The sequence below is a fragment of the Massilia phyllostachyos genome, assembly GCF_021044825.1.
Taxonomy (GTDB): domain Bacteria; phylum Pseudomonadota; class Gammaproteobacteria; order Burkholderiales; family Burkholderiaceae_D; genus Telluria; species Telluria phyllostachyos.
Window position 1 is genome coordinate 795,635 of the sequence record NZ_JAJNOC010000001.1, and the last position, 57,265, is coordinate 852,899.

Genomic DNA, 57,265 nt, shown 5'->3' on the forward strand with positions numbered 1-57,265 from the left:
CGACCAGCACGCCGATGACCAGCGCCAGCGACAGCAGGGTCACCATGTTCAGCGTGTAGCCGAACAGGTACTGGCCGAGGAAGGCCGGAATCGCCGACAGCGGCAGGGCGGCGGCCGCCACCAGGGTGGCGCGCCAGTCGCGCAGGAACCACCACACCACCAGCACGGCCAGCACCGCGCCTTCGTACAGCATCTCCATCGAGGCGTCGAAGTTTTCCTCGACCGGCGCCGAGTTGTCGATCACCTCGCGCAGCACCACGTTCGGGTTCTCTTTCTGCAGCTGGGCCACGGCCGCGCGCGCGCCTTCGGCGATGTCGACCTCGCCCGCGCCGCGGGTGCGGAACACCTCGAAGCCGACCACCTTGCGGCCGTCCTGCAGCGCGATCGCGCGCGGCTCGGCCACGGTGTCGCTGACCTTCGCCACCTGGTCGAGGCGCACGTGGCGTCCATCGTTGAGCGGGATGTCCATCTGCGCCAGTTCCTGGGCCGAGCCGACGGTGGCGATGGTGCGCACCGACTGCTCGGCGCCGCTGACGTCGCCGCGTCCGCCCGGCGCCTCACGCTGCACGTTGCGCAGCTGGCGCGAGACATCCAGCGCCGAGACCTGCAGCGCCGCCATGCGCGCGTCGTCGAGCTCCACCCGCACTTCGCGGGTGACGCCGCCGACGCGTTTCACCGAACCCAGGCCCGGCACGCTCAAGAGGCGCTTGGAGACGTCGTTGTCGACGAACCAGCTCAGTTCCTGGTCGTCCATGCGTGCGCCCTTGGCCGCTTCCGCGGTGAAGGTCGCGACCACCCGGCCGGCGGTCGCCGCCTTGGTCACGCTCGGCTCGCGCATCTCGGGCGGCAGGTCGGCGCGCACCCGCGCCACCGCGTCGCGCACGTCGTTGACGGCTTCGGCGAGGTCCTTCTCGAGGATGAACTCGATGGTGATGGTGGCCACGCCGTCGAGCACCTTGGTATAGATGTTCTTGACGCCCTGCAGGGTCGCGACCGAGTCCTCGATCTTGCGCGCGACCTCGGTTTCCAGCTGGGCCGGCGCCGCGCCTTCCAGCGTGGCGGCGACGGTGACGATCGGCAGCTCGATGTCCGGGAAGTCCTGGATCTTGTTGGCCTTGAAGGCCAGCAGCCCAGCGAGCGTCAGCAGGGCGAACAGCATGATCGCCGGGATCGGGTTGCGGATCGATAGTGCGGAGAAGTTCATGGACGGTCTCCGCTCAGCGCGCGGCCTGGCGCTGGGCCGGGGCTGCGGCAGGCGCCGTAGCAGGGCGGACCGGATTTGGCACCTGTCGTACCAAATCCCCGTCGTTCAGGAAGCCGGCGCCGCTGATCACGATCGGGGTGTCGGCCGCGAGGCCGCCGGTGATCTCGACGCGCTCGCCCAGGCGGCGGCCGGTGGTGACCTTCAGCTGGCTCACGCGGCTGTCGCGGTTCAGGCGGAACACGTAGCTGAAACCGTCGCGCACGGCCACGGCCTGCTGCGGCACGGTGAGCGCCGTGGTGGCGCCGAATTCGAAGCGGCCGCTGGCGAACATGCCGGCCTTGAGCGGCGCGTTGGCCGACATCGACGGCGGCAGGTCGACGTAGACCAGGGCCAGGCGGGTCTGCGGGTCCACGGTCGGCGCCACGGTGCGCACCTTGCCCGTGATCTCGCTGCCGCTGGCGGCGCGCACGGTGGCGCGCATGCCCGGCTTGATGCGTCCCAGGTCGTTCGAGGTGATTTCGGCGCGCCACTCGAGGCGGCCCTGGCGGATCATGCGGAACATCTCGGTGCCCGGGCCGGTCACGGCGCCGACGGTCGCGCTGCGGGCCGAGATGATGCCGCTGTCGGGCGCCACCACGGTGGCCTGGCGCAGCCGCAGCTGCTGCTGGGCCAGGGTGGCCTGGGCCGAGCTCACGCGCGCTCGGGCGGTAGCCTCGGTGGTGAGGTACTGGGTGATCTGCTGCTCGCTGAACGCGCCCGTGTTGCGCAGCTTGCGCGCGCGGTCTGCATCGGCCTTGGCTGCGGCGGCGTTGGCCTGCGCTTCCTGCAGCACGGCGCGCGCCTGCTCGACGTCGGCGCGCACGGTGTCGCTGGCGAATACCGCCAGGGTCTCGCCCTTTTTCACGACGTCGCCGACGTTGACGCGCACCTCGCTCAGGCGCAGCCCGTTCGACTCGCTGCCGATTACCGCTTCCTGCCAGGCGGCGACGCTGCCGTTGGCGGTCAGGCCGACCGGCAGCGAGGCGGTCGAGGGCAGGCCGGTGGTGACGGTCAGCGCCGGCGTCGGCGCGGCCGGTTTTTCATCTTTCGCGCTGGCGCGTTCGGGAATGGTCAGGGCAAGGGCGAAGCACAAGGTCGCGCCGGCGGCAGCGACCACGGGAACAGGAGGTAGACGGCGGAAAGTCGGCATAGTGGTGGGCAGGCTACAAATCAGCGGTGAAGTGTATCGAAACTGCAATACGATACGCGTGCTGGGCGATATTTACCAGCACAGTTCACGCGGATGGAGGGGGTGCTCTACTGAGTTTTATCCTGCACTGGCAGCGAGTAGCAGGAAGAGGGTGATGTTGCCAGGAAAAAATGCCGCAATGCAGCAAAAGCATTTGAGCAATATCAAATGGAAACGCTTCCGGCACGAAACAAGCTACGTAGTTCTACTGTATTGCGGTGCACAAAAAACTGGGTTATATTGAACCTGTCTCCTCCAGTTTCTCCGAAATTGGATTATCGCCCGCCAGCCGCAAGGTTCGCGGGCGCTTTTTTTTGTGTTTTTCAACGGCGATGAATCAGACGTCGGCGCCCTGGAAGGAGCCGGCGCGCCAGGTCAGCACGAGTGTGTCGCGATGCCCATGCTCCCCCACCGGCTGAATCGGCGTCGACTCGTGGATCACGGCCGCATCGTCCAGCAACAGCAAGGTCCACGGCTCCAGCATGGTGAACCGCTTGCCCGCCGGCCCGTCGGCCTCGAACACGCGCGTCTCGCCGCCCTTGATGTTCGACCGCCCGACCAGGATCACGGCCACGAAATCCACCCCATCGCGGTGCGCGCCTTCCGGCGTCGGCCGGCCGATGCCGTCGGCGGTGTCGATGCGGAACTGGTGCGCCTCGACGTACCAGGGCTGCTGGCCGCGCACCTGGGAACAGACGGCGCCGAGCGCGCGTACCAGGTGTTCCCAGGCCGGGTTGGCCACCGTGCCCGGTTCGACCGGTTCGAACAGGCGGTGCATGCCGCCGTGCAGGGCGTTGTACTCGACCGGCTGCCAGTGCGCGCGGTGCGGCGTCTGCAGCAGGGCCTGGCCGTCGTCGATGAAGCAGGAATGGCGGCGGCGCCGGTAGCGGCCGCCGTCCTTGAGGTAGTTGTCGAGCTCGAGGCGGTCCCAGCTCGGGGCTAGCGCCTGCAGCTCGTCGAGGGTGCAGCCCGCCAGTTGCGCCACGTCCTCGGGACGCAGCAGGGCATAGCCCTCGCCGCGCAGCAAGGCGGCGAGGTAGGCGGGGTCGGAATAGGGCAGTTGCGAAGTCATCATCCCGACAGCGTAGCACCTTTCGGCGCCCGCCGTCCGGCCCCTGCCCCCGCCCGCTTACCAGTTCTTCACGAAGGTCAGGCGGAAGGTACGCGGCTCGATCGGGTGGAAGTGGATGTCCTCCACCCCTTGCGCCTCGTTCGCCAGGCGCGACTCATAGTAGTAGTCGATCGCCGAGTCGCGGCGGTTGGTGAGGTTGAAGCCTTCCAGCTCCAGGCGCATGTCCTTGGCCAGGCGATACGCGATGCGGCCATTGAGCGTGGTGCTCGCATGCGAGCGCACGCTATCGTCCTCGATCAGCGGACGCGGGCCGAAGTAGCGCAGGCGCAGGGCGCCCGACCATGGGCCGAGATTGTCCACCGTCAGCCCGACCTGGGCCACGCCTTCGATCGCCCCTGGGATGCGGTCGCCATCCGGATTGCCGCCGCGCGAACGGGCGCGCGCATAGGCCGCGTCGAAGTTCACTGCCAGCCACTTGTTGGCGCGGTAGATGTTCGACAGTTCGACGCCATAGCGGCGGCTCGGGTCGCCGGCCTCGGTGTTGCCGGCGTCGCCGATATAGGTCAGCTCGGAAGCGAAGTCGAGGCGGTAGACCGAGACCGTGGTCTCCATCTTCGGAATCGCGATGGTGCGCAGGCCCAGCTCCATGCCGCGCGAACGCACCAGGCCCGGCGTCGCATCGACCGGGTTCAGCGACTTCGGATCGACCGTCGCCACGGTGCCGCGCGCGTCGTTGCTGTGGAAGCCGTGGCCGTAGTTCAGGTAGAGCTCCGTGTGCTTCCACGGCGCGTAGGCCAGGCTGAAGGTAGGCGTGACGAGCGTATCGTAGGCGCGGCCGGCGTTTTCAGGCCGGTCGCCGTCGACGTCGAATCGGTAGCGGTTGGCGCGCATGCCCACCACGGTGCGCAGCGAATCGCTCCACAGGGTCGCGTTTTCCAGGTAGAGCGCGCCGCTGGTCTCGACGATGTGGTCTTCGCGCGTGGTCGCGATGCGCCGGCGCGCGCGGGTGTCGTAAAGGCCGTTGAAGATGTTGTCGTTCTGGAGCTGGAAGCCGGCGGTGAAGTCCGACAGGACGGTGGCGCCGCGGTAGGCGTGCCAGGTGTGGCTGCCGTCCACGCCGGTCGTGACGCGGCGGTCGGGCTGGGCGAACTGGTCGCCATTGACCGGGTCGTTCAGGAAGTAGGTGAAGTTCGAGTACAGGTCGAGCTGGTTGCGGATCACATAGGCGTTCAGCGCCGTCGCCGCGTCGTCCGTGGTGCGGCGCCAGCTGCCCGACACGCTGCTGCGCTGCGCTTCGCCGCCATCGCTCAGGTCGAGGGCGTCGAAGCGCCCCAGCTGGCCGTTCTGCACGGCGCGCAGCGGGATCTGGTCGGTGCTGTTCCAGTGGCCGCGGTAGTGCATCCCGGTGACGGTCCAGCCATTGTTCGAATAGCCGCGGCTGTAGCGCAGCACGGCGTTGATCTTGCGGTAGCCATCCGGACGGGTCCAGGGACCGTCGTTCTTCAACAGCTCCAGCGCGTACAGCAGGTTGCCTCCCGCGACCTCCGGGGAGCCGGCCAGCACCGTGCGCACGTACTCGTCCTGGCCCAGGGTCACGCTGGCCACCGGCTCGACCAGCCGGTTGGCATAGGCCAGCGAGGCCTTGCCGGCCGAGGCGAAATCGCCATCCGTGGACGAATACGGGCCCTTGCGGTAGTCGAGGCGGGTGACCAGTTCCGGGATCAGGAAATTCAGGTCGGTCCAGCCCTGGCCATGGGCGTGGCTGCGCTGGTTGACCGGCATGCCGTCGACGAAGGTGGCCAGGTCGGTGCCGTGGTCCAGGTTGAAGCCGCGCAGGTAGAACTGGTTGGCCTTGCCTTCGCCGCTGTGCTGGCTCGCGATCAGGCCGGGCGTGGCCTCGAGCAGCTCGCCCGGTCGGTAGACGGTGCGGTTGGCCAGGTCCTTCGCATTCACGGTGCCGGAGCTTGCCGAATCGGTCTTGCCGATCTGGTTGATGCGCGAGCCTTCGACCAGCACCCGCTGCAGGACGAAATCGTCGGCGCGGGCGGCGCCGTTCAGGAAGAGAAGCGCCAGGGCGCCGGCCAGCGGCGTGATATGCAAAGTGTTCATTGGGCGTGTTGTTGTACGGCGCGTGCGGTTGGCTGTTCGGCAACGTTGCCGGTGAAGGTGAGCGAGCGGATCTTGCCCGCGTCGTTGAGGTTGACGGTATTGACCTGGTCCGGCAGGAAGTCGACCAGGATCGCATGGCGGATGCTGACGGTCTTGGCCAGCGGCGCGTTTTCCAGCTCCTGGTAGACGGTGACGCTTTGCGAATCGATGGTCATGCCGACCCAGCGCACCGGCAGGCGCTTGCCGTCCGCGCCCTTGAGGGCGAAGCGCTCCTCGAGGTACTTGCGGAACACCTGCTGGTCTTCGGGATCGGTGAGGTCGAACTGGCGCTGGTACATGTTCAGCATCAGGGCCTCGATGTCGTGCGCCATATAGGTGTGGACGATCTCGGTGCTCTTGGTGCGCGCGTTGTAGGCGACCTCGGTGATCCCCATGTGGAAGCGGTGCGCGCCGGCTGCCGCGCTGACGCACAGCAGCGCGGCGGCCAGCAGCGCTTTCAGGTTGAAGCGAAAGCGCTGCATGGTCATTCCCCGGCCTTTTTCTCGACAGGTTTCGCCTCAGCCGGTTTTTTCAGCGGCGTGGCGAAGTCGCGCATCAGATTCGATCCCGCATCGCGGTTGGTCTTGAATAGCTCCAGGCGCGATGGGGTCGGCTTGGCCGGCCAGGCGTTGTTCGACACGTCGATGTCGGCGGTCTCCCAGTACGGGTCCTGCACCACGCTGACGATCGGTTCGTCGCTGATGAACAGCTTGGTCACCTTCTTCGGCGAGTAGCGCCAGATCTCGGCCGGGATGCGTTCGATGGTCTTCTTGCCGCTCTGGGTCGTGATCTCGACGATCAGCGGCATCACCAGGCCGCCCTTGTTCGAGAAGTCGACCAGGTAGAAGCGCTTGCCTTCCTTGAGCAGCGCCTTTTCCCAGTCTTCCAGGCCGGCGTAGGTCTCGTTGTAGGCGTTGCGGTCCTTGTTGGTGACGGTGAAGTCGTCGTTCTCGTTGTAGAAGTCCTTCAGCTCCGGATTGGTGTCGACGCGGCGGGTCATGCCCTTGTTGCGCTGGTCGATCACCGGCGTTGGCTCGGCCTGGCGGCGCGCGCGCTGCCAGGCCTTCTCGATCTCCGGGTCCTTGGTGCTGATGGTGTATTCGCTGATGCCGTCGACGCTGATGTCCACCGCGTCGGTGGTGTAGAACCAGCCGCGCCAGAACCAGTCGAGGTCCGTGCCCGAGGCATCTTCCATGGTGCGGAAGAAGTCGGCCGGGGTCGGGCGCTTGAACTTCCAGCGCTCGGCGTATTCCTTGAAGGCGAAGTCGAACAGCTCGCGGCCGAGGATGGTCTCGCGCAGGATGTTCAGGGCGGTGGCCGGCTTGGCGTAGGCGTTGTTGCCGCGCTGGAGGGTCGACTCGGCGTTGGTCATGATCGGCACCTGGTTGGCGCTGCGCATGTAGTCGGCGATGTGGCGCGCCTCGCCGCGGCGCGCCGGGTAGTTGTCTTCCCAGGCTTCCTCGGCCAGGAACTGCAGGAAGCTGTTCAGGCCCTCGTCCATCCAGGTCCACTGGCGCTCGTCCGAGTTGACGATCATCGGGAAGTAGTTGTGGCCGACCTCGTGGATGATCACGCTGATCAGGCCATACTTGGTGCCCTTGCTGTAGGTGATCTCGCCGGTCTTCTTGTCCTTGACCGGGCGGCCGGCGTTGAACGAGATCATCGGGTATTCCATGCCGCCGATCGAGCCGTTCACCGAGATCGCTGTCGGATAGGGGTAGTCGAAGGAATACTTGTTGTACTGCTCGAGGGTGTGGATGACGGCGGCGGTCGAATACTTCTCCCACAGCGGGTTGCCCTCTTTCGGGTAGTAGGACATGGCCAGCACGTCCTTGTTGCCGCTCTTGACGCCCTGGGCGTCCCAGATGAACTTGCGGCTCGAGGCGAAGGCGAAGTCGCGCACGTCCTTGGCCTTGAAGTGCCAGGTCTTGGTGGCTTTCGAACGCGCCTTCTCGGCCGCTTCGGCTTCGGCCTGGGTGACGATGATGACCGGCTTCCTGGAAGTGCGCGCCTGGCGCAGGCGGTCGCGCTGGGCGGCGGTGAGCACGCTGGCGGCGTTCGTCAGTTCGCCGGTCGAGGCCACGATGTGGTCGGCCGGGACGGTCAGCTGCACGTCGTAGTCGCCGAACTCCAGCGTGAACTCGCCGTCGCCCATGTACTGCTTGTGCTGCCAGCCCTTGACGTCGTAGTAGGCCGCCATGCGCGGGAACCACTGGGCCGACAGGTAGATGTCGTTACCGTCGTCGAACTTCTCGAAACCCGTACGGCGGCCGACGACGTTCGCTTCGGGCATGTTGAAGGTCCATGCCAGGTTGAAGGAGACGCGTGCGCCCGGCTTGAGCGGCGTCGGCAGGTCGATGCGCATCATGGTCTTGTTGACCGTGTGGCGCAGCGGGCGGCCGCCGGCGTCCGTGACGCTGGTGACGTTGATGCCGCCGTCGAAGCGGTGCTGGTCCAGGACCGAGCGCAGGGTGTCGAACTTCACGCCATCGGCGCCGCGCGCCTGCCAGGCGTCGCGCGAGGGCAGGGAGGCGATGCGGCGGTTGTCCGAATCGTTGCGGAACATGTTCTGGTCCAGCTGCACCCACAGGTAGGAGAGGGTGTCCGGCGAATTGTTCGTGTAGGTGACGGTGCCGGAGCCGGTGATCGCGCGCTTCGCTTCGTCCAGGGTGGCGCGCAGGCGGTAGTCCGCGCGCTGCTGCCAGTAGCGGTGGCCCGGGGCGCCGGAAGCGGTGCGGGTGTCGGTGGCGGTCGGCAGCAGCTCGTCGAGCTGACGGAACTTGTCGTCGAAGGGCTGCGCAGCATGGGCAGCGCCGGCGAAGAGGGCAGCGCTCAGGGCCGCCTGCAGGTGTTTGGTCTTCATGCGAATTTGATATCGGGTCTTCATAAACAAACGGCAGGGCACTTCGGTGCCCTGCCGTTATCGCTACATATCGTTTAGACGATTACTCGGCCTTCGGTGCTTCAGCCGCTTCCTTCTGGCCAGCCGGTTTCAGCTTGGTGTTGAAGTCGCGCATCAGGTTGGTGCCCATGTCGCGGTTGGTCTTGAACAGCTCCAGGCGCGACGGGGTGGCTTTTGCCGGCCACGAGTTGTTCGACACGTCGATGTCGGCGGTCTCCCAGTACGGGTCCTGGGTCAGGGCCACGATCGGCTCGTCGGTGATGAACAGCTTAGTCACCTTCTTCGGCGAGTAGCGCCAGATCTCGGCCGGGATGCGCTCGATGTACTTCTTGCCGCTCTGGGTAGTCAGTTCGACGATCAGTGGCATCACCAGGCCGCCCTTGTTCGAGAAGTCGACCAGGTAGAAGTGCTTGCCTTCCTTGAGCAGGGCCTTCTCCCAGTCTTCCAGGGCCGCATAGCTTTCGTTGTACGCGTTGCGATCCTTGTTGGTGACGGTGAAGTCGTCGTTCTGGTTGTAGAAATCCTTCAGATCCGGCTGCTGGTCGACCTTGCGGACCATGCCCTTGTTGCGCTGGTCGGTGATCGAGATCGGCTCCGACTGCTTGCGGGCACGCGCCAGGGCCTTCTCGACTTCAGGATCCTTGCTGCTGATCGTGTACTCACTGATGCCGTCGATGCTGATGTCCACCGCGTCGGTGGTGTAGAACCAGCCGCGCCAGAACCAGTCGAGGTCCGTGCCCGACGCGTCTTCCATGGTGCGGAAGAAGTCGGCCGGGGTCGGGCGCTTGAACTTCCAGCGCTCGGCGTATTCCTTGAAGGCGAAGTCGAACAGTTCGCGACCCAGGATGGTCTCGCGCAGCACGTTCAGCGCGGCGGCCGGCTTGGCGTAGGCGTTGTTACCGAACTGCAGCAGCGACTCGGAGTTGGTCATGATCGGGACCTGGTTCTGGCTGCGCATGTAGCCGACGATGGTGCGCGGGTCGCCGCGCATCTCGTCCCAGCCTTCTTCCCAGGCTTCCTGGGCCAGCGACTGCACGAAGGAGTTGATGCCCTCGTCCATCCAGGTCCACTGGCGCTCGTCCGAGTTGACGATCATCGGGAAGTAGTTGTGGCCGACTTCGTGGATGATCACGCCGATCAGGCCATACTTGGTGCGCTTCGAATAGGTCAGTTCGCCGGTCTTCTTGTCCTTGACCGGACGCGGACCGTTGAAGGTGATCATCGGGTATTCCATGCCGCCGACCGGGCCGTTCACCGAGATCGAGGTCGGGTACGGATAGTCGAAGGAGTACTTGTTGTACTGCTCGATGGTGTGGATGATCGACGCGGTGGAGTATTTTTCCCACAGCGGGTTGCCCTCTTTCGGGTAGTAGGACATCGCCATCACGTCGGTATTGCCCGACTTGATGCCCTGCGCGTCCCAGATGAACTTGCGGCTGGAAGCGAAGGCGAAGTCGCGCACGTTCTTGGCCTTGAAGTGCCAGGTCTTGGTGCCGTTGGCACGGACCTTCTCGGCGGCTTCGGCTTCGGCCTGGGTCACGATGATGACCGGCTTCTTGGCGGTCTTGGCCTGGCGCAGGCGGTCGCGCTGGGCCGCGCTCAATACCTCGCCCGGGTTCTGCAGTTCGCCGGTGGAGGCGACGATGTGGTCGGACGGGACGGTGATCTGCACGTCGTAGTCGCCGAATTCCAGCGTGAATTCGCCGGCGCCCAGGAACTGCTTGTGCTGCCAGCCGTAGACGTCGTAGTAGGCCGCCATGCGCGGGAACCACTGGGCGATCTCGAACAGGTCGTTCTTGTCGTCGAACTTCTCGTAACCCGAGCGGCCGCCCAGGATCTTCTGTTCGTTGATGTTGTAGGACCAGTCGAGGCTGAACGACACGCGCCCACCCGGCTTCAGCGGGGTCGGCAGGTCGATGCGCATCATGGTGCCATTGATGGTGTGCTTCAGCTGGCGGCCGCCGTCGCGCACATTGCTGATCTTGAAGCCGCCGTCGAAGGCGTTCCCTTCCAGCAGGGTGCGGATGGCGTCGAACTTCACGCCCTGTTCCGGACCGCGGGCCTGGGCCCAGGCTTCGCGCGACGGCAGCGCCGCAGTGGTGCGGGCGCCCGAATCCTTCTTGTAGATGTTCTGGTCGAGCTGCAGCCAGAGGTATTTCAGGGTGTCAGGGGAATTGTTGTAGTACGTGATGGTGCCGGACCCGCTCAAGCTGCGGTTGGCTTCGTCCAGCTTGGCGCGGATCGAATAGTCCGCGCGCTGCTGCCAGTAGGCATGGCCGGGAGCGCCGGAAGCGGTACGGACCGTACCCGGGGTCGGCAGCAGCTCGTCGAGCTGGCGGAACTTGTCGTCGAAAGGCTGGGCGGCGAAAGCGGAGGCGGTGAGGCACAGCGCTGCCAGTCCAAAGGGCAGACGTATCATATTTCCCCTGAAATTTTAATTGGAATAAGAAAAAGTATTCTAGCTTTACCTTTAAAGCAATGCTCAGGGGAATTGTAAAAAAGCTGATACATCGTGCATATGCATGTGAGCGGCATGGTCCGGTGCTCATGCGAACAGCGTCGACCAAGCCGGCAAACGCAGGTCGAGGGCGCGCTCCGCCAGCCAGGCCGCGGCGACCAGGGCGATCGTCGCCGAGCCGCCCAGCATGATGAGGCGGCGGTAGAACAGCCCGTTGCGCAGCAGGTAGGCGAGCGGCAGGAACACGGCGACGATGGCCAGCTGGCCCAGTTCCACGCCCACGTTGAATCCGACCAGCGAGGTGAGTAAAGCGTCCTGCGGCAGGCCGAGGTCGGCCAGCACGCTGGCGAAGCCGAAGCCGTGCAGCAGGCCGAAGCCGAAGGCGAACAGCACCCGGGCGCGCTGGTAGAGCGGCCGGATATTGTTCAGGGCCGCCACGATGACCGAGGCCGCGATCAGCGATTCGACCAGGCGTGAAGGCAGCGCCAGCACGCCCAGCGCGGCCAGGGTGAGCGTGATCGAGTGGGCCACCGTGAAGGCGGTCACGATGCGGATCACGTCGAAGGCGGCGGGCTTGAGCCCGTCGCGGCCGACCCATGCGCGTTCGCGGTACAGCAGCACCGCCGGCAGCAGCAGCGACAGCAGGAACAGGATGTGGTCGAAGCCGATCCAGATATGCCAGACGCCTTGCCGGACGTATTCCGCGAACTGGCGCCAGCGGCCGGGTCCGGCCACCGCCAGGTCCTGGCGCGCGCGCCCGGGTTCCAGGATCGCGGTGCTGGTGGTGGCGCCGTTCTTCAGCGCCAGCAGGCCCTTGTGCTGCGGGTCGAACTCCGCCAGCAGGGTGTAGTCGACCGTCAGCGTGTCGACCGGCGCGGCGCAGGCGCCGCTCAGCATCAGCACCGTATAGGCGCCGTCGGTGTGGTGGTCGACCAGCTGGCGCGTCACCTGCAGCGGGCAATCCTGGCCGCCGGAGGCCAGCTTCAGATGCGCCAGCGCATAAGCGGCGATGGCGTCGTGGCGGGCCCGCACCTCGTCCCAGGTGAGGTTGCCGTCGCCGTCGCCGTCGACGCCGACCGCCATCTCGAGGTCGCGCAGGGCGATGTCCCAGCGGCCCTCGATGCGCTGCCCCTTCACTTCCAGGTTCAGGTAGCTGTCGCTGGGCTTGTGGGCCATGGCCGGTGCGGCGCACAGCAGCGCGGCGCAGGCCCCGAGCAGGGCAATCCAGCGCCGCATCATGCCGCGCGCGCGCCGGGAACGGCGTCGAGCAGGCGGTCTTCGATCCGGCTGCGGCGCAGCCAGTCGCGCACCAGGCGCGCGGCGTCGGCGTCGCCGCTGGCCGCAGCGGCTTTTGCCAGGATGCGCAGGTCGGCCGGCTCCTTCTGCACCGCCCAGTTCAATTTGGCCAGGCGCACCGCTTCGCGCGGATCGCCGGCCAGTTCCAGCGCGAAGCGTGCCTCCTCGCGGCGGTGCACGGTGTCGCCGCGGCGCCGCGCGGCCTCGAAACGGGCGCGCAGGACGGCGCGCTGCTGCGCCGCCTGCGGCGACCTGGTCGCCTGCAGCGCGAGCGCATGGCGCAGCAGCAGGGCGTCGTTGGCGGTGCGGGCGGCGAGCAGGCGCGCCACCTCCGGCGCGCGGCCGCGCTCGAGCAGGAAGTCGGCATACGCGGCCTGCAGGTAGCTGTCTTCCGGGTCGGCCTGCATGGCCGTGCGGAAGTGGGCCTCGGCGGCGCCGTGTTCGCCGAGGCGCTCGGCCATTTCCCCCAGCAGGGTGGCGGCCCAGGCGCGCAGGGGGACGGCGGCATCCGGCCGCGCCGCCAGGATGCGCTGCAGGTTCCGGTAGCTGGCGCGGGCCTGGCCGCTGACGCTGCCGACCGAGGCCAGGCAGGTTTGCAGCACCAGATCCGGAGCGCGTCCCAGCAGGCGCGCGCAACTGGCGCGCGCGGCGGGATAGTCGCCCGTCACCAGCAGGATGGTGGCGCGGGTCAGCCAGGCCTGGGCATTGGCGCCGTCGCGGCGCAGCACCTCGTCGAGGTCGGCCAGCGCCGCGCCGAAATCATGGGTGCTCTGCGCCAGCGTGGCGCGCAGCACCAGCACCTCGGCCGGGGCGGCCGTGCGCGGCTGGTTCCACCACGGCGCCAGGGCGGCCTGGGCGTAGCCGAGGTAGCGCGGATCGCCGTCGCGGCGGGCCTGCTCGATGTAGCGTTGGGCCAGTGCTGTGGCGCGTGCGAGGTCGGCGGGACTGGCGGCCAGGTCGGCGCGCAGCCGGGCCAGCTCGCGCTGGACCGGGTCGAGGCGAGCGGGCAGGCGCTCCAGCACCTGGGCGCCGCTGGCCGGCAGGTAGGGTTCGGCGCGTGCGCTGTGGCATACCGCCAGGGCGGCAAGCAGCAGGGGCGCGTAGCAACGTGCGCTCATCGGGTCTCCAGACAGGATAGGCGGGAGCCGGACTGCGCTCCCGCGGTGCGGCTCTTCAAGTTGCGGGCAGCGCCTGCGGCTCGGTGTCCTCGGGCGTGGTGACCGTCACCGCATCGATCGCGACGGGTTCGTCGTTATCCAGCAGCGAGGCCACGCGCGCGGCGACCAGCGAGAAGAAGGAGTCGCTCGCCACCGGCGGCGGCGTGGTGGCGCCGCCCCCGCCCGCGGGCGGCGGGTGCGGATGGTCGTGGTGGCCGCCGCAGGCGGCAAGCGCCGCGGCGCTTGCCAGCGCCACGGCGGCGGCGCGCAGGCGCCAGTTCGGATGCTTGGTCGTCATGGCGCGCTCCTTACTGGTTGCCCGGCAGCGGGGCGTTCAGATAGGGGAAGGCCGGCTTGAACGCGGCGGCGTTCTTGCGCACGCCGTCGGTCAGGGCCAGGCCGCCGGCCGGGGCGTCCGACGGCTTGCAGCCGACGCCGAGCGCATCGTTGGCGCCGGTCAGCGCGCACAGGGCGCCCATCGACACGCGCAGCGCGATGTCGACGATGTCGTCGCCGGGGCGGCGTCCGTTCGGGAAGCCCGCATTGTCGCCCGCCGCCACGCCCATCGGATTCTGCGCGGCCAGCGCGGTCGGCGCGATGGCGGTGTTCAGGCGCAGCATTTCGGAGGCCACCACGTTCTTCGGCTGGTTCACGCCCGGGATGCCCTTCAGGAAGGCGGTGACCAGGTCGTTGCGCGGGAAGTTGGTGGGCGCCTTGGCCGACGGGAACAGGGTTTCGATCAGGGCCGGCAGGGTCGGGTTGGTGACGTAGGTGAGGAACTGCGCATCATCCTTCGGCTTCGACGTATTGAAACGGTCCTTGTCGTCCATGCCGATGATGACTTCGTTCACCAGCGGCATGCCGAGGCGCGAGACCTGGGCCCAGGCGCCGCCTTCCTTCACCGCGTTGTTGATGCCGCTGGCCGGCGCCGGGTTGATCAGGCGGCCCTGGCGCATGCTGGCGGTGGCGTAGGCGCCGATCACCGGCTCGCCGGCCACGGTCAGGCAGGAGATCGGCACTTCGAGGGCGATCGCGCTGACATTCTTGTTTTCCAGGTCGTTCTTGTTGCCGTTGACTTCGGCGCCCAGCGGATTCAGGTTGACCAGGTCGAAGATCTTGCCGACGGCGATATAGAACGGTTCCTTGCGCTGACCGACGAAGACGCGCGCGGCGCCGCAGCCGGGAATGTTCACTTCATGGATGTGGGCGCTGGCATAGGTCTCGTAGGCGGCGCCGCTGCCGAAGGTCTTCTCGCCGATGTTGTCGACCGGCTTGTCGAATTCGGTGGCGCCGCCGGTGGCCGCGGCCAGGCGGGTGCGGGTGCCGCTGCGGCGGTCGCCCTTGACCATGTCGATGGTGTAGGTCTCGCGCACGTTCAGCGAGGCCGGGTTGACGCCGCTGACGGTGTTCGAATTGATCAGCGGGATCAGGACCTGCTTGCCGCCCACGTTCAGGGCGGTGCGCTTGGAGGTGTTCTTGAAGCGGAACTGGAAGGAGATGTCTTCCTTGGCGTCGCCGTTGTTGTCGACGTGGATCTCGTACAGCGCGTTCTGGTCGAACTGGTAGAAGTTCGGTCCGCCCTGGGGATCCTGGAAGGGAATGAAGTCGGCGATCATCGTCACGTAGCCTTCCCGTCCCGGCGCATAGCTGCGGAACAGGTAGAAGTCGGTGCCGTCGACCTTCGGCGCATTGGTCAGGAACGGCGCCTCGCGGTGGCTGGACGCCGCGGCGGGCATGGCCAGTGCGGCGAGGGCCGCGCCGGACAGGATGGCGGCGGCCCAGCGGGTGTGCTTGCTTACGGATTGCATGGTTTTTCTCCTCATGATGTTGTTATCTCCACTGATGGGCGAAGCGGCGGGATTGCGGCCGGCACGACGGGTGACGGCAGCCATGATGTATATACGCAGGCCCGATTGAATTGGATTCAATTTATTTTCTTACATGATTAAATGGTAAATATGTTAATTTCGCCACTGAGTATTGCCAAAACAAAAGTAAAGATGTCAAATATCGATTCCAGAGACAAGGCGGGCACGTGGTTCAATCATCAAATCTGCCAAATGCATTAGAACTGAATAGTTGGATTCGCGGCGCCGCACAGAAAGATGCGCCTGCCTTCCGCCAGCTCTACGACGCCTGTTCGCCGCGACTGTTCGGCCTGGCCCTGCGCATCGTGCGTCGCCCTGAACTGGCTGAGGAAGTGCTCCAGGAAAGTTTCATTGCGATTTGGAACCACTCCAACGAGTACCAGAACAGCATGTCGGCGCCCATGACCTGGATGACGACAATCGTGCGCAACAAGTCCTTCGACCTGCTGCGCCGCGCGGGCGAGGAGGTCGACCTCGATGCGGGCGACTTCGACCAGCGCGTGATGGCCGGCGCGCGCGATATGGGGGCGAATCCCGCCGATGCGTTCGAGCTCAGCAGCGAAGCCAGGGCGCTGGCAGCCTGCCTGGCGGTGCTCGAGGAAAAGCAGCGCGACGTCATCGGCCTTGCCTTCTTCCATGACCTGTCGCACGGCGACGTGGCGCGCCGGCTGGCGCTGCCGGTAGGGACCGTCAAGACCTGGATCCGCCGCGGCCTCGTGCGGCTGCATGCCTGCCTGACCGGCGGGAGGACCGCATGAACCTGCGCGGCAAGGAAGTGCTGCGTGAGCGGCTGGCGGCGGAATATGTGCTCGGCACCCTGCGCGGCCGGGCGCGGCGCCGTTTCGAAGGCCTGATGCATGGCGACGCCGCCCTGCGCCGCACGGTGGCCGAGTGGCGCGACCGCATCGGCGCGATGGCCGAGTTCGTGCCGCCGGTCGCGCCGCGCATGCAGGTCTGGCGCGCCATCGAGACCCGTCTCGGGCTGCGCGCGCCGGCGCCGGCCTGGCAGTTCTGGCGCGGCGGCGCGCTGGCCTGGTGGCGCAGCCTCGGCGTGGTCTCGAGCATGGTCGCTGCGCTGCTGCTCGTGACGGTGCTGCAGGAACCGCGCACGCCCGCGGTCGACGCCATCGCCACGCTGACCGACGCGCAGGCCCGCACCGCGCTGCTGGTGACGGCCGACCGCGAACGCAAGACCTTGACCGTGCGGCTGGTCGAGCCCCAGCCCCTTGCCGCGGACCGTGCGCTGCAACTGTGGGCGGTGCCGCAGCAGGGCAAGCCGCGATCGCTCGGCGTGCTGGGAGCGGGCCGGGAACTGACCCTGCCGCTGACGACGCAGGCGATCGGCGCCGACGTCGCGCTGCTGGCGGTCAGCCTCGAACCGCAAGGCGGCTCGCCCGATCCGAACGGACCGAGCGGACCGATCCTGTACAAGGGCGGCTGGGTGAGCGTGATGTAGGCGGGGGCTTCCCCGGACCGGGGGCAAGGCAATCGAACGCTGGCGTGGACACGCTTGTGCGAGGATGTGCTTCCTTCTTTTGCCATTGAGCTCGATATCGTGTTCCCGCCCATCGAAACCAGCAGCGAAAAGCCGGAAAAGACCGCGCCGCCGGGCGACCCGCGGGACCAGCGGGTCGGCATCGCCATCGTCGGCGTGGGCCGCATCTCGGTCAACGAAGTGCTGCCGGCTTTCGCCCACAGCAAACACTGCAAGCCGGTAGTCCTGGTCAGCGGCGACCGCGCCAAGGCCCTCAAGATTGCGAAGCAGTACGACATCCCCGAGAGCGCGGTGCTCGACTACCGCGACTACGACAAGCTGGCGCAGATGCCGGCGGTAGAGGGCGTCTACATCGCCCTGCCGAACAGCATGCACGCCGAGTACACGATCCGCGCCGCCCGCGCCGGCAAGCACGTGCTGTGCGAGAAGCCGATGGCCAACACGGTGGCCGAATGCGAACAGATGATCGACGCTTGCCGGCAGGCCGGCCGCAAGCTGATGATCGCCTATCGACGCCAGTATTCTCCGCTCGATCGCGCGCTGCTGAAGATGATCCGCGAAGGCAGGTTCGGACCGCTGCGCGAGTTCATCTCGGTGAATTCGCAGAACATGGGCGACCCGCAGCACTGGCGCCTGAAGCGTGCGCTCGCCGGCGGCGGCGCGCTGCCGGACGTGGGGCTGTACTGCATCAACGAGGCGCGTTTCCTGAGCGGGGAAGAGCCGGTCGACGTGATCGGCAACACCTGGTCGACGCCGGGCGATGCGCGCTTCGAGGAAGTCGAGGAGCACTGCCAGTTCATCCTGCGCTTCCCGAGCGGCTTCACGGCGTCGTGCTCGACCGGGTACAGCTCGCACAAGTCACAGATGTTCCGGCTCAATGCCGATACGGCGTGGGCGGAGATGAGCCCTGCTTATGCCTACGAAGGGAACAAGCTGCGGATCTCGCGCCAGGTGGAGGGCAAGGAGCACACGGCCGAACTGCAGATCGAGGAGGGCAACCAGTTCGCCAGGGAACTCGACCACTTCGCGCAGTGCGTGCGCAAGAACCAGGAGCCGCACACGCCGGGCGAAGAGGGCTTGCAGGACCAGCGCGTGATCGAGGCGATCTATGCGTCGGCGCGCAGCGGCAAATCCGTGAAGCTGTCGCCGCCGTCGGGCAAGACGCGCGGCCCGGAGCCGGAGAGTGAATCAACGGGAAACCTTGCCGGCCCTTAGGGCCGATGCGCCCTGGTCCGCCCTCCGGCAGGGGCCACGGCGGCACCGGCGCCTTGATCCGATGCTTCTTGCAGCATGCCCGAGGTGGACGGATCATGTCGATTGCTCCCCATGGTATTTCTTTCGGGCTAGAGAGGGTTGAAGCCGCGCACTGGCAGGCTCTCGTCGCGCTGGATCCAGTTACGCGACGAGTAGCGTGCGCCAGCGTCGGTCGCATGCAGCGTGAACGCATGCCGCGACACCGGCGAGCGGTTCGGCGCGCTGTAGTGGGGCAGCAGGCCGTGGAAGCAGACCAGGGTGCCGGCCTTGGCTTCCAGCGGCACCGCCGTGCTGTCGTCAGGCCACGGCGTGCTGTCCAGCTTTTCCATGGTGATGCTGTCGCCGTCGCGCAGGAAACGCTCTCGCAGCGGGCCGAGGTGCCCGCCCGGTTCCGCCCACAAGCAACCATTATCGACCGTCGCATCTTCCAGCGCGAACCAGAAGGTGGTGACCGTGATCGGGTCGCTGTCGAAGAAGGTCGCGTCCTGATGCCAGCGCACCTCGCCGCCGATGCCGGGCTGCTTGAAGATGTACATCGACTGCCAGACCTGCGGATTTTCCAGGCCGAGGTCACGCGCTACGGCCGCCAGTTTCGGGTCGTGCGTGAACGCTTCGAACACCGGGTCGAGATCATGCATCGCGTGCCCGATCTTGTTGATCGACAGCGCCTTGGGCTGGCGCAGCCGGCCGTCCGGGCCGAATGCTTCTTCCTCGAAGAAGCAGCGCACCGTGTTGTCCGAGCCGAGGAACCAGGCGTCGCTGGCGCGCTCCTGGTCCCTGGTCGTGAAGATGGCGCGCGATTCGTTCGGGTCGAAGGCGTCGACGATTTCCTCGGCGCGGCGGCGCAGTAGCGCGATCTCGTCGAGGCTCTTGAAGTCCGGGATGACGATGAAACCGTCGCGCTCGTACTCGGCGCGTTGCAGGGCAGTCAGCATGGCAGCAGGATCCGTGAGAAAAGGCTATTCTAGCGCCGTCGCCGCGCTACCAGTTCGCGCGCCGTTTGACAGACCATCGCCCGCTGTCCCACAATTGCCAATCATGCACATCCTCCGCACATCGCTCACGCTGACCCGCCTCGTACTGGCGTGGTTCATGCTGACCGTCGGTGTCGCGGTGGCGTCGCCGGTGATTTCGCCGCAGACGCTGGTGCTGCTGTGTTCACATGAGGGCAGGAAGGCTGTCGTTATCGATGCCGACGGCCAGGTCGTGACGGCCAGCCAGGCTTCGCTCGATTGTCCGCTCTGTCTTCCCGTCGTGGGCGCGCCGCCGGCCCCGTATATGTCCTTGCCGGCGCCGGTCTCCACGTTCGCCGCGCCGCTCCACTTTTCGCCGTCGCGCTATCACGCGCCAGCCGGCGCTCCACTTCCGGCCCGCGGTCCGCCTGCCCGCGCCTGAGTTTCGCGCACGCGAAACGGTCCGTCACCCATATCGCATGCAGCCGCGCCGGCCAGGCCGGTTGCCGCCCGTATCGCCGACCGTTCGCGCATCGAGTCGCCCTGAGCATGTGGACCGCCATTGAGCGAGGTCCGTTTGCGGGCGCCCGCATCTCAACCGGATAAACAATATGCAAAGTTTTACCCTGCGCCGCCAGCTGCTGCTGGCCGGCCTTCTCGGCTGCACGCTCCTGCTCGGCGCCTGCGACCGCAATACCCCTCCGTCTTTCCACGGCAACGACGTGACGGGTGCATCTATCGGCAAGGATTTCCGCCTGACCGACCCCGACGGCAAGGAGCGCACCTTGGCCGATTTCCGCGGCAAGGTGGTGGCCGTCTTCTTCGGCTATACGCAATGCCCGGACGTCTGCCCGACCGCGCTCTCGCGCGCCGTCGAGGTCAAGCGCCTGCTCGGCAAGGACGACGCCGAGCGCCTGCAGGTCGTCTTCATCACCGTCGATCCGGAACGCGACACGCCGGAAGTGCTGAAGGCCTACACGGCCGCCTTCGACCCGACCTTCCTCGGCCTGTACGGCACGCCGGAGCGCACCGCCGAAACCGCCAGGTCCTTCGCCGCCATGTACCGCAAGGTGCCCACCGGCTCCTCGTACAGCATGGACCATACGGCCAGCAGCTACATCTACGACCCGCAAGGCCGCCTGCGGCTCCAGCTGGCGCATGCGCTGGGCGCCCAGGAATACGCCGCGGACATCCGCACGCTGCTCAAATCCCGATGAACTACGTCGCCAAGGAAACGCACATGAAAACCATCATTGCCCTGTTCGCCGCCGCCACCGCTCTGTTCGCGAGCGCTGCCAACGCCCAAATCACTGTCAAGGACCCGTGGGTGCGCGCCACCGTGCCCCAGCAAAAAGCCACCGGCGCCTTCATGCAGCTGCAGTCGCCGGTCCCCGCGCGCCTGGTGTCCGCCAACTCGCCGCTCACGCCCGACGTCGAGATCCACGAGATGTCGATGGAAGGCGACGTGATGCGCATGCGCCAGGTGCAGGCCATCGAGCTGCCGGCAGGGCAGAGCGTGGCGCTCAAGCCGGGCGGCTATCACATCATGTTCCTGAACCTGACGAAACAAGTCCGCGAGGGCGACACCGTGCCCGTGACCTTGATGATCGAAACCCGCGACGGCAAGCGCACGCCGGTCCAGGTCAGCGCGCCGGTGCGCGGCCTGGCCGCCGGCGGCCACGGTCACAAATGATGCCGGCTGCAAGCGAGCGCACGGCGCCGCCCGATTCAAGCCTGTATCGACGCGTGTGGCGCTGGCATTTCTTCGCCGGCCTGCTGTGCCTGCCCTTCATCTTCCTGCTGGCCCTGACCGGTTCGGTCTACCTGTTCAACAAGCAGGTCGACGAGGTGATGCTGTCGAACCTGCTGCTGCGCTCCGACACCGCCGCCGCCACGCTGCCGGCGGGGCGGCTGGTCGAGCAGGCCCTGCGCGCCGAGCCTGGCCAGGCGCGCGCGCTGGTCTGGCCGCAGGATGCGCGTCACACGGTGCAGGTGGACGTGCAGCAGGGCGGCACGGTGCGCCAGGTCTTCCTCGACCCCGCTACCGGACAGGTGGCCGGCAGCATCCTGGAAACCGACCGCCTGATGCCGCTGGTGAAGCGCATCCATTCGCTCACCGTCGCCGGCAACGTCGGCAATGCGCTGATCGAGATCGTGGCCGGCTGGGTCATCGTGCTGGTGCTGAGCGGCGCCTATCTGTGGTGGCCGCGCGGGCGCAAGGCCGGCGTGGTGCGCATCCGTCCGCAGGCCAGCGGCCGGGTGTGGTGGCGCGACCTGCACGCCGTCACCGGCGCCTTTTCCGCAGTCGTGATCCTGTTCCTGGCCTTGAGCGGCATGCCGTGGTCGCTGGTCTGGGGTTCCCAGGTCAATGGCTGGCTGACTTCGAAGGGACTCGGCACGCCGGTCGGCGTCTGGTTCGGCGCGCCGCGTTCCACCGTGCCGATGGGGTCGATCGGTGAGGTGTCGTGGAGCCTGGAACGACAGCCGATGCCGGCCTCCACGCCGCCGGATGCCCATCATGGCCATGACATGCCGGTGCATGCCGCGCCGGCGGCGCAGGGCGCGATCGGCATCGACCACGCACAAGCCGTGTTCGCGGCGGCCGGCCTGAAGGGCGGCTACCGGCTGGTGCTGCCGAACGGTCCGGAAGGCGTGTACAGCGCCGTGCGTCTGCGCAGCGCCGACGCCGGCCTGCGCGTCATCCACCTCGACCAGTACAGCGGCAGGGCGCTGATGGACGTCAAGCCGCAGGACGTGGGCGCGGTGGCCCGCGTCACCGACTGGGGCATCAGCGTGCACCAGGGCCTCGAGTACGGCCTGCCCAACCAGCTCCTGATGCTGGCCGGCTGCATCGCCCTGATGCTGCTGTGCGTGAGCAGCGTGGCGATGTGGTGGAAACGCCGTCCCGCCGGCCGCCTGGCCGCGCCGCAGCGCAAGGACGGCGACCGGCTTGCCGCCGGCGTGGTCGCCATCGCCGTTGCGCTGGGCCTGGTCTTCCCGCTGCTCGGCGCCTCGATGCTCATTGCCGCCTTCTGCGAAACGCTATGGAGCCGCTTGCGCGCTTCCTGAACCTGAACAATACAACAAACAACAACATGAACAACACACTTCGACTCAGCCTCATCCCCGCGCTTCTCTGCCTGCATGCCGCGGCCTTTGCCCAGACCCAGGACACGAACACCGTGCCCTCGGTGGTCGTCACCGGGGAAGCACCCGACCAGTCGCGCAAGGACCTGGAAGCCGAACAGGCGCGCACTCCCGGCGCCGTGACCCTGCTGGACCGCGACCAGATCGCGCAGCGCAACGTCTCCACCACCGCCGACATGCTGCGCTTCGTGCCCGGCGTGTGGTCGGCGAGCAGCTCCGGCAGCGACGCGACCTTCCTGTCGATCCGCGGCTCCAACCTCGACGCCGTCGACTACGACAACAGCGGCGTCAAGCTGCTGCAGGACGGCCTGCCGGTGACGGCCGCCGACGGCAACAACCACAACCGCTTCGTCGACCCGCTCAGCGCGCGCCACATCGTGATCGCGCGCGGCGCCAATGCGCTGACCTACGGCGCCAGCACGCTCGGCGGCGCGATCGATCTCATCTCGCCCACGGGCCTCGATTCGGCGCCGCTGGAAGTGTCGGTGAATGCCGGCAGCTTCGGCCAGCGCCAGGCGAGAGTCACGGCGGCCGGCGCCTCCGGCAACGTCGACGGCCTGCTGTCGCTGGAAGCCAAGGACCGCGACGGCTACCGCGGCCACAACAACCAGCAGCGCCGCGCCGCCTACGCCAACGGCGGCTGGAAGCTGAGCGACAGCGTGCGCACCCGCTTCTACCTCGACTACGTCAAGAACGACGAAGAGCTGCCGGGCGTGCTGACGCGCGACGAATGGCGGCGCGATCCGCGCCAGGCGCAGGCGGCAGCGGCCGCCGGCCACTACCAGTGGAACGTCGAGACCGCGCGCGTCGCCAACAAGACCACCTGGGACATCGACGCCGACAGCAGTGTGAGCATCGGCTTCTCGTACGAGACCCAGCAGCTCTACCACCCGATCGTCCAGAGCCCGTTCTTCAGCCTCCTGATCGACACCGAGCAGCGCAACGCCGGCGTTTCCTTGCGCTATCAGCAGCGCCGCGGCGCGCATGAACTGCTGGCGGGCCTGAACTACGGCCGCACCGAGGTCGAGGGCGCTAACTATGGCAACGACGGCGGCCGCCGCACCGCGCTCGCCACCCTGGTCGACAACGATGCCCACGCCACCGAGGCCTTCCTGATGGACCGCTGGCAGTTCGCGCCCGGCTGGACCGCGGTCTACGGCGCCCAGGCGGTGTCGTCCACCCGCCAGATCCGCAACGTGACGGTCGCCACCGGCGCCCTGCGCGATCCGGCGGCCGACTTCGACAGCATCAACCCGCGCGCGGGCCTGATCTACCAGCTGGCGCCCCAGGCCGAAGTCTTCGCCAACGTCAGCCGCCTGTACGAGGCGCCGACGACCTACCAGATGGACGACCAGGAAGCCGGCAACAACCAGACCCTGGACGCGATGAAGGGCGTCTCCTTCGAGGTCGGCTCGCGCGGCCGCCAGGCGCTCGGGCGCGGTCACTGGCACTGGGAGGCGGCGCTGTACTACGCCCGCATCCGCGACGAGATCCTGTCGGTCGACGACCCCACCGCACCGGGCACCAGCCTGTCGGCGAACGTGGGCAAGACCATCCACGCCGGCGTCGAGGCCCTGGCCGGCGCCAGCCTGCCGCTGGGCGAGAGCGGCGCCCACCGCATCGAGCCGCTGCTGAACCTGACCCTGAACCACTTCCGCTTCGACGGCGACCGCCGCTGGGGCGACAAGCGCCTGCCGGCAGCGCCGCGTTATGCGCTGCGCGCCGAGGCGCTGTACCGCAATTCGTCAGGTTTCTTCGCCGGCCCGACGCTCGACGTGGTCGGCAAGCGCTACGCCGACTTCGCCAACAGCTACGAGATCCCGTCGTACACGCTGTGGGGACTGCGCGCCGGCTATACGACGAAGGCTTGGGAGGTGTACGCCGAGGCCCGCAACCTGGCCGACAAGGACTTCATCGCGCGCCACAGCGTGACGGCGGCATCAAGCCCGAACGCCGCCATCCTGTCGCCGGGCGAGCCGCGCTCGGTATATGTCGGGGCCCGCATGCGGTTCTGAACGTCAGCTGCGGTCGCGTACCGGCCACCACTGCGCCACGCCCCATGCGAACTCCGGCACGATGAAGAGCCACAGCAACGGGGCGCCGGTCGCGTGCAGGCACCAGGCCATCCACAGCGTGAACAGGAAGCGCGCCGCGCCGTCGAAGCGGCCCAGGCGCGTGCTCGGCTCCAGGATGCGCAGGGTCGACCACACCAGCACGACGCTGCCCATCAGGCAGGCGAACAGCAGGTGGAAGGATGTGAAAGCGGGCAGGGCAGCGCCGCCCAGCGCGACATTGATGGACGAGAGCTGGCCATGGACGAGGGCGAAGGTCCAGGGCGTGGCGAAGCCGGCGGTCAGGAGCAGGTCGTACAAGGCGCTGGCGCGCACGAGGCGGCGGCTGGCGGTGGGAGAGAGATGCATGGCGGTGTCCGGAATGTGAAGGAACCGCCATCCTCAACCCTCGAGTACACTCCAGGGTCAAGCATTTTTCGAGGGACGACCATGCGGATCGGAGAACTGGCGGCCGCCACCGGCTTGAGCCGCGACGCCTTGCGCTTCTACGAGACGCGCGGCCTCCTGAACGCACGCCGACTGGATAACGGCTACCGCGACTATCCGCCCGAGGCGGTCGAGTGGCTGTGCTACCTGCGCGCCGCCCAGTCGCTCGGCTTCACGCTGGCCGAGATCGAGGCCGGCATGCCGCTGCTGCTTGAACCGGCGAATGCTGGCGAAGCGCTGCAGGCCGCGCTGCGCCGCAAGCTGGACGACATCGACGCGCGCATCGCCGGCCTGGCTAAACTGCGCGCCACCCTGGCGCGGCGCCTCCAGGACCCGCTCGACGCCTGCCCGCTTACTTCACCTTCTTGAAGGCGACGTCGAAGGACCCGCTCAGCAGCCGGCCATTGCCGCCATCCATGCGCAGTTCGAGTTCGCGCGACAGCACGAACAGCGTGCGCGCCGATTCCGCGTGCAGCGGTTCCCACTGGCCGTCGCGCAGCGCCACCATCAGCTTGCCCTCGCGTTCGGCGATCTCGAAGTCGCCCAGGTCCTTGATCTCGTAGCGGCCGGCCAGTTTGGCGCGGGTCGCAGCGGGCAGGGTGATCGCTTTTCTCAGCTTGGGCTGGTAGGTCGGCCAGCGGTATTCGCTGGCCACCGAGCGCACCACGCTCTGCGCCAGCTCGCCGCCGGCGTCGCCATTGGTCATGACGATCACGCCGTCGCCTTTCGCAACGTAGGCATACATCGTGTTCTGGTAGCCCATATTGCTGCCGCCGTGCGCGAAGGCGTGGCGCGGCGCCTTGCCGTCGATGTTCAGGCCGAGGGCATAGTCGTTCATCACCGGGCGCAGCATGGTTTGCTGCATGGTGGTCGAGAGGACCGGCGCGCCGCCGCCCTGGATCGCCAGCGCGAACTTCGCCAGGTCGCTCGGCGTCGTCCAAAGGCCGGCGGCGGCGAGTTCGGGATAGGTATAAGGGCCTCCGGTATACGGCTTGCCCTGCGCGTCGTGCGGCACGGCGGCGCGCGCCAGCAGGGCGGCGGGCAGCGGCTGGGCGAAGCTGGAATCCAGCATGCCGAGGGGCTTGAGCACGGTTTCTTCCAGCACGGCGTCGAAGGGGCGTCCCGAGCGGTCGATCATGGCTTGCTGCACCACGGTGTAGCCGCCGCCCGAATAATTCCAGGCGTCGCCCGGCGCGCCTTCGATGCGCACCGGCCCCGTGTTGGCGGGCGCCTTGCCGTCCAGGACCTGCAGCAGGGTCGGCACCTGGGCGCTGGCGGCGTAGCCGGGGAAGCCCGAGATGGTGGTGCCGGCCGTGTGCGACAGCAGCTGGCGCAGGGTGGCGGGGCGCTTGGATGGCGAGGGCGGGAGCTTCCACGACGACAGCGCCGTGTTGATGTCGGCGTCGAGATCGAGCTGGCCGGTTTCGACCATCTTCAATGCCGCCATGGCCGTCACCGGTTTGCTGATCGAGGCGGCCTGGAACAGGGTCTGCGGCGTGACCGGCGCGCCGTTCGGGCCGGCGACGCCATAGCCCTTGGCCCAGGCGAGCTTGCCGTTGCGGATGACGGCGACGCTCACGCCGGGCACGTGCAGGCGGCGCATCTCGGCATCCAGCGTGCGGGTATCGGGCTTGGCGCCCTGGATGCCGACCGCGGAACGCAAGCCGCGTTCGATGCGGGCGATTTCGTTGGCGTCCTGTGCCCATGCGCTGCCCATGCAGACCGCGCTACCCAGTGCGCATACGGCCAGCGCCCGGCTCTTGAATCCTGCTTCCATCCTGCCTCCGTGTCGTGAGTGGTCAGCTCATCAGTATCCGGAGTCAGGTCATGACATGCAAGCGCGGAATGCTTAAGAACCTATCCCGGTAGGTGGGAGTCGTTCCTGCCGCGCCTGGCAGGCGTGCGCTGCGTTGCTCGTCGTTGCATGGCCAGCCATGCGGCCTCCTCGCGCCTTGCTCACGCCCGCCATGCATCGCCATGAACTTCCCCCCACCTACCGGGATAGGTTCTAAGAACAGGTCCAGTGCCCGTCTTCGTAGACGCGCTCCTCGCCCAGGTAGACGGCGTCCGTCACCGCGAACACGTCGATGTGGTAGCGCGCGTCCTTGCGCTTGAAGCCGGGCTTGGTGTAGACGCCGTGCTTGGCGCCGAGCGAGAGGTGGATGCCGCACATGCGCTCGTAGGTGCCGATGTCGTCGACGCGGCGCTCGCGCGTGAAGGCGCGGTTCATGCCGAAGCCGAGCTCGCGCACCCAGACTTCGCCTTCATCGAGCGTGATCTTGTCCAGCACTTCCTGGAAGGCCGGGGTCGCGTTCTCGGTACCCACCACGCGGCCGCGTTCGACGATCAGGGTCACCGGCACGTCGGGATGGTTGGAACGGTAACTGGTGTCACCGAAGACGTGCACCTGCACGCGGCCATGCACCGCTTCCAGGTCGAGCGCTTCGGTGAACACTTCGCCGATCGGGAACTGGCCGCCGACGTTGTTCATCTCGCTGTAGTCGCCGATATTCAGCTTGGCCGGCTCGAAGGGCGAGGAAAAATGAAGCGTCTCGCCGCCGCCGACCACGCGCGCATGCGGCGCCGCGTCGATGCGGCCCTTCAGGGCACGGCCGGTGCCGCGGAAGTAAGAAGGATCGTAGGCCAGCGCTTCGATGTAGTGCTCGGACTGCTGTCCCGGCATGCGCGACAGGTGCACGTGCTCGACCACCTTCAGGCCCAGCTTGAACAGTTCGACCCGCACGCGGAAGCCGTCAAGTCGGAAGTTGGTCGACTGGACCAGCACCACCAGGTCTTTCGCCCGCATCGACTTGAAGGCGGCCAGCACGGCGTCCGGCGTGGCCGCGTCGAAGTCGATGAAGGCGGCGCCGGGCAGGTTGCGGCGGTAGGCCTCGGTCAGCGCGCGCGCCAGCGGCGTGTGCGTGTCGAAGACGACCAGCGCCGCGTGATCCGGCCCGTGCTCGATCGCGTGGGCGAGCACGTCGCGCAGGTGCGCGGTGGCCTCGTCGATCGCGTGGTCGGGAAGGTCCCCGGCTGGCGGGAGATCGGGCGTTGAAACTGGCGTATGCATGGCAATCGAAGGCAGGAATCCGGCCGCCATTATACGTATGTCGACCGAAAGTTCCCTGTTTTTGGGCCTCTTCGGCCTGAATATTGATCCATGAGGTGTCAGCCTGCGCTACCCTATGTACGGCGCGCCGCGCGACAGTTCTGGACGCTATGATTTGCGCAGGCACAAGGGCTTCGACAGGCCGGTTTTCAACCAATCAAATGGCATCGCGAAACGGGAAGTAGGCACAGGAATGGCATATCGATGGGAAACCCCTGCCAGCGTCTGGCAGGAGGATGAGCGCAGCAGGCAGTTCGAACTGCTGGCGACCGAAGGACTGGGCCGCATCGACTGGCAGGCCCAGGCCCACGGCCGCCTGCCCGACGTCGCCCGCCTGCTCGGCGCCTCGCTGCCCGGCGCCTGCGCCTGCGGGCCCGATGGCGCGCCCATCTATCCCGAAGGATTCGCCTTCTGCCCCAACTGCGGCCGTCCGCTGGAGCGCCTGCCGGGCACGCCGTCGCGCCTGGCCGGATGGTGGGGGCCGGGCCAGGACGCCATGCTGCCGCGCCACGTGCCGCACGGCTTGCCGGTGACCTCGCTGCCGCTCGGCGACAGCCTCGAAGAGCGTCCCGCCGCGCCGCACGTCGGCCGCGCGGATGTGAGCATGCCGGCGCCGCCGAATTCGACCTGCGTGTTCGCCGCCGCCCACTACGGCTTCCCCGAGCAGCGCCTGCTGGCGCTGGCCTATACCCGCGGCGTGCTGCAGTACTGGGACCCGGTGGCGCAGCTGTGGCACGTGATGACGCCGGACGAGGGCGCGGCCAGCCTGGCCTTCACCACATCCGACTATGCCTGGCTGCCGGTACAGGAACCGCGCCGCGGCGAAGTCGCGCTGGTGCCGACGTCTGGAGGCTTGATGCGCCTGTGGATCAATCCGATCAGCGAGACTTACCGCACCGAGCCGGTCCTGGCGGCGCCCCTGGTCGCCTCGCCCGGCGCCATGCGCCGCCATATCGCCTGCCTGGTCAACCCGGAGGGCGCCGTGCGGCTGTGGAGCGCACGCGCCGAGACGGGCGAGGTCGAGGAATATGCCTGTCCCGACGTGCCGGCATCCGGCTGGTCGCGCCCGATCGGCTACGACGGCCGCCTGTTCTGGCTGCACGAGGCCGGCCAGCTGGCCTGGCGTCCCGGCGAGGCGCCGCAGTTCACGCCCTGGCCGATGGGCTGGCAGCCGCGCCTCGAATTCGGCGGGCCGACCCAGAGCCGCGATGGGCGGCTGTGGCACATCGGCCATGACGGACAGGGTTACTCCTTCCTCGAGCTGGGTTCCGACAACCCGCAGGGCGCGCCGATCGACGGCGCGCGCCTGGGCTTCGCCAACTTCCTGTTCCGGCGCGGCCATCCAGTGGTGGACGAACCCTGGTCGGGCGAGCACATCGAAGACCTGGGCCAGGACGAGACCCTGGTGCTGCCGCTGCTGCGCGCCTTCAACAACAACCGCAGCCAGCCGAGCGGGCTGGTGCTGCGCTTCCACAAGGTCACGGGGCGCGCCGAGGAAGCGCTGCATGAGCGCGTGATTCCGCGCACCACGGTGGAGTGGATCGGGCGGCGCAACGTGATCCTGGATGAGATCGTGCGTTTGGCGCGGCCGCTCGAGTGCGTGCCGGTCGTGTATGCGGGGTGCTTGTGGCTGCATCATCCGGACTGGAATGCGCTGCGCGGGTGGCGTCTGGAAGAGCTGGCGTGATGGCGAACGTTATCGATTCGAGTTGCCCTCAGCACGTCGTTCCGGCCTTCGCCGGAACGACGGTTTTAGGACAACAAAGGAAGAGGGGCTGCGTGATGGCGGCGTTCCAATTTCTTTGTGCGCTGTTCCTGTTTGTGTCGGCAAGCGCGCATGCCACCCCGCACGTCATCCTGGTCCAGAACTCCGGCTGGATGGAACCCTTCTACAGCGACCCGCAATCGCAGTTCAAGCCCCTGGTGGGCGCGCTGGCCGGCGCCGTGGTGCAGCCGGGTGACGCACTGGTGCTGGCGGCCTTCAACCAATCGCTGCCCGGCGCGCCGTCACCGAAGGCGCTGCTGTCGATGAAGGCCGGCGAGAAGAGCACGCGCGTCCGCGTGAATGCGGCGCTGGAAACCCTGGACACGGCGCGCAAACCGAGCAGCACGGCATTGGCCGACACCGACCTGGGCGAAGCGGTGCAAGCCGCGATCACCTCCGCCCTGGGCGGCAAGCCCGGCATCGTCTGGCTGATCACGAACAACCGCAACAGCCCGAACAACGACCAGGCGACCAGCGCGCGCAACCGCGAGTTCTATGAGCTGATCCACCGCGGCGCGGCGATCGACAAAGTGGTGGCCTTCCCGCTCAAGATGCCGGTCCAGGGCAGGCACTACAGCGCCAACGGCCTGATGGTGTATGCCTTCGCGGTCGGAAAGGAGGGCAGCCGCGCGCTCGACGGCCTGCTCGCCTCCGGCCGCATCGCCCGCGTCATCACCGAGCAGCCGGCGCGCCTGAAGCCGCTGGACCGCGACACCGTGCGCCTGGTTCCGGCCCAGGTCGAGAACGCGCCGGGCGTGGCTTTCTCGCAGGCTCCGAACGGCGGCCTGCGCGCCGACGTCGATCCTGACGCGCGCACGCCGCGCGCCAGCATCCGCTGGCAGCTGGAAAACACGATGTATCCGTACACGATCACGTCGGCCACGCTCAGCGCCCGTTCCGCGCTGGCGGGGGAAGAACGCAAGATCGCGCTGGCCGACACGAAAGTCAGCAACCTCGCCCCCGGCAAGCCGGCGCCGCTCGGCTCCACCATGGAGCTGCCGGTCGCGCAGCTGCCGGACAAATGGTCGATGGCGGCGCTCAAGTCATCCGGTTCGGCCTGGGTGCTGCCGGGACGGATCGAGCTGCACCTGGCGAACCAGCGCCTGGAACTGTCGCAGGCCTTCCGCCAGCGCATGGCGGCGCTGTTCCCGGGCGACCCGCTGCCGGACATCTTCACGCCGCCCGCCACCGTGCAGGCATCCAACGCGGTGCTGCCGATCGAGGTGCGGGTCCACTACGGCATGGGGCCGCTGGCGGCGCTGGGCGGTGTCGCGCTGGCCCTGCTGGCCGCCGCCGGCGCCGCGGCCTATGCCTACGGCCGCCCGCGCGTGGCCCAGGTCACCGTCGAGGACGAACTGCGCACCATGCGCGCCCGCCCCGGCACCACCCAACCGATTTACGACAAGGCAGGCGCCCAGGTGGCGCAACTGAAAACCACGATGTTCGGTCACCAGCTGATCGACCTGCGCGAAGGCGCGCAGGTCAGGCTCGGCCGCTAAGAAGAAAGGAAGAAGACACATGCAAGGCACCCAGCCACCCGCCACCGCGCCGTCCCCGTCCGACCCGGGCTTCAAGCTGCCGGAAGAATCGGCCTCGCCCCAGGACTCGCTGCCGCAGACCGCGCCCGACACGGCCGGCCGCCCGGTCGAGGTCCTGCCGGGAACGACGACGGCGCCGGTGCCGGCCACGGATACCTCCACCCGCGACCTGGCCATCGGCGCGGTGGTGTTCATCGTCCTGCTGGTCGTCTACTTCTTCGTGCGTAACGCCTACGTGCACCACCTGGTGGTGCGCCGCGTGGCGCCGTCCTCGGCGGGCAGCGCCGGCTGGCTGCTGTTCGTGGGCCTGGGCTTCCTGTCGGCGGCCGCGGTGCTGGCCATCATCAATGCCAGCAAGTTCCTCACCTTCGCCGTGACCGGCCCGCTGGTGGCCGTGGGCCTGGTGGCGCTGGTGGCGGCGCTGTTCGTCGGCCGCCGCTGAGCAATCGAGAAAGACATCGAGATAAACGATATGGCAGATTTCCCGAACCCCGCAGCCCTGAACGCAAAGTCCGAGCTCAAGGTCGACCTGCGTCCGACGCTCTTCATCGGCGCCGGCGGCACCGGCATGGAAGTCATGATGCGCATCCGCCGCCGCATCCTGTCGGCCGTCTGGAACCGCCATAACCCCACGCGCGTGGAGTCGATTGGCGACTTCCCGGTGGCGCGCTTCCTGCACTTCGACCTCGACAACAACGCCATCATCGACGAGGGCAAGTCGCAGCGCACCGACCCCTGGTACGAGCTGGTGAAACTCAGCGACGAGGAGCGCCTGGTCGAGCCGCTCGACCTGCCGCAATACCACGAGTCCGACGACAGCCTGGCGCGTTTTCCGCTGATCGAAAGCTGGATGCCGCTGCGGCCCAAGAAGCTGCGTTCGCTCGGCATCGATCCGTCGAAGGGGGCGGGCCAGATCCGCTCGCTGGCGCGGCTCTACCTCTACGACAAATACCCGAAGCTGCGCGGCCGCATCAAGGGCGCGCTGAACGGCCTGGCCAGCAATGCCGGCATCGAGCGCAAGGAAAACTACCAGCGCCTCGGCCTGCAAGTGGATACCTCGAAGTTCCGCATTGTCGTCATCGCCTCCTGCGCGGGCGGCACCGGCGCCGGCAGCGTGCTCGATCTGGGCTGGTTATCAAAAGCGATCGCGCGCCAGGAAGTGTCGGACAGCCAGGTCGACCTGGTGCTCCTGATGCCGGCCGGTTTCGCGAAAGCCAACAAGGAACGCACCGAAGCGAATGCCTACGCCACCCTGATGGAACTGGAAACCGCGATGCGCGACATGAACGCGCGCGTGTCGTGGATGGACCCGGACAGCATCCAGGGCAAGGGCGCGCCCTACGACGACGTGTATTTCGTCGACACCGCGAACCTGGCCAACAAGGCGACCGCCGACATCAAGGACGTCTACCAGATGGTGGCCGACACTCTGTTCGAGGATTTCGCCTCGGCCGATTTCGCCAACCGCAAGCGCTCGGTGGCCGTCAACCAGCAGCAGCACAAGCTCGGACCCTACAACCCGCGCGTGCCCGAGCAGCGCTTCGGCGACATGCGCCTGTCCTACTCGAAGGTGTACTCCGCCTTCGGCCAGTCGGTGCTCGACACCCAGCAATCGCTGCGCGAGGATATCCGCGCCTACGAGCTGGCCGGCCTGATGGTGAAGGCCTTCTTCGGCATGGTCAGCACCGACGGCACCGCGGCGCGCAGGGCGGGCGACGCCGAGCGCGACGCCTTCATGCGCGACCAGATGGAGATGAGCGAGCGCCCCTTCGACACCTTCCCGGACTTCCGCAAGGGCACGGTCGACGTCACCCCCTTCAACGAATACGCGCTGACCAACACCCTCCTGCTCGACAAGGACGGCCGCTCGCTGCTCGAGCGCGTCGAGAGCAAGGTGCAGCTCGAGGTCGACCGCATCATGGCCGCCTACGACATCAAGCTGTGGCGCGAAAAGGTGGCCGAGCTGCTGCCGCAGCTGGAGCGCGACGCCATCCGCGAAGCCGGCGCCACCGCCGAGACCAGCGAAGACCGCATCAAGCGCCATACGGGTGAACTGAGCGCGCGTCTGAAGACCCGCGTGCGCGACCGTTTGTATGCGCTGCTGGACGACCGCAAGCAGGGCGGCCTCGAATTCGTGCTCTCGCTGCTGGAGCAGGTGAAAGCGCGCCTGTCGCAGCGCGATCTCGCCGTCGCCGAGCGCAACGGCCGCCGCTACCGCGACATCCGCGACGCCTTGCGCACGCGCCAGGTCGAGGAATCGCTGAACAACCTGTCGCAGGCGGCCGGCCGCCTGTTCGGCAAGGAACCGCAGGCGCGCGAGGTGATGAATCACCTGAAGCGCGACATCGCCGACTACCTGCGCTTCCACCTGCTGGCGGTATCCGCCGGCCAGTCGATCGAGGTGATGCGGAATATGTCGTCCTGGCTGGGCGAGCCGCAGAGCACCGACGAACACGGCAATGCCCAGTGGAGTGGCGTCGCCGGCGAATTCCAGGAAGGCCGGCGCATGGTGCAGGCCATGCTTGCGGCCGCCGACCAGCGCATCAGCCAGCTGCGCGCCGATGCGCGCCAGGAGCACGCCACCTACATCAAGCTGGCTGGCGACACGATGCCGCCGCCGGTGCGCTTGAGCAGCGACGTGAGCGCCTGGAGCGAAGAGGTGCTGCTGGAATTCGGCGGCTCGGCCCGGCTGTTCCCGCAGCTGGGCGACGAGCGCCTGCGCGCCGACCTGCTGCTCAAACTCTTCCGCCGCGCCCAGCTGCAGCTGTCCAGCCAGGAGCTGGAGCAGCCGGAACCGGTCGACCCGCTGCTCGAGCAGCTGTCCGCATTGAGCCCGCAGGAACGCCAGCGCGTCTTCGCCGAATGGATCCGCAGCGCCATGCCCTGGGTGAACGCGCGCTTCTCGGCCGAGTTCACGCCGAACGCCGACCAGTTCAAGTGCTTCATCGGCGTCGGCGACGTCGCAGCCTGGCGCCGCATGGAAGCGGAACTGCGCGCCGCGGTGCCGACCGGGTACTTCCATGGCGATGCGCTGTCGATCGTCAACACCGGGATTCCAGGCCGGGCGGTGTGCTACGTCGAGCTGTCCGGCTACCCGATGACGGTGCTGCGCGGCCTGCCGACCTGGCGCGCCTCGTACCAGATCGAGAACCCGAAGATCCCGACCCATCTGCACTTCGACGCCACGCGCTTCCGCCATCCGCTGTCGCCGTCGATGGACGAACTGAATCGCCTGGCCGACGACTACGAATGGTTCCTGCAGGCGATCGCGCTCGGCGTGATCCGCAGGAAGCCGGACCTCGGCGACCGCGAAGCCAGCTTCCAGCCGCGCGGCCAGTACCTGTTCGAGGTCGAGCCGGGGTCGGGCGAATGGCTCCAGATCGGCAACGAGTTCGCGATCCGCTCCAATGGCTTGCCGCCGTACTACCGCGACGGCGTTGTCCAGGCGGTGCGCCACCGCCTGGCCAACGCCGGCCCGCACCAGCTGACCCTGCTCGCGGCGCTGATGCGCTACTACCAGCTGCGCGTCTACGAGCCGCGCCTGGAGGTCGACGAGACCGGCGCCCAGCTGCCGTCCCCCTCGCTGCCGAACATCACGGCGCGGCGCCTGTACGATGCCTGGATCCGCCGCGCCGCCTCGCTCGACCCCTCACTGTCGCCGAGCCAGATCGAGACCGCGCTGGCCGGCATTCAAGGCTGGACCGAGACCGTGCCGGATTCGGCCAGCGACGCCTACAGCTGGGAAGTCGAGCGGCCGGTGGACAAGCGCGTGATCCTGGCCGACGTCCTCGCCAGCGACGCGCGCGCGGCGGCGGTGCTGCAGGGCAGGGCGGCGGCGCCTGCGGTGGAACTGGCCAAGCCCCAGCCAGCGATCGACGCCGGCCCGCGCTTCAAGCTCTTCGTGCAGGGCGCCCAGCGCGGCCCGTTCACGGTCGCCGAGATCGCGCAGCAGGCCGCGCGCGGCGAGGTCGATGCATCGACCCGCGCCTGGAACATGGCCTGGAATCCGAAGCAGGACAAATGGAGCACGGTCGGCGCGCTGCCGGAACTGGCGGCGCTGCTGGGCGATGCGATTCCCGACCCTGACGATGCCGGCGACGGCATTCCTGACCCCGAATGAAGGACGGCATGGACAGGATGGACGAGACGATCTACCGCTGCGTCGGCCCGCAATGCGGGCGCATGATGCCGAGGCGGGTGAACTTCTGCCCCTGGTGCGGCACGTCGCAGGGCGTGGTGCAGGCGCCGCTCGCTCCGCCGCCGAGCCTGGCCAAACCGGTGGTGGAACCGGCCGCCGCGGCAGCGGCCCCGTCCCCGGTCCAGCCGGTGGTCACGCCACCGCCCGCGCCGGCGGCGCCGATATCTCCGCCATCCGCAGCCAGTCAGCCGCAGCAGGGACGCGGCATTCCGCCGCCGCCCGGCGTCGGCCGCGGCGCTCCGATGCCGGCGCGTCCGCCGCAGCGCGCGCCGATCCGCCTGCGCTGGTGGATCGTCTCGCTGGCCGCGCTGTGGCTGATCTGGCTGGGGGTGCGTCCCGAGGGCACCCGCATCGAGCGGCGCATGGAGCGCGCCGTCAGCCTCGCGGTCGAGTGCAAGGCGCGCGAGGCGCAGGACGAGCTGATCGCCCTGCGCGGCACCCGCGCCACGCCGGAACAGCTGCGCAAGGTGCAGCAGTCGCTGAACAAGGCCGCCGCCGACTGCACCCGCGCCGAGCAGCGCGCCAAGGCGTGGGAGGACGCCAGCGGCGCGGTCCAGAAGCTGCGCCGCGCGCGCAGCTACGACAAGGCGCTGGCGCGCCTCGGCACGTTCACCAGGCGCTGGGGCGAGGATGACGAGACCCGCGCACTGAAGGAACGCCTGGAGATCGAACGCGACCGCCCGCTGGCAGACCCATCGCGTGGCGAGTGAGCACTCACCAATATGTAATGGTCAGCCGCGTTTTTTGCGCCGGGTGTATGCTTATTGGCAAGCAAATCGCCAGGAGACGGACATGAAAACGATGCTATTCGGATCGCTGCTGGTGCTGGCCGCGCTGTCAGGCTGCAGCCGCGACGAGAGCGAGGTCGGCCCGGCCCAGCGCGCCGGCAAGGCGCTGGACGACGCCGGCGCCAAGGTGTCGCGCCAGGTCGATCAGCAACTCCAGAAGGCCGACCGCGCCACGGCGGAGGCGCGCGAGAAGATCAAGGATGCGGCGCAGGATGCGAAAGGTGGCTTGAAGCGGGCGACCGAGGAAGTCGGCAAGAAGGTCGAGGACGCCGGCGAGAAAATCCAGAAAGCCGCCGACTAATGTAGGGTGGGCGGTCCTCCGCCCATCCTACGAGGGTGTGAAAAATTCGTCTACGGCTGCGTTGCCTCGTCTCGCCGTACTAACGTACTGTCTTCGACTCGGCGCCTTGCCGTAGCCGTTTTTTCACACCCTCTACGAGGGTGTGAAAAATTCGTCTACGGCTGCGTTGCCTCTTCTCGCCGTACGAGTGTACTGTCTTCGACTCGGCGACTTGCCATCGCCGTTTTTTCACATCCTCTACGCCATCATGGATCGTCAACAGATCAAGCAGATGCCCGCTGCGGCTCCTGCCACTCCCCCTGCACCACCGACAACCTGACCTGCCCCGCGCGCCAGGCGCGTTCCAGATTCTGCTCGATCTCCTCGATGCAGACATGCGACGGCTCCGCGAAGCCCTGCACCCCGTAGGCGCGGTTGCGGCCGTGCGCCTTGGCCAGGTACAGCGCCATGTCGACGATGTTCACCGCGCGTTCCCACGGCAGCATCTCGCCGCCGCAGCTCAGGGGGAAGGGCGCGAAGCCGATCGACACGTTCACCGTCAGGGTCTGGTCGCCGTGCGCGATCGTGACCGCCGGGATGCCGCTCAGGATGCGCTGCGCCACTTCGTCCAGGCCGCTGTGCGGGATCGACGGCAGGAAAGCCAGGAATTCCTCGCCGCCCCAGCGCACGATCATGTCGGTCTCGCGCAGGATCTCGCGCAGGCTGGCCGCCATCGCGGTGAGCACCGCGTCGCCGGCGGCGTGGCCGTAGGTGTCGTTGATGTGCTTGAAGTGGTCGACGTCGAGCAGGAACAGGCCGCCGCAGCGCTCGCCGCCGCTCTCCTGCGGCGTGTGGGTGCGCATGAAGTCGAGGAAGTGGCGGCGGTTGTACAGGCCGGTCAGCGGGTCGCGCACGCTCTGCTGCTTGAGTTCCTTGTTCTTCAGGTAGAGCTGGGCGTTGGCCTGGCGCACCTTGCGGTACAACATGCCGACCACCACCGAAGCCAGCGCGAACACCGCCGCCAGCAGCCACCAGACGCGCTGCTGCAAACGGTTGACTTCGTTTTCGGTGCGCAGCAGCTCGATCTGGCGCTGCTTCTTCTCGGTATCATATTTTTGCTGCAGGTCGAGCACGGCGCGCTGGCGGCGCTTTTCGAACAGCTCGTTCGACAGCGTGCGCTCGCGGTGATAGGCCTTCAGCGCTCCCGCCAGGTCGCCGGCGCGCTCGAGCGCCTGGCCGTATTCGACCAGCACCAGCTGCAGCTCGGGCTTGTCGCCTTTGGCTTCGTAGGCCTGCATGCCGGCCTCGATATAACGCTTGCCCTCGTCCAGGCGGCCGGTCGCGAGATAGGCCTGGCCCAGGTTCAGGCGCGCAGTCGCCAGCACGGTGGGATTGTTCAGCGCGAGCGCCGCCTCGACCGCCTGTTCGGCGTAGCGGGTGGCGTTCGGATAGTCCCCCAGTTTCAGGTAGCAATCCGACAGGTTGACCAGGGTGCGCGTCACCATCGCGTTCGCGCCGATGCCGCGCTCGATCTCCAGGCTCTCCAGCAGTGCATTCAGGGCGCGCTGGTTCTGGCCGGTGTCGATCGCCAGTCCATATTCGGCGTGCTTGAGGGTCGCGGTGCGCCCCGGGGAGGCGCCCTGTTTCGCGACTTCCAGCGCCTCGGCCAGGATGGCGAAACCCTTCTCGTGGTCGCGCATCTGGCCGTACAGGCGGATCAGGGCATTCAGGGCGATGACGATCTGGGTCGGGTTGCGGTGCTGGCGCGCCAGGGTGGCGGCCCCCTGCAGGCGCTCCAGCGCGGCCGGGAAGTTGCCCTCTTCGGCATACGACTCGCCCGACGAGACCGTCGCGCGCACGCGCAGCGAAATGTCGTCGGTCTGATGCGCCAGCTTCTCGGCTTCCCAGATCAGGCGGTGGGCTTCCGTCAGGCGCTGCTGGCGGAACGCCATATAGCCGTGTCCCAGCAGGCCTTTGGCCAGCGCTACCTTGTTGTCATACTGGCGGCCGATGGCGACCAGCTCGTCGGCGGCGGCGGCAGCCTGGGCGGCATGGCCGAGCTTGTCCTGCGCCTCCGACAGCTGGTTCAGGAACTCGATCTTCTCGGGCAGCGGCGCGGCGCGGCTTTGCGCTTCCAGCTCCAGCAACATCGGCAAGGCGCGCTCGGGAACATATTTGTTGAGCTCACGGATCTGGGCCAGCCTGTCGCCCAGCGTCGATTGGACCGGGATCACTTCTCCCGCGCCGGCGACGGCGACGGCAAGGCAAAGCGCCACGGCCAAGGCCGTGCGCCGGCAGGGCGCCAGTGCGATAGGGAAGGATAAACGCATGCGGGGTCTCGAAGCGACGGCTAACACATCCGGAATTGATGAGTTTGATTATAGTCCTGTTGCAACGGAGAAATTCAATTTCTCTACAAATGTCACTAAAAAGACACATACTTGATGCAACTAAAATGCTTCTCATTGCGCGTTCAGTCGCCGTTTCCCGCCTTCTGTCGCAAAGTTTTCACGGCAGGGAGGGATAACTCCTATAGTCCAGGCAACAACAACAGGAGGGAGAGTTCCATGCTCGAGCTGCGCGGCGTCACAAAACATTTTGGCAAGGATGTGAAGGCGGTCGACGATGTCACCCTGTCGCTGGGGCAGGGCGTGGTCGGGCTGATCGGCCACAACGGCGCCGGCAAGTCGACCCTGATGGGGATGATCGCGACGCTCGCGCGCCCGACCTCCGGCCAGATCCTGTTCGACGGCGCCGACATCGCGCGCAGCCCGGACGCCATTCGCAAGCGCCTGGGCTACCTGCCGCAGGACTTCGGCGTCTACCCGAACCTGAGCGCCCTCGAATTCATGCAGTACTTCGCCGCTCTCAAGGGCGTGCGCGATCCCGCCCGCATCCGGCGCCTGCTCGAACTGGTCAACCTGCACGACCAGGCCGATCGTCCCGCCGCCTCGTTCTCGGGCGGCATGCGGCGGCGCCTCGGCATCGCGCAGGCGCTGCTGAACGACCCCGACATCCTGGTGGTCGACGAGCCCACCGCCGGCCTTGATCCCGAGGAGCGCCTGCGCTTCCGTAACCTGCTGGGCGAGCTCGGATACGGCAAGCTGGTGATCCTGTCGACCCACATCGTGTCCGACGTCGAGAGCATCGCCACCGAGCTGGCGATCATGCGCGCCGGCCGCCTGGTGGCGCACGAGACGCCGGACACGATCCTGCGCCGCGCGCGCGGCCAGGTCTGGACCGCCAGCGTGACGGAAGCCGACTACCCGGCCCTGCGCGAGCGCGTCCACGTGCTGCAGGCCCAGCGCCAGGACGGCCGCATGCAGCTGCGCATCGCCCACCCCGAGCTGCCCTGCCTGGGCGCCCGCGAAGCCGAGCCGACCCTGGAAGAAGCGCTGATGGCGCAGCGCTATGCGGCGCAGGAGAAGGCGGCATGATGACGCATCCCTTGTTCCTGCTGGCCGCCAACGAAATGCGGCTGCGCCTGCGCCGCCTGTCGACCCTGGCCGCGGTGCTGGCGGTGGCCGCCGTCACCTGGGCCATGATTCCGGAAACCAGCAGCGGCAGCGCGCTGCTGGTGATGAACGATGCGCGCGTGCTGTACACCAGTTCCGCGCTGGCGATCGGCAGCGCGACCATGGCCAGCCTGCTGTTCAGCCTCGCCGGCTTCTACCTGGCGCGCGGCCGCACCGGCGAAGACCTGCGGAGCGGCATCGGCGGCGTGATCGGGTCCACCACGGCGGGCAATGCGCTGCTGGTGTTGACCCGCTGGCTGGGCGCCATGGCCTGGCTGGTGCTGCTGCTCGGCGCCTTCATGCTGACCACCTTCGCCTGCCACCTGCTGCGCGGCGACGGCCCGATCCAGCCGCTGGTCTACCTGCAGACCTACGCCCTGATGCTGCTGCCGATGGCCTGCTTCGCCGCCAGCTGCGCGGTGCTGTTCGACAGCTGGAGCCCGCTGATGGGCAAGGGCGGCGACCTGCTGTACTTCTGCCTCTGGATGGCGCAGCTGTCGATCGGCGCCTCGATGGCGAAAGACGGCGGCGGTCCGCTGGCGCTGCTGGATTTCACCGGCCTGGCCAACGCCATGGTCGGCCTGCGCAGCCAGCTCGACACCACGGCGCTCGGCATCGGCATGATGACCTTCGACGCCGCCCTGCCACCCATCGAAATCAAGCAGTGGCTGTGGACCGGCGCGATGGCGCGCGAACGCCTGCTGTGCGGCCTGCTGGCGCTGCTGCCGCTGCTGCCGGCCGTGTTGCTGTTCCACCGCTTCTCGCCGGACCGCGTCAGGGCCGGCAAGGCGCGCCGCCGCCGTTCGCCGCTGGCGATCCTCAATGGCTGGCTGCGTCCGCTGGCCCGTCTCGTGCAGCCGCTGCTGCGCCTGGCCGCGCGGCTGCCCGGCCTGCCGGGGCAGGTGCTGGCCGACGCCGGCCTGGTGTTGATGGCGGCGCCGAGCGCGGTCCTGGCCATCGCCGTCTGCCTGGGCGCCGGCCTGGTCTTGCCGGGCGCCGCGCTGCCCGGTCTGGTGGCGGGCGCGGTCGCCTTCTGGGGCATCCTGTGCAGCGAAAGCACGACGCGCGACATCGAAGCCGGCTGCGATGGCCTGAGCGCCGCGGTCCCCGGCGGCGCGCAAGCCCGCTTCCTGCGCCAGTGGGCGGCCGCGCTGCTGCTCGGCCTCCTGTTCACCGGCAGCGTGACGCTGCGCTGGAGTGTCATCGAACCGCTGCGCGCCTTTGCATTGATGGGCGGACTGGTGGCGCTGTCCGGCTGCGCCGCCCTGTTCGGGCTGCTCAGCCGCACGCCGCGCCTCTTCCTCGGCCTGTTCCTGTTCGGTCTCTACGTGGCGATCCAGGCCGGCGGCATCCCGATGATGGACGTGGTGGGCTTCCACGGCGCGGCCACCCCGGGCTCGGCGGCGACCTTCCTCGCGGCCGGACTGGCGGCGGTAGCGGCCGGCATCGCCTGGAGCCGGCGCGGCTAGCGGTGCGTCCCGGGGACGGCGCCGGCGCTATACTGGCCCGCACCTCGTCCTCCGGGAGACCGCGATGTTCAAGACCCCCTGGGGCCGCTGGGGCGCCGTGCTCGGCTTCGCGCTGGGCGGCTTCTTCGACGGCATCCTGCTGCACCAGATCCTGCAATGGCATCACCTGTTGAGCCTGGTGCCGGGGATCGACGACCTGCGCCTGCAGGTGCTGTGGGACGGTTGGTTCCATGCGCTGATGTATCTGATCGCGCTTGCCGGTTTGATCGGCCTGTGGCGTCTGCACCGGCGCGGCGCCGGCGAATGGGGCTGGCCGCTGGTCGGCGCGGTGCTGGTCGGCTTCGGGCTCTGGCACGTGGTCGATACCTTGCTCTCGCACTGGCTGCTCGGCATCCACCGCATCCGCATCGACAGCGACAATCCCTTGGCCTGGGACTTGCTGTGGCTGGTCCTGTTCGGCATCGCGCCGCTGCTGCTCGGCTGGCGCCTGCGGCGCGGCGGGGGAGGACCGGGAATGAGCGGCGCGGCGGCGATGCTGGTGCTCGGCCTGCTGACCTCCGGCGCCGGCGCCTGGGCCATGCTGCCGCCGGCGGAGAACGGCTTCGCCACCGTCGTGTTCGCCCCCGGCGCCGGCCCGCGCGACGTGTTCGCGGCGCTCGACGCCCTGGACGCGCGGCTGGTGTGGAGCGACCGCGCGATGGGCGTGGTGGTGGTCGCGGTGGCGCCGGATCAGCGCTGGGGCTTCTACCGCCACGGCGCGCTGCTGGTGAGCGGGGCAGGGGCGCCGGCCGGCTGCTTCAACTTCGGCAAAGCCTGATACGATGCCCGGATGCGCATCCGTGAACTCGCCATCGGCGCCGTCCTTGCCGCCCTGCTCGCGGGCGGGGTGGTGCTGACCATCCCGTCTCCCACACCGCTGGTCCCGCCGACGCCTGTTCCGGCGCCCATCAAGGTGTCCACACCACCCGAGACCCGGACACCCGCCATCGCGGCCACGCCACCGGCCACCATGAAGGAGCCGGCGGCTTCATGGCGCGAGCTGCATGCGAAATACGCGGCCGCGCCGAACCTGCGCGCCTTCTTCTACGAGACCTTGCGCAAGCCGGATCAGGGCGCGATGTACTACGCCATCAGCGTCCTCCATTCGTGCAGGTTCGCGCTCAAGGATTTCACTCCCGCGCTGTCGGGACCAAGGCGCGCCGCCGCGGCGGCGCTGCAGCAGCGCTGCGATTTCAGCACGTCGGAACTCGAGGATGCGGAACGTGCGCTCACTGCCGTGCGCGAACTGGGTCCGCGCGACGACGTCCTGTCGAACAGCATGTTCGACTACATCGCCGCCGACAGCCTCGAAGCGCGGGAAAAGGTTTTGCTGGCCGCTTTCGAGCAAGGCAACCCGGAAATCATCGCGGCCTTGATCGCGCCGGCCGTCAAGGATGGCATGCCCGCGCAGACGACGCCGGAAGAGCCGACGGCGCTCGGCCTGCCCTTTGGTTCCCTGCTGGTCGCCTGCCGCCTCGGTGCGGATTGCGGGCCCGGTTCGGTCCGCACGCTGGAACTGTGCATGGAAAAAGGCTGGTGCGCCGTCAGCATTCCCGCCGCCCTGCGGCAGGGCCTGGGCAAGGATTACGCCGTGGTCGACCGGGTGGCCACGCGGGTGCTGGACGACATCCGGCGCCGCGATGCGCGGCGCCTGGCCGTCCTGCGAAACCGCTAGCGCCTCATCGATTCCGCTTTTTGGTCCCTGTTTTTAACGCTGATGCCATTCAGGAACAAGTCGACCAAATGCCCGATGCGCATCGTCGATGAACGGTCATGTTCGATTGCAATGGAAATCGCGGTCACCACGTAAATGACATCGTCGTAAGTGACGTCGCGGCGGATGACACCGGCCTCGTGCCCACGCCGAAGCAGCCGTTGTCCTTCGGCGGTGATCGCATTGCATCCAGGCGTCCCACACTGAATGACTGTACCGATCGATGCGGCAAGGCTCCGATAAGTGCTCGTGTCCCTGGCAAGCTCTTCAAGGTATGCCCTTACCGCATCGACTGGAGCGAGATGTGCGTCGCGCGCACCGCTGCTTTCTGCCAGCGCCAGGAAGCGCTCGTTGCTGGTGGCTGCCAGCAAGGCCTCGCGCGTGGGAAAGCGGCGATACAGCGTTCCGATGCCAACACCGGCACGCTTGGCGACTTCTTCGAGCGGGACATTCGCTCCTTTTTCCAGGAAAAGCGCCTCGGCGGCTGACAGGATCAGTTCACGATTTTTCTGCGCGTCGGCCCGGAGGGCAGGTTCATCACTCACTATTTTCCTCTTTCACTTGTCAAGTGGAGGATACCTCCATATTATAAGTGGAGCAATCCTCCACTTAATGAAAAGGGCTACCAGGAATGATGAAGCGTTTCGAAAACAAGGTTGTGGTCATCACGGGAGGCAGTGACGGCATCGGTCTCGCAACGGCAAAATTGTTTGCGATCGAGGGTGCGCACGTGACGATCACGGGACGCCGGCGCGAACTGCTCGACGAGGCCGTGAAGGAGATCGGTCATGGGGCGGTGGGTGTGCAAGGTGACGTCGCCAACCCGGCCGATGTCGCCCGGCTGTACGAAATGATCCAGCGCGACCACCAGCGTGTCGATGTCGTGTTCGCCAATGCCGGCAGGTACGAGGTCGTTCCACTCGATGCGATCGACGATGCGCACTTCGACGCAATCTTCGACGTCAACGTGAAAGGGATGGTGTTTACGGTGCAAAAAGCGCTGCCGCTGATGGCAACGGGAAGCGCTATCGTCCTCAACGGCTCCATCGCCGGTAGCAAGGGCTTGCCGGGCCAGTCGCTTTATAACGCCAGCAAGGCGGCGGTGCGCTCGTTCGCCCGAAGCTGGACGAACGACTTGAAGGAGCGCGGCATTCGCGTGAACGTGGTCTCGCCCGGTGGAACGGAAACGCGCCTCATCCGGAGCTACCTTGATTCGCAACCCGAAGTCGAAGCCGCGCTGAAGCAAAGCGTTCCGCTCGGGCGCCTGGGCGAACCGGACGAGGTGGCACGCGCGGTCCTGTTCCTGGCATCGAGCGAGAGCAGCTTCGTCGCTGGACACGAGCTGTTCGTCGATGGCGGTGTCGCCGCGGTGTAGCCTTACATCGCGATCTGCTGCAGCAGATACAGCCGCTGGTACAAGCCGCCCTCGATGCGCATCAGGTCCTCGTGCGAGCCGGCCTCCGTGATGCGGCCGTGGTTCAGCACCACGATGCGGTCGGCCGCGCGGATGGTCGACAGGCGGTGCGCGATCGCGATGATGGTCACCTTGCCGCGCAGCTCCTCCAGCGCTTCCTGCACGATCTGCTCGGTGGCGCTGTCGATGCGCGAGGTCGCTTCGTCCAGCAGCAGGATGCGCGGCTGGCCGGCCAGGGCGCGCGCGATCGCCACCAGCTGCTTCTGGCCCGAGGACAGGCGCGAGCCGCCTTCGCCGAGCTGGGTCTCGTAACCCTGCTCCAGCGCCGCGATGAAGCCGTGCGCATGCGCCGCCCGCGCCGCCGCCTCGATGCGCTCCAATGGCAGGCCGCGTCCCATGTCGATGTTCTCGCGCGCGGTCGCGGCCAGGATGAACGGGTCCTGCGGCACCAGGCCGACCTCGTTGCGGAAGCGCTCGTTGCCGATCGAGGCCAGCGGCAGGCCGCCGATCTCGATCGTGCCCTCGTCCGCCGTGTAGTAGCGCAGCAGCAGCGAGAGCAGGGTCGACTTGCCGCTGCCGGTGTGGCCGACGATGCCGAAGAAGGCGCCCTGCGGGATGTCGAGCGAGACGTCGTGCAGCACCCGCTGGCCTTCCATGTAGGCGAAATTCACATGGCGCACGCTGACCGCCGGCGCGGTGGTGTCGAAGGCGGCGGCGTTCTCCAGCCGTCCGGCCAGGTGCTCGGCCGCGCCGCCTTCTTCCAGCAGGGTGGAGACGCGCGCGGTCGCCACCACCGCCTGCTGCAGGCCGCTGAACTGCATGGTGATCTGGATCAGCGGCTCGACCACCCGCGCGATATAGCTGATGAAGGCGTACAGCACGCCGACTTCCACCGCGTTCATCTCGCGCTGGCCGAAGCCGTAGATGACGATGGTGAGCAGCACCACGTTCAGCAGGTCGAGCGCGGGTCGCAGCAGGAAGGCGTTGGCCTTCAATTCAGCCAGGCGCGCGACACGGTGGGCGCGGTTGGTGTTGAGGAAGCGCTCGCCGAAGCGCTTCTCGGCATTGCTGGACTGGAGCACCGACATGCCGCCGATCGACTCGGCCATCTGGCCGTTGATGTCGCTGCGCAGCGCGCGGGCGCGCGTCACCGCCGGCGCCGACAGGCGCTGGTAGAGCCAGACGATGCCGACCACCGCCGGCACCAGCGCCAGCACCACCAGCATCAGGCGCCAGTCGAGCCAGGCCATGGCGATCATGGTGCCGACCAGGACGATGGTCGAATCGAGCATCACGAACAGCACCTGGATGTAGAGCGTCTTGACCGCTTCGGTATCGTTGGTCACGCGGCTCACCAGCTGGCCGGTGATGGCGCGGTCGAAAAACGCCATCGGCAGGCGCAGCACGTGCTCGTAGACCCACTCGCGCAGGCGCCGCACCGAGCGCATCGCCAGGCCGGACAGGCGGATCAGCTGCAGGTAGCGGATCCACGACGAGGCCCAGCCGGTGACGACCAGGCCGCCCAGCAGCAGCGACATGCGCGGCCAGTCGAGGTTCCTGGTGAGCAGGTGGTCGTCGATCAGCAGCTTGCCCAGCAGCGGGCCGACCACTTCGAGGGCGGCCGCGATGACCAGCCAGAAGGTGGCCCAATAAAGGTGGCGCTTGTCGGGTTCGGCGGCGCGGCGCAGCAGGCCGGCGGCCTCCCGCGTCTGCACGCGCATGTCCTTGGCTTCTTCTTTTTGTTCAATCGGCATCGATGCTTGCCTCGAGTTGTTGGTAGCGCCACTGGCTGGCATACCAGCCATCCAGTTGCAGCAGTTCGTCATGGGTGCCGGATTCCGTGATGCGGCCGTCGCGCAGCACCACGATGCGGTCGGCGCCAGCCACGGCGGACAGGCGGTGGCTGGCGATGATGGCGGCGCGTTCCGGCCGCGCTGCGCGCAGTTCGTCGAGGTGTTCGAGGATGCGGGTCTCGGTGCCGGTGTCCACGGCCGACAGCGCATCGTCGAGCAGCAGCAGGGAACTGTCGGCCAGCAGGGCGCGCGCGATCGCCACGCGCTGGCGCTGGCCGCCCGACAGGGTGATGCCCTTTTCGCCCACCGGCGTGTCGTAACCGAAGGGGAAGCGCAGGATGTCGTCGTGGATCGACGCCATTTGCGCCGCTTCTTCGACTTCCGCACGCGAGGCGCCGGGGCGGGCCAGGGCGATGTTCTCGGCGATGGTGCTTGAAAACAGGAAGGATTCCTGCGGCACCCAGCTCATGGCGGCACGCAGCGCTTCGAGACGGTAGGCCGTCAGGGGCTCGCCCGCCCAAGTGACCGTGCCGCTCTGCGGCGTAGCCTGGCGCAGCAGCACGCGCAGCAAGGTCGACTTGCCGGCGCCGGTGGGGCCGACCAGGCCCAGGGTCTGGCCCGGTTCCACCGTCACCGAGACCTTGTCCAATGCGGGGCGCTCGGCGTCGCGATAGGCGAAGCTGACGCCGTCGAGCGCCAGCGCGCCGCGCCCGATGGACCCCAGCGTGCCCTTGTCTTCGACCGTCAGCGGCGCGTCCAGCAGCGGCTGCAGGCGGTTCAGGCCCGCGCGTCCGCGCTCGATCAGCGACAGCACCCAGCCGGCCGCGAACATCGGCCAGATCAGCTGGCCCAGGTACATCGTGAAGCTGGTGAGGTCGCCCACCGTCAGCTCGCCGTTCCAGACCAGGTAACCGCCCAGGCCGAGCGTGAGGCCGGTGGCCGCGGTCAGGGTCAGGCCGACGGCCGGCTCATAGGCCGCTTCCCAGCGCTGCGCGTTCAGGCTCGCATTGGCCGCATTGCCGGCCAGTTCGCTGAACTGCGCCGAGCTGCGCGCTTCCAGGCCGAGGGCGCGCAGGGTGCGCACGCCGGACAGCGATTCCTGCACGTGGTCGTTCAGCGCCGAGAAGCGTTTCAATGCGTCGGCTTCGGCATGGTGGACCTGGGTCGAGATGCGCCAGAAAGCGAAGGCCATCAGCGGGAAGGGCAGCAGGGCGACCCCGGCCAGGCGCGGGTCGACGCCGAGGGTCATGATGCCGAGCACCATGACCAGGGTCAGCGTGCCGTCGAAGCCGGCCAGCATCGCTTCGCCGGCCGCCATCTCGATGGCGTCGATGTCGTTGGTGGCCAGGGCCATCAGGTCGCCGGTGCGCTGGCGCTGGTAGAAGCCGGGGCCCTGGCTTGCCAAGCGCGCGTACAGGCGGGTGCGCAGCTCGACGCCGAGGTTGTAGGCGGCCGAATACAGGCGGATGCGCCAGCCGACCCGCAGCACGTAGATGGCGACGCCGAGGCCGAGCAGCTGGGCCAGGCCGAGCATCAGCGCGCGCTGGTCCAGGCTGTGCGCGGCCAGGCCGTCGATGAGGGCGCCGACCTTGCGCGGAATCAGGACGGTACAGATCGCCACGCCGGCCAGCATGAAGGCCGACGAGACATAGGCCGGCCAGTGACGGCGGACGAAGCCGCCGATCAGCCTTGCGAGACTCATGCAGTGTTTCCTTGGAGATTTTTGCGCCCAAAAACAAAAGCGGGCCGAAGCCCGCTAGTGTAGTCGTTTTGCCACTCAGGCGCAGCGCGGCGCCCCGTGTGTCATACCTGCATTATTTCTTGCGGCGCGGGGAGGTCGGCGCCAGTTGCACCTTCGGTGTTTCGACCTCGTCCGCAGCAGGGATCGGCGCGGCGGCGGGGTGCGGCACCACGGCGGCGCGCGCCGCGCCCTTGCCGACGGCCTTGACGATGGCTTTCGGCTCGGCTACCGGGGCCGGCTCGGTCGCCGTGACGATCAGCTCGACAGCCGGTTCCGGCTCGGCAACCACAACCGGCTCCGCCGGGGGCGTCCCGGCGAGCACCGGCGCGGCCGCTTCGACGGCGGGCGCGGGCGTCTCGACGACCGGCTCTGGTAGGGGCGCCGGCGCAAGGACCGGCTTGAACGCCACGGTTTCGATATCGTTGCCAGCCGGGGCCTGCGTCGGCGCGCGCAGCGCATACGGACGGATGCCGCCGGCGATATTCATCAGTTCGCGGCCGTAGCTGAACAGGCTGCGCACCTGTTCCTCGGCATGTCCGCCCAGCATCAGGAGATCGCGCGGATCTTTCGAGGCGAACAGGGCGGTGGCGGTGCGCGCCGAGCGCTCCAGGGTGTCGCGCGAGGTCGCCAGGTTCAGGGCGGCGACCCGGCTGGCGCTTTCGAACGCCTGGTTGGCGAAGGACTGGAAGATGTCGAAGCCGGCTTCGAACTGGGCCTTGCGTGCTGCGGAGAATTGCTCGGGAAGCGAAGTCATACGGATTCCTTTTTGAATTATGGCGCACTGCAATATCGGCTAGTGTAGCCATGATTCGGCTCGCTTGCAAAGGCGTTCTGCTTTAATTTGCAACAAACTTATTGCAGTGCAGCATGTGTCGTGCGCCGTTCATCCTGAAGCGGACCGATCCTGAAGGAAATCGCTACAATCGGGAAAACAACAGGAGGAACCCCATGGATCTCGTGATTCGGAATGCGACCTTGCCGGACGGCAGCCACGGCATCGACATCGGCATCGAAGGCGAGCGCATCGTCGCGGTGGAGCAAAGGATGCGCGCCCAGGGCGCCCGCGAAATCGATGCGGACGGTGACCTGGTCAGCCCGCCCTTTGTCGACGCCCATTTCCACATGGATTCCGTACTCAGCTATGGTTTGCCGCGCGTCAACCAGAGCGGGACCTTGCTCGAAGGCATACGCGTCTGGGGCGAACTGAAACCCCAGCTCAGCCAGGACGCGCTGGTCGAACGCGCCATGCGCTACTGCGACTGGGCGGTGGCGCGCGGCCTGCTGGCGATCCGCACCCACGTCGACGTCTGCGACGAGCGCCTGCTGGCGGTCGAGGCCCTGCTCGACGTCAAGCGCCGCGTCGCGCCCTACCTCGACCTGCAGCTGGTGGCCTTCCCCCAGGACGGCCTGCTGCGCAGCCCTGGCGCCTTCGACAACCTGAAGCGCGCCATCGCCATGGGCGTCGACGTGGTCGGCGGCATCCCGCACTTCGAGCGCACCATGGCGCAGGGCGCCGAATCGGTGCGCCTGCTGTGCGAGTTCGCGGCCGACAAGGGGCTGCGCGTGGACATGCACTGCGACGAGACCGACGACCCGATGTCGCGCCACATCGAGTCGCTGGCGTACGAGACCCAGCGCCTCGGCCTGCAGGGCAGGGTGGCCGGCTCGCACCTGACCTCGATGCATTCGATGGACAACTACTACGTCAGCAAGCTGCTGCCCCTGATCGCGGAAAGCGGGGTCGCGGCGATCGCCAACCCGCTGATCAACATCACCCTGCAGGGCCGCCACGACAGCTACCCGAAGCGGCGCGGCATGACCCGGGTGCCGGAGCTGATGGCGGCCGGCGTCGACGTCGCCTTCGGCCACGACTGCGTGCTCGACCCCTGGTACGGCATGGGCTCCGGCGACATGCTGGAAGTGGCGCACATGGGACTGCACGTGGCGCAGATGACCGGGGTCGAGGCGATGGCGGCCTGCTTCACCGCCGTCACCGAGACGCCGGCGCGCATCCTCGGCCTGGAAGACTACGGCATCGCGACCGGGCGCTACGCCGACATGGTGCTGCTCGACGCCGGCTCGCCGGTGGAGGCGATCCGCCTGCGCGCGGCGCGCAAGCTCGTGGTGCGGCGCGGGGCCATCGTGTCGGAGACAGCACCAAGCCAGGCCACCTTGCACCTGCCCGGCAGGCCTGCCGCCACCGATTTCCGCATTCCCGCGGCGGGTACGCAGGCGGGTACTCACAATAGGTAACAATATTGTACGAAACCCGGCGCGGTTTGGCGCTAGAATAGGCCGTTTTCCAGTCTACTCTGGCGCTTCCGACTCCGTGAAAGACATGCAGATCCGCCCCGCCGGCGACCAGGACTTCGATGCGATGTGGAGCATCTTCTGCGCCCATCTCGCCACCGGCGAAAGCTATCCCTTCACCACCGCCACCTCGCGCGACGCCGGCCATGCCTACTGGTTCGGGCAGGGCGTGTCGAGTTTCGTCGCGACCTCGAACGGCGGGCGCGTGCTCGGCATGTACCGCCTGCTGTCCAACCAGGTCGGGCGCGGCCACCACGTGGCCAACGCCTCCTTCATGGTCAGCCCCTCGGCGCAAGGCGCCGGCGTGGGCCGCATGCTGGGCGAGCATTGCCTGGGCGAGGCGCGCGCCCAGGGCTACCTCGCCATGCAGTTCAACCACGTGGTGAGCACCAATACCGCCGCCGTGCGCTTGTGGAAAAAACTCGGCTTCTCGATCGTCGGCACCCTGCCCAAGGCCTACCGCCACCGGCGTCTCGGCTACGTGGACGCCTACGTGATGTACCAGCTGCTGCAGGACCCGGACCACTGGCCGACGGTGGACGCGTGAGCGAGGTCCTGCGCACCGCGCGCCTGCGCCTGCGCGTGGCCGATGCGAACGACGCCGCCTTCTACCTCGCCCTCGTCAACGACCCCGATTTCATCGCCTATATCGGCGACCGCGGCCTGCGCACCCTGGACGCGGCGGCGCGCGCGATCGAGGACGGCCCGGTGGCGATGCAGCGCACCCGCGGCCACTCGCTGTATATCGTCGAGCGCATCGAGGACGGCCAGCCGGTCGGCATGTCGGGCCTGATCAAGCGCGACACCCTCGACGACGTCGACATCGGCTACGCTTTCCTGCCGGCACATCGCGGCTGCGGCTATGCCTTCGAGTCGGCGCAGGCGGTCGCCGCGCATGCGGCCAGGATCGGCATTGCCCGCCTGGTGGCCATCACCAATCCCGCCAACGCGGCGTCGATCGGCCTGCTGCGCAAGCTGGGCATGGACTTCGAGCGTTTCGCCGTGCTGGTGGCGGGGCAGCCGGGCGTGAACGTCTACGGCATGGCCTTGCTACGCCGCGAAAGCTGAGCGCTGTGTGCGTTGGCTGACGCAGCGCGGCAAGCGCCGGTGGTAGGATTGCGGTGCCTGAATGTCCACCACTTGTCACCGAGCCAGCGATGCCCTTCGAATCTCCCCCCGAGCCGCGTCCCGACGCGCCCATCTTCATCGTCCTGAATGCCGGCTCGGGCCATTCCGAAACGGCGATACGGCGCTCGACCATCGAATCGGTGCTGGCCGCCGCGGGCCGCGCCTGCCATCTGGAGATGGTCGACGACCCGGCGCGGCTGCAGGACATCGCGCGCGACATGGCGCAGAAAGCCTTGCAGAGCGACGGCATCCTGGTGGCGGCGGGCGGTGATGGCACCATCAATACCGTGGCGCATGAAGCGGTGCTGGCCGGCTGCATCTTCGGCGTCTTGCCGCAGGGCACGTTCAACTATTTCGGACGCACCCACGGGATTCCCGAAGACCTGGCCGAAGCCGTGTACTCGCTGCTGCGCGCGCGCGTGCGGCCGGTGCAGGTGGGCCTGCTCAACAACAAGATCTTCCTCGTCAACGCCAGCGTCGGCCTGTATCCGAAGCTGCTCGAAGAGCGCGAGCACGACAAGCAGCAATACGGCCGCAGCCGCGTGGTCGCCTTCTTCTCCGCGATCAAGATGGCGTTGCGCCCGCACCGCCACCTGCGCATCACCCTCGAGCAGGACGGCAAGGAACGCCGCCTGCGCACGACCACCCTGTTCGTCGGCAACAACCGCCTGCAGCTGGAGCAGGTGGGCATGGAGGGGCTGACCGAGGCGGTGGAAGAGGGCCAGCTGGTCGCCATCGCGCCGCGTCCGATGGGCAAGCTGGGCCTGCTCGGCCTGCTGGTGCGCGGGATGCTGGGGCGGCTCAAGGATGCGGACGTCGAGGCCTTCGCCTTCAAGCGCCTGACGGTGCGCACGCCGGCGGTGTATGGCCGCAAGCGCCTGAAGGTGGCCGCCGACGGGGAGGTGAGCCAGATGGCGATGCCGCTGGAGTTTCGTGTGCTGGAAGGGAGACTGGCGCTCATGGTGCAGGGGGCGTCGCGCAAGGAGGCAAGGGCGGTGTCGGCCGGGGCGGAAGACGAGTAATCCGTTGGCTCGGAGACCGTCGCACCGGCGAAGGCCGGTGCGACGGATCGGCGGTTAACGGCTGGTGCGGAGCAGTCGGATGCCCATGATGTCGAAGCGGTTGTACGGCCCCTTTGCTCCACCAGCCCCACTGAAGCTGCTGTTACTCTCCAGGTAGCTCATATTATAGAAATCGCTCATCTCGATCCGATAGCTGCCCTTTGCCAGCTGCGCCGCCAGCGGCGTCGAATACGCCACCGGCGTATCCGCCTTCGCCACCGGCGCATGCGGCATCTGGATCACGCCCTGCGCCACCGTCTTGCCGGCCGCGTTCTTCACGGTCAGCCACTTCACCCCATTGCTGATCCCCAGGTTCACCAGGTTGGCCGCGTTGTGATAGCGCAGCTGCACCTGGTAGCGCCCCGGCGTGCCCACCTCGATGCGCTCGACGGCGAAGCGGTCAGCCGGCTGGCCCCAGCCGGCAATGCGCGGCATCGTGAACTGCGCGTCCGGCGCAACCGGCTTGATGTTCGAGACGATGCGCGGATCGGTGACGGGGATCTCGATGTTGTCGCCCACGCAGCGCGGGACGCTGTGGTGGCTGCGGTTGCCGGTGGCCGGGAAGCGCGCCTCCATGGCGTAGCAGGCGGTGGCGCTGGCGGATGTGTCGCGCCACTCGCCGGCCGGCAGGGCGTCGGCTGCCAGCTTGCCGTCGCGGTAGACGCTGTAGACCGCGCCCTGCTCCGCGCCGCCCGGTTCGAACGGCACCGTGACGGCGCCGCCGTCGCGCGCGAGCCCGAGGATGAGCGGCTCGCGCGGGCCGAAGGTGGCGCCGTCCGCTGCATACGGGTCGTCCTGCACGCGGCGGATCGCCTGCTGGCCCGCTTGCAGGCTGCCGAGCACGATCTCGATGTCGTTGTGCTCGCCCAGCTGCCGCAGCCGGATCGTGTCCTGCGCCGGCTTGCCGTTCAGGAGAATGCGCTCCACCGCATAGTAGCCGTCCTCCCGGCTGGCCGCGGGGAGGCGCAGGCGCACGTCCAGGCGCTTGCCATGCAGGCGCAGGTCCTGCAGCGCGATCTCCTTGGCGCCGCCAAAATACTCGCGGCGCAGCTTCGCCGTCACGAAAGGCTTCAAGGCGATGCCGTCGTCGCGCGCCGAGACGCCGAAGACGTTGGTGACCACCATGCCGATATAGGCGCCGACGGACCACAGCTGGCGGCGTGAATTGATCACCGGCCCGATCAGCGAGGGATTGACTTCGTCGAGCAGCAGGGGCTGGCCGGACAGCCACTCGAGGTTCTCCATGTTCGACAGGTTCAGCGCCGCGCCGCGCATCAACGTGGCGTAGGCCGCGTCGGCCACCGCGACGTTGCCCGCCTGCGCCGCCGCCCGCAGGCCATAGCCGGTAACAAAAGGCCAGATGGCGCGGTTGTGGTAGACCGGCATGCCGGGCTGCTGGGGCCAGATGACCGGCGCGCCCATCGGGCCGTGCGGGTAGTGCGCCAGGATCGAGCGCGCCTGGTCTGCATCGGCCACGCCGGTGACGATGGCCAGCGCCAGGCCGAGCCAGTCGAACTTGTGCAGCGGCGCGCCGTCGAGGTAGCCGGCGGTCAGGCTGCTGTACATGCCGGCGTCCTTCAGCCACAGCTGCTCGTTGATGGCGCGCTTGAGCTGCGCCGCCCAGCCCTCGTAGCGCTGCGCGCGCGCCGCGTCCTTGTGTTCGCGCGCCAGCCGCGCCGCCAGGGTGAGCGCCTGGTAGTGCGTGACGTTGGTCGACAGCGACTTCGAGGTCGACATCGCCGCCAGCTGCGTCGGCATCCAGGCCGCGTAGCTCTGGTCGCGCCAGTCGAGGAAGGATTGTTCTCCGTTGTACAGGCCGGTCTGCGCGTCGAAGGCCGCGATGCGGTCGTTCTCGATGGTGTTCGACAGGGCCTGCAGCGCACGCCGTGCAAAGGCCGCGCGCTCGCTTGCCGGCAGGGTGCGCAGGGTTTCCTCGGCCGCGAAGGCCCAGCTCATGCGGTCGGTGCTGACCGGCCAGCTGCCGCCGCTGCCTGTGTCCTGCACGATCTGCAGGCCGTCCTTCGTGCCCGCGATCTGCGGCGCGATCGGGACGCCCGCGCGCCAGCCGGACAGTTTGAAATCGAGCGAGTTGCGCACCCGCTGCGGGTCGAGCAGGGCCAGGCCCAGGTCGGCCGCATAGGAGAGGTCGCGGGTCCAGACGTAGTGCCACTTCTCGCCGGTGGCGAAGCAGTCGCAGGGTATCGCGGCGCCGCCGTTGTAGTTGCCGTCACGGATCTGGCTCACCGAGTCCTGGCGCATCTCGTGGCCGGCCAGCGCGAACAGGGCGTCGAAGGCCAGGTTGCCGGTGCGGATGCGCGGCAGGCCGGCCTCCTCGCGATACGTCACGTGCTGCGGGCCGGGGTCGCGCAGGTTCATGCTGCTCGAGTGGGTATAGCTGCGCAGCCGCGCCTGCGGATCGGGCGAGGAGAAGCGGGCGGTTTCCTGCCTGCCGTCCCAGGTCGGCCAGTCCAGGGCGACGACGGGGCGGCCCGCGTGCGGATCGGCGGCGCCGGCGGTTGCCTGATCCGCCAGGCGCACGATGCGCAGCTGCGGCGCGGCCGGGTCGCGTGTGTCGACCGTGAAGCGGTAGGTGCCGGTCCGGCGCACGAACAGGTAGTCCTCGGGGCCGGAACGGGTCTCGAGCCGGTAGGGCTTGTCGGGCGCCACGGTGACGCTTTGCGTGCTGTCGACCACCCACTCGTCGCTCCAGTCGCCGCTGCCGACCTTGAAGGCGTGGTTGCCGGGGCCGACCAGGATGTCGGCTTCGTAGACCTGGTCGGCCTTCCTGGTGAGCGCGTTATCGGTGCCCCAGCCGTTGAAGGCGCCGCGCACGTACAGGTGCTTGTCCTGGGCGGCAGCCGGCAGGCAGGCGAGGAGGGCGGCAAGGGCCAGTACACGGCGCATCATCGGGCGGCCTCCAGTTCCAGCACCACGCTGGCCATCGCCGGCAGGCGCAGTTCGCGCCGCAGGTCGAAGCGGCGGCCGCTCAGCACGTCGACGCCGCCCGGCACATCTGCCAGCATCTCGCGGAAGCGCGCGGTGTCGAGCACCATCTCCTTCGGGTTGTTGTTGAAGGCGACCAAGACCTTCTTGTCGCCCTGGTAGCGGAAGTAGACCCAGGTATTGTCGCGCGGGCCGAAGTGCATCATCTTCCCGTGGTGGATCAGCGGCTGATTCTTGCGCCAGGTGGCCAGCTTGCGCACCAGGTCCTGGGCGGCGCGCTGCTGGGCGCCGAGTCCCTTGCCGGTGAAGGCGTCGACCTTGTCGCCCTCCCAGCCGCCGGGGAAGTCGCGGCGGTAGCTGGCGTCGTCGCGCTGTTTCGTTGCGCTGGTCATCAGGATCTCGTCGCCGGTGTAGAGCTGCGGAATGCGCGGCATCGTCATCAGGAACACCATCATCATGCGGTAGCGGTCGAAGTCCTCGCCCACCACGCTCCAGATGCGCGACATGTCGTGGTTGGCCTCGAACAGCACCAGGTTGCCCGGTTCCGGGTACAGGTAGTCGAGCGAGAGCGTCTCGTAGACTTCGTTGAACACGTTGTGGCCCTTGGTGTCGGCCAGCGCGGTGCGCATGGCTTCGGCCACCGGGAAGTCCATCAGGCTCGGCGTCGAGGCGCGGTAGCCGTCGAAGTTGTCCTTGCCGCGCTGCCAGCGCGCCACCACCGGCGGGCGCGTGCTCCACTCTTCGCCGACCAGGTTCAGCTTCGGGTATTCCTGCATCAGGCGGCGCGTGTACTCGGACAGGAAAGCGCCGTCCGAATAGCCGAAGGTGTCGATGCGCAGGCCCGAGAGGCCGGCGTATTCGATCCACCAGATATTGTTCTGGATGAGGTAGTTGGCGACCAGCGGATTGCTCTGGTTCAGGTCCGGCATGTTCTTGACGAACCAGCCCCGCGTGAAGTTGTCGGCGTCTTCCTTCGAGGCGTACGGATCCTGCACCGCGGTGCGGTGGTGGTGGGTCGGCACGAATTGCCCGCCGTAGTTGATCCAGTCCGAGGTCGGCATGTCCTTCATCCACCAGTGCGCACTGCCGATATGCGACAGCACCACGTCCTGGATCAGGCCGATGCCGCGCTTCTTCGCTTCCACCGAGAGACGCCGGAAGTCTTCGTTGCTGCCGTAGCGCGGGTCGATCCGGTAATGATCGGTGGCGGCGTAGCCGTGATAGGAGAAGCCCGGCATGTCGTTCTCGACCAGCGGCGTCGGCCATAGCTGGGTGAAGCCGAGGTCGCGGATGTAGTCGAGACGCTTGATCATGCCGGCGATGTCGCCGCCGTGGCGGCCGCCGGGGTTGGCGCGATTCGCCTTTTCGCGGGTGTCCGTGGTGCTGTCGTTGGACGGGTCGCCGTTGGCGAAGCGGTCCGGCATCACCTGGTAGATGGTGTCGCTGCTATTGAAGCCGACGCGCTGGGCGGAACCGGGCTCGCGCGCCAGCAGGCGGTAGGTATACGACGTCGGGCGTGCGGCGCCCTTGAAGACGATGTCGAAGCTGCCGGGCTTCGCATCCTGGCCGATCTCGAGGTCGATGAACAGATAGTTCCGGTTCGGGACGCGGGTCACGGTGGCGATGCGCACGCCGGGGAAGGTGAGTGACGGTTCGAGCGCGGCGATGCCCTCGCCATGCACCATCAGTTGCAGCCCCTTGTGCTGCATGCCGGTCCACCAGAACGGCGGCTCCATGTGGGCAATGGCAGGGGACTGGGCGGAAGCGGCGAGCGAGGCGC

46 protein-coding genes (2 of these 46 cut by a window edge) are annotated in these 57,265 nt (G+C 67.7%); 24 read left to right on the forward strand and 22 right to left on the reverse strand.

The window, feature by feature from the left end; translation table 11 throughout:
- The 11 genes from LQ564_RS03415 to LQ564_RS03465 all read right to left on the reverse strand — a co-directional run.
- Positions 1-1,204, reverse strand: the start of a protein-coding gene (locus tag LQ564_RS03415; RefSeq protein WP_231056667.1) for an efflux RND transporter permease subunit. The gene continues 1,907 nt to the left of window position 1, outside the view; the window shows 1,204 of its 3,111 coding nt (coding positions 1-1,204); the start codon lies at positions 1,202-1,204; its stop codon lies off the left edge, out of view.
- A gap of 13 nt (positions 1,205-1,217) precedes the next feature.
- Positions 1,218-2,393 (reverse strand): efflux RND transporter periplasmic adaptor subunit, encoded by a 1,176-nt coding sequence (locus tag LQ564_RS03420; RefSeq protein ID WP_231056668.1) that lies wholly within the window; start codon positions 2,391-2,393, stop codon positions 1,218-1,220.
- A 376-nt stretch (positions 2,394-2,769) separates the two neighbouring features.
- Complete coding sequence (locus LQ564_RS03425; protein ID WP_231056669.1) at positions 2,770-3,507, reverse strand: 2OG-Fe dioxygenase family protein; 738 nt, start codon at positions 3,505-3,507, stop codon at positions 2,770-2,772.
- Positions 3,508-3,561: 54 nt separating this feature from the next.
- On the reverse strand, positions 3,562-5,613 hold the full coding sequence (locus LQ564_RS03430) for a TonB-dependent receptor (RefSeq protein WP_231056670.1): 2,052 nt from the start codon (positions 5,611-5,613) through the stop codon (positions 3,562-3,564).
- Positions 5,610-6,134 carry a DUF6702 family protein gene (locus LQ564_RS03435; RefSeq protein ID WP_231056671.1) on the reverse strand — a complete coding sequence of 175 codons (525 nt, stop codon included), beginning with the start codon at positions 6,132-6,134 and terminating at the stop codon, positions 5,610-5,612. The genes LQ564_RS03430 and LQ564_RS03435 overlap by 4 nt, the downstream gene beginning before the upstream one ends.
- 2 nt (positions 6,135-6,136) lie before the next feature.
- Positions 6,137-8,515, reverse strand: a complete 2,379-nt coding sequence (locus LQ564_RS03440) for a M1 family metallopeptidase (RefSeq protein WP_231056672.1) — start codon at positions 8,513-8,515, stop codon at positions 6,137-6,139.
- An 82-nt stretch (positions 8,516-8,597) separates the two neighbouring features.
- Positions 8,598-10,973 (reverse strand): M1 family metallopeptidase, encoded by a 2,376-nt coding sequence (locus tag LQ564_RS03445; protein WP_231056673.1) that lies wholly within the window; start codon positions 10,971-10,973, stop codon positions 8,598-8,600.
- Between the two features lie 126 nt (positions 10,974-11,099).
- Positions 11,100-12,251, reverse strand: a complete 1,152-nt coding sequence (locus LQ564_RS03450) for a HupE/UreJ family protein (protein WP_231056674.1) — start codon at positions 12,249-12,251, stop codon at positions 11,100-11,102.
- Entirely contained in the window at positions 12,248-13,426 is a 1,179-nt protein-coding gene (locus tag LQ564_RS03455; protein WP_231056675.1) for a tetratricopeptide repeat protein, read from the reverse strand. The genes LQ564_RS03450 and LQ564_RS03455 overlap by 4 nt, the downstream gene beginning before the upstream one ends.
- Before the next feature lie 55 nt (positions 13,427-13,481).
- Positions 13,482-13,763, reverse strand: a complete 282-nt coding sequence (locus LQ564_RS03460; protein ID WP_231056676.1) for a hypothetical protein — start codon at positions 13,761-13,763, stop codon at positions 13,482-13,484.
- 10 nt (positions 13,764-13,773) lie between these two features.
- On the reverse strand, positions 13,774-15,273 hold the full coding sequence (locus LQ564_RS03465; RefSeq protein ID WP_231056677.1) for a DUF4331 domain-containing protein: 1,500 nt from the start codon (positions 15,271-15,273) through the stop codon (positions 13,774-13,776).
- 227 nt (positions 15,274-15,500) lie between these two features.
- Here LQ564_RS03465 and LQ564_RS03470 point away from each other — a divergent pair, with 227 nt between their 5' ends.
- The 3 genes from LQ564_RS03470 to LQ564_RS03480 all read left to right on the forward strand — a co-directional run bounded on the left by LQ564_RS03470 (position 15,501) and on the right by LQ564_RS03480 (position 18,043).
- Positions 15,501-16,091 (forward strand): RNA polymerase sigma factor, encoded by a 591-nt coding sequence (locus tag LQ564_RS03470; protein WP_288380509.1) that lies wholly within the window; start codon positions 15,501-15,503, stop codon positions 16,089-16,091.
- Positions 16,088-16,789, forward strand: coding sequence for an anti-sigma factor (locus tag LQ564_RS03475; RefSeq protein WP_231056678.1), 702 nt, complete (start codon positions 16,088-16,090; stop codon positions 16,787-16,789). Before LQ564_RS03470 ends, LQ564_RS03475 begins: the two co-directional genes overlap by 4 nt.
- A gap of 99 nt (positions 16,790-16,888) precedes the next feature.
- Positions 16,889-18,043, forward strand: coding sequence for a Gfo/Idh/MocA family protein (locus LQ564_RS03480; protein WP_231056679.1), 1,155 nt, complete (start codon positions 16,889-16,891; stop codon positions 18,041-18,043).
- Positions 18,044-18,171: 128 nt separating this feature from the next.
- Here the strand turns inward: LQ564_RS03480 and LQ564_RS03485 are convergent, their stop codons facing one another.
- Positions 18,172-19,017, reverse strand: coding sequence for a phytanoyl-CoA dioxygenase family protein (locus LQ564_RS03485; protein ID WP_231056680.1), 846 nt, complete (start codon positions 19,015-19,017; stop codon positions 18,172-18,174).
- Positions 19,018-19,120: 103 nt separating this feature from the next.
- On the opposite strand from LQ564_RS03485, the gene LQ564_RS03490 reads away from it, so the two are divergent.
- The 5 genes from LQ564_RS03490 to LQ564_RS03510 all read left to right on the forward strand — a co-directional run bounded on the left by LQ564_RS03490 (position 19,121) and on the right by LQ564_RS03510 (position 24,197).
- Entirely contained in the window at positions 19,121-19,477 is a 357-nt protein-coding gene (locus LQ564_RS03490) for a DUF2946 domain-containing protein (protein WP_231056681.1), read from the forward strand.
- 169 nt (positions 19,478-19,646) lie between these two features.
- Positions 19,647-20,252, forward strand: a complete 606-nt coding sequence (locus LQ564_RS03495; protein ID WP_231056682.1) for an SCO family protein — start codon at positions 19,647-19,649, stop codon at positions 20,250-20,252.
- 23 nt (positions 20,253-20,275) lie between these two features.
- A complete protein-coding gene (locus LQ564_RS03500) occupies positions 20,276-20,728 on the forward strand; it encodes a copper chaperone PCu(A)C (RefSeq protein ID WP_231056683.1) in 453 nt (150 codons plus the stop codon).
- On the forward strand, positions 20,725-22,104 hold the full coding sequence (locus tag LQ564_RS03505) for a PepSY-associated TM helix domain-containing protein (protein ID WP_231056684.1): 1,380 nt from the start codon (positions 20,725-20,727) through the stop codon (positions 22,102-22,104). The genes LQ564_RS03500 and LQ564_RS03505 overlap by 4 nt, the downstream gene beginning before the upstream one ends.
- A 26-nt stretch (positions 22,105-22,130) precedes the next feature.
- On the forward strand, positions 22,131-24,197 hold the full coding sequence (locus LQ564_RS03510; RefSeq protein ID WP_231056685.1) for a TonB-dependent receptor family protein: 2,067 nt from the start codon (positions 22,131-22,133) through the stop codon (positions 24,195-24,197).
- 3 nt (positions 24,198-24,200) lie between these two features.
- Here the strand turns inward: LQ564_RS03510 and LQ564_RS03515 are convergent, their stop codons facing one another.
- Positions 24,201-24,602, reverse strand: coding sequence for a hypothetical protein (locus LQ564_RS03515; RefSeq protein ID WP_231056686.1), 402 nt, complete (start codon positions 24,600-24,602; stop codon positions 24,201-24,203).
- An 81-nt stretch (positions 24,603-24,683) separates the two neighbouring features.
- On the opposite strand from LQ564_RS03515, the gene LQ564_RS03520 reads away from it, so the two are divergent.
- Positions 24,684-25,049 (forward strand): MerR family transcriptional regulator, encoded by a 366-nt coding sequence (locus LQ564_RS03520; protein ID WP_231056687.1) that lies wholly within the window; start codon positions 24,684-24,686, stop codon positions 25,047-25,049.
- Here the strand turns inward: LQ564_RS03520 and LQ564_RS03525 are convergent.
- Positions 25,033-26,457, reverse strand: a complete 1,425-nt coding sequence (locus LQ564_RS03525; RefSeq protein ID WP_231056688.1) for a serine hydrolase domain-containing protein — start codon at positions 26,455-26,457, stop codon at positions 25,033-25,035. The two genes, LQ564_RS03520 and LQ564_RS03525, sit on opposite strands and share 17 nt — an antisense overlap.
- 231 nt (positions 26,458-26,688) lie before the next feature.
- Positions 26,689-27,750 carry a M29 family metallopeptidase gene (locus tag LQ564_RS03530; protein ID WP_231056689.1) on the reverse strand — a complete coding sequence of 354 codons (1,062 nt, stop codon included), beginning with the start codon at positions 27,748-27,750 and terminating at the stop codon, positions 26,689-26,691.
- A gap of 232 nt (positions 27,751-27,982) precedes the next feature.
- Here LQ564_RS03530 and LQ564_RS03535 point away from each other — a divergent pair, with 232 nt between their 5' ends.
- The 6 genes from LQ564_RS03535 (at position 27,983) to LQ564_RS03560 (ending at position 36,379) form a co-directional block, all read left to right on the forward strand.
- Entirely contained in the window at positions 27,983-29,476 is a 1,494-nt protein-coding gene (locus LQ564_RS03535; protein WP_231056690.1) for a hypothetical protein, read from the forward strand.
- Positions 29,477-29,571: 95 nt separating this feature from the next.
- On the forward strand, positions 29,572-31,053 hold the full coding sequence (locus tag LQ564_RS03540) for a hypothetical protein (RefSeq protein WP_231056691.1): 1,482 nt from the start codon (positions 29,572-29,574) through the stop codon (positions 31,051-31,053).
- A 19-nt stretch (positions 31,054-31,072) separates the two neighbouring features.
- Positions 31,073-31,534 (forward strand): hypothetical protein, encoded by a 462-nt coding sequence (locus LQ564_RS03545; RefSeq protein WP_231056692.1) that lies wholly within the window; start codon positions 31,073-31,075, stop codon positions 31,532-31,534.
- Between the two features lie 30 nt (positions 31,535-31,564).
- Positions 31,565-35,212: a tubulin-like doman-containing protein gene (locus tag LQ564_RS03550; RefSeq protein WP_231056693.1), complete on the forward strand. Its 3,648-nt coding sequence runs from the start codon at positions 31,565-31,567 to the stop codon at positions 35,210-35,212.
- Positions 35,213-35,220: 8 nt separating this feature from the next.
- Positions 35,221-36,000, forward strand: coding sequence for a zinc ribbon domain-containing protein (locus LQ564_RS03555; protein WP_231056694.1), 780 nt, complete (start codon positions 35,221-35,223; stop codon positions 35,998-36,000).
- 82 nt (positions 36,001-36,082) lie between these two features.
- Positions 36,083-36,379, forward strand: coding sequence for a hypothetical protein (locus LQ564_RS03560; RefSeq protein ID WP_231056695.1), 297 nt, complete (start codon positions 36,083-36,085; stop codon positions 36,377-36,379).
- 263 nt (positions 36,380-36,642) lie between these two features.
- Here the strand turns inward: LQ564_RS03560 and LQ564_RS03565 are convergent, their stop codons facing one another.
- Positions 36,643-38,688, reverse strand: a complete 2,046-nt coding sequence (locus LQ564_RS03565; protein WP_231056696.1) for a diguanylate cyclase — start codon at positions 38,686-38,688, stop codon at positions 36,643-36,645.
- A gap of 237 nt (positions 38,689-38,925) precedes the next feature.
- Here LQ564_RS03565 and LQ564_RS03570 point away from each other — a divergent pair, with 237 nt between their 5' ends.
- The 4 genes from LQ564_RS03570 to LQ564_RS03585 all read left to right on the forward strand — a co-directional run bounded on the left by LQ564_RS03570 (position 38,926) and on the right by LQ564_RS03585 (position 43,056).
- Positions 38,926-39,795: an ABC transporter ATP-binding protein gene (locus tag LQ564_RS03570; protein WP_231056697.1), complete on the forward strand. Its 870-nt coding sequence runs from the start codon at positions 38,926-38,928 to the stop codon at positions 39,793-39,795.
- Positions 39,792-41,342 carry a hypothetical protein gene (locus tag LQ564_RS03575; protein WP_231056698.1) on the forward strand — a complete coding sequence of 517 codons (1,551 nt, stop codon included), beginning with the start codon at positions 39,792-39,794 and terminating at the stop codon, positions 41,340-41,342. Before LQ564_RS03570 ends, LQ564_RS03575 begins: the two co-directional genes overlap by 4 nt.
- Before the next feature lie 64 nt (positions 41,343-41,406).
- Positions 41,407-42,159 carry a DUF2243 domain-containing protein gene (locus LQ564_RS03580; protein WP_231056699.1) on the forward strand — a complete coding sequence of 251 codons (753 nt, stop codon included), beginning with the start codon at positions 41,407-41,409 and terminating at the stop codon, positions 42,157-42,159.
- A gap of 12 nt (positions 42,160-42,171) precedes the next feature.
- Positions 42,172-43,056 (forward strand): hypothetical protein, encoded by an 885-nt coding sequence (locus LQ564_RS03585; RefSeq protein WP_231056700.1) that lies wholly within the window; start codon positions 42,172-42,174, stop codon positions 43,054-43,056.
- Here the strand turns inward: LQ564_RS03585 and LQ564_RS03590 are convergent.
- On the reverse strand, positions 43,053-43,640 hold the full coding sequence (locus tag LQ564_RS03590; protein WP_231056701.1) for a TetR/AcrR family transcriptional regulator: 588 nt from the start codon (positions 43,638-43,640) through the stop codon (positions 43,053-43,055). The two genes, LQ564_RS03585 and LQ564_RS03590, sit on opposite strands and share 4 nt — an antisense overlap.
- Before the next feature lie 86 nt (positions 43,641-43,726).
- Between LQ564_RS03590 and LQ564_RS03595 the strand changes: the two genes are divergently transcribed.
- Complete coding sequence (locus tag LQ564_RS03595) at positions 43,727-44,470, forward strand: SDR family NAD(P)-dependent oxidoreductase (protein ID WP_231056702.1); 744 nt, start codon at positions 43,727-43,729, stop codon at positions 44,468-44,470.
- Between the two features lie 2 nt (positions 44,471-44,472).
- Here LQ564_RS03595 and LQ564_RS03600 read toward each other — a convergent pair whose 3' ends face one another.
- The 3 genes from LQ564_RS03600 to LQ564_RS03610 all read right to left on the reverse strand — a co-directional run bounded on the left by LQ564_RS03600 (position 44,473) and on the right by LQ564_RS03610 (position 48,797).
- Positions 44,473-46,263 (reverse strand): ABC transporter ATP-binding protein, encoded by a 1,791-nt coding sequence (locus tag LQ564_RS03600; RefSeq protein WP_231056703.1) that lies wholly within the window; start codon positions 46,261-46,263, stop codon positions 44,473-44,475.
- Positions 46,253-48,004, reverse strand: a complete 1,752-nt coding sequence (locus tag LQ564_RS03605) for an ABC transporter ATP-binding protein (RefSeq protein WP_231056704.1) — start codon at positions 48,002-48,004, stop codon at positions 46,253-46,255. Before LQ564_RS03605 ends, LQ564_RS03600 begins: the two co-directional genes overlap by 11 nt.
- Positions 48,005-48,116: 112 nt before the next feature.
- Positions 48,117-48,797, reverse strand: coding sequence for a phasin family protein (locus LQ564_RS03610; RefSeq protein WP_231056705.1), 681 nt, complete (start codon positions 48,795-48,797; stop codon positions 48,117-48,119).
- Between the two features lie 194 nt (positions 48,798-48,991).
- On the opposite strand from LQ564_RS03610, the gene LQ564_RS03615 reads away from it, so the two are divergent.
- The 4 genes from LQ564_RS03615 to LQ564_RS03630 all read left to right on the forward strand — a co-directional run bounded on the left by LQ564_RS03615 (position 48,992) and on the right by LQ564_RS03630 (position 52,503).
- Positions 48,992-50,296, forward strand: coding sequence for an amidohydrolase family protein (locus LQ564_RS03615; protein WP_231056706.1), 1,305 nt, complete (start codon positions 48,992-48,994; stop codon positions 50,294-50,296).
- Between the two features lie 76 nt (positions 50,297-50,372).
- Entirely contained in the window at positions 50,373-50,900 is a 528-nt protein-coding gene (locus LQ564_RS03620; protein ID WP_231056707.1) for a GNAT family N-acetyltransferase, read from the forward strand.
- Positions 50,897-51,421, forward strand: a complete 525-nt coding sequence (locus LQ564_RS03625) for a GNAT family N-acetyltransferase (RefSeq protein ID WP_231056708.1) — start codon at positions 50,897-50,899, stop codon at positions 51,419-51,421. The genes LQ564_RS03620 and LQ564_RS03625 overlap by 4 nt, the downstream gene beginning before the upstream one ends.
- An 89-nt stretch (positions 51,422-51,510) precedes the next feature.
- The gene (locus LQ564_RS03630; protein ID WP_231056709.1) at positions 51,511-52,503 is read left to right on the forward strand and encodes a diacylglycerol/lipid kinase family protein; all 993 of its coding nucleotides are present in this window, start codon (positions 51,511-51,513) and stop codon (positions 52,501-52,503) included.
- 54 nt (positions 52,504-52,557) lie between these two features.
- On the opposite strand, the gene LQ564_RS03635 is transcribed toward LQ564_RS03630, so the two are convergent.
- Positions 52,558-55,449: an MGH1-like glycoside hydrolase domain-containing protein gene (locus LQ564_RS03635; RefSeq protein WP_231056710.1), complete on the reverse strand. Its 2,892-nt coding sequence runs from the start codon at positions 55,447-55,449 to the stop codon at positions 52,558-52,560.
- Positions 55,446-57,265: the 3' portion of a glycoside hydrolase family 13 protein gene (locus LQ564_RS03640; RefSeq protein WP_231056711.1), read on the reverse strand. The gene runs 34 nt beyond the window's last position; 1,820 of the gene's 1,854 nt are visible here — the last part of the coding sequence; its start codon lies beyond the right edge, outside the window; it ends in the stop codon at positions 55,446-55,448. The genes LQ564_RS03635 and LQ564_RS03640 overlap by 4 nt, the downstream gene beginning before the upstream one ends.

What these genes read in the sequence shown, in the direction of transcription:
- LQ564_RS03605 (WP_231056704.1), bottom strand. Translation starts at nt 48,004, where the DNA reads ATGAGTCTCGCAAGGCTGATCGGCGGCTTCGTCCGCCGTCACTGGCCG.
- LQ564_RS03600 (WP_231056703.1), bottom strand. Translation starts at nt 46,263, where the DNA reads ATGCCGATTGAACAAAAAGAAGAAGCCAAGGACATGCGCGTGCAGACG.
- LQ564_RS03530 (WP_231056689.1), bottom strand. Translation starts at nt 27,750, where the DNA reads ATGCATACGCCAGTTTCAACGCCCGATCTCCCGCCAGCCGGGGACCTT.
- LQ564_RS03560 (WP_231056695.1), top strand. Translation starts at nt 36,083, where the DNA reads ATGAAAACGATGCTATTCGGATCGCTGCTGGTGCTGGCCGCGCTGTCA.
- LQ564_RS03630 (WP_231056709.1), top strand. Translation starts at nt 51,511, where the DNA reads ATGCCCTTCGAATCTCCCCCCGAGCCGCGTCCCGACGCGCCCATCTTC.
- LQ564_RS03520 (WP_231056687.1), top strand. Translation starts at nt 24,684, where the DNA reads ATGCGGATCGGAGAACTGGCGGCCGCCACCGGCTTGAGCCGCGACGCC.
- LQ564_RS03435 (WP_231056671.1), bottom strand. Translation starts at nt 6,134, where the DNA reads ATGCAGCGCTTTCGCTTCAACCTGAAAGCGCTGCTGGCCGCCGCGCTG.
- LQ564_RS03445 (WP_231056673.1), bottom strand. Translation starts at nt 10,973, where the DNA reads ATGATACGTCTGCCCTTTGGACTGGCAGCGCTGTGCCTCACCGCCTCC.
- LQ564_RS03575 (WP_231056698.1), top strand. Translation starts at nt 39,792, where the DNA reads ATGATGACGCATCCCTTGTTCCTGCTGGCCGCCAACGAAATGCGGCTG.
- LQ564_RS03430 (WP_231056670.1), bottom strand. Translation starts at nt 5,613, where the DNA reads ATGAACACTTTGCATATCACGCCGCTGGCCGGCGCCCTGGCGCTTCTC.
- LQ564_RS03595 (WP_231056702.1), top strand. Translation starts at nt 43,727, where the DNA reads ATGATGAAGCGTTTCGAAAACAAGGTTGTGGTCATCACGGGAGGCAGT.
- LQ564_RS03525 (WP_231056688.1), bottom strand. Translation starts at nt 26,457, where the DNA reads ATGGAAGCAGGATTCAAGAGCCGGGCGCTGGCCGTATGCGCACTGGGT.
- LQ564_RS03420 (WP_231056668.1), bottom strand. Translation starts at nt 2,393, where the DNA reads ATGCCGACTTTCCGCCGTCTACCTCCTGTTCCCGTGGTCGCTGCCGCC.
- LQ564_RS03510 (WP_231056685.1), top strand. Translation starts at nt 22,131, where the DNA reads ATGAACAACACACTTCGACTCAGCCTCATCCCCGCGCTTCTCTGCCTG.
- LQ564_RS03580 (WP_231056699.1), top strand. Translation starts at nt 41,407, where the DNA reads ATGTTCAAGACCCCCTGGGGCCGCTGGGGCGCCGTGCTCGGCTTCGCG.
- LQ564_RS03475 (WP_231056678.1), top strand. Translation starts at nt 16,088, where the DNA reads ATGAACCTGCGCGGCAAGGAAGTGCTGCGTGAGCGGCTGGCGGCGGAA.
- LQ564_RS03515 (WP_231056686.1), bottom strand. Translation starts at nt 24,602, where the DNA reads ATGCATCTCTCTCCCACCGCCAGCCGCCGCCTCGTGCGCGCCAGCGCC.
- LQ564_RS03635 (WP_231056710.1), bottom strand. Translation starts at nt 55,449, where the DNA reads ATGATGCGCCGTGTACTGGCCCTTGCCGCCCTCCTCGCCTGCCTGCCG.
- LQ564_RS03535 (WP_231056690.1), top strand. Translation starts at nt 27,983, where the DNA reads ATGGCATATCGATGGGAAACCCCTGCCAGCGTCTGGCAGGAGGATGAG.
- LQ564_RS03550 (WP_231056693.1), top strand. Translation starts at nt 31,565, where the DNA reads ATGGCAGATTTCCCGAACCCCGCAGCCCTGAACGCAAAGTCCGAGCTC.
- LQ564_RS03490 (WP_231056681.1), top strand. Translation starts at nt 19,121, where the DNA reads ATGCACATCCTCCGCACATCGCTCACGCTGACCCGCCTCGTACTGGCG.
- LQ564_RS03425 (WP_231056669.1), bottom strand. Translation starts at nt 3,507, where the DNA reads ATGATGACTTCGCAACTGCCCTATTCCGACCCCGCCTACCTCGCCGCC.
- LQ564_RS03565 (WP_231056696.1), bottom strand. Translation starts at nt 38,688, where the DNA reads ATGCGTTTATCCTTCCCTATCGCACTGGCGCCCTGCCGGCGCACGGCC.
- LQ564_RS03585 (WP_231056700.1), top strand. Translation starts at nt 42,172, where the DNA reads ATGCGCATCCGTGAACTCGCCATCGGCGCCGTCCTTGCCGCCCTGCTC.
- LQ564_RS03570 (WP_231056697.1), top strand. Translation starts at nt 38,926, where the DNA reads ATGCTCGAGCTGCGCGGCGTCACAAAACATTTTGGCAAGGATGTGAAG.
- LQ564_RS03455 (WP_231056675.1), bottom strand. Translation starts at nt 13,426, where the DNA reads ATGAGCGCACGTTGCTACGCGCCCCTGCTGCTTGCCGCCCTGGCGGTA.
- LQ564_RS03495 (WP_231056682.1), top strand. Translation starts at nt 19,647, where the DNA reads ATGCAAAGTTTTACCCTGCGCCGCCAGCTGCTGCTGGCCGGCCTTCTC.
- LQ564_RS03505 (WP_231056684.1), top strand. Translation starts at nt 20,725, where the DNA reads ATGATGCCGGCTGCAAGCGAGCGCACGGCGCCGCCCGATTCAAGCCTG.
- LQ564_RS03465 (WP_231056677.1), bottom strand. Translation starts at nt 15,273, where the DNA reads ATGCAATCCGTAAGCAAGCACACCCGCTGGGCCGCCGCCATCCTGTCC.
- LQ564_RS03440 (WP_231056672.1), bottom strand. Translation starts at nt 8,515, where the DNA reads ATGAAGACCAAACACCTGCAGGCGGCCCTGAGCGCTGCCCTCTTCGCC.
- LQ564_RS03615 (WP_231056706.1), top strand. Translation starts at nt 48,992, where the DNA reads ATGGATCTCGTGATTCGGAATGCGACCTTGCCGGACGGCAGCCACGGC.
- LQ564_RS03500 (WP_231056683.1), top strand. Translation starts at nt 20,276, where the DNA reads ATGAAAACCATCATTGCCCTGTTCGCCGCCGCCACCGCTCTGTTCGCG.
- LQ564_RS03540 (WP_231056691.1), top strand. Translation starts at nt 29,572, where the DNA reads ATGGCGGCGTTCCAATTTCTTTGTGCGCTGTTCCTGTTTGTGTCGGCA.
- LQ564_RS03610 (WP_231056705.1), bottom strand. Translation starts at nt 48,797, where the DNA reads ATGACTTCGCTTCCCGAGCAATTCTCCGCAGCACGCAAGGCCCAGTTC.
- LQ564_RS03555 (WP_231056694.1), top strand. Translation starts at nt 35,221, where the DNA reads ATGGACAGGATGGACGAGACGATCTACCGCTGCGTCGGCCCGCAATGC.
- LQ564_RS03450 (WP_231056674.1), bottom strand. Translation starts at nt 12,251, where the DNA reads ATGATGCGGCGCTGGATTGCCCTGCTCGGGGCCTGCGCCGCGCTGCTG.
- LQ564_RS03485 (WP_231056680.1), bottom strand. Translation starts at nt 19,017, where the DNA reads ATGCTGACTGCCCTGCAACGCGCCGAGTACGAGCGCGACGGTTTCATC.
- LQ564_RS03545 (WP_231056692.1), top strand. Translation starts at nt 31,073, where the DNA reads ATGCAAGGCACCCAGCCACCCGCCACCGCGCCGTCCCCGTCCGACCCG.
- LQ564_RS03460 (WP_231056676.1), bottom strand. Translation starts at nt 13,763, where the DNA reads ATGACGACCAAGCATCCGAACTGGCGCCTGCGCGCCGCCGCCGTGGCG.